Source organism: Phenylobacterium sp. GW823-FHT02A09, from assembly GCF_058797775.1.
Map to the genome: position 1 here is coordinate 1,042,698 of NZ_JBXAJZ010000002.1, position 51,330 is coordinate 1,094,027.

At 69.6% G+C, this 51,330-nt stretch carries 45 protein-coding genes, 1 tRNA gene and 2 pseudogenes; 29 read left to right on the forward strand and 19 right to left on the reverse strand.

All coding sequences use genetic code 11. The annotated features are described in order from the left end of the window. Nucleotides 1-151: 151 nt before the first annotated feature. The 6 genes from AC1Q87_RS12385 to AC1Q87_RS12410 all read left to right on the forward strand — a co-directional run bounded on the left by AC1Q87_RS12385 (nt 152) and on the right by AC1Q87_RS12410 (nt 4,734). Entirely contained in the window at nt 152-487 is a 336-nt protein-coding gene (locus AC1Q87_RS12385; protein ID WP_183775028.1) for a hypothetical protein, read from the forward strand. Nucleotides 488-551: 64 nt separating this feature from the next. After that, complete coding sequence (locus AC1Q87_RS12390) at nt 552-977, forward strand: hypothetical protein (protein ID WP_492609222.1); 426 nt, start codon at nt 552-554, stop codon at nt 975-977. Between the two features lie 132 nt (nt 978-1,109). Then, nucleotides 1,110-2,279, forward strand: coding sequence for a phosphoserine transaminase (locus tag AC1Q87_RS12395; protein WP_492609223.1), 1,170 nt, complete (start codon nt 1,110-1,112; stop codon nt 2,277-2,279). A gap of 84 nt (nt 2,280-2,363) precedes the next feature. After that, nucleotides 2,364-3,938: a phosphoglycerate dehydrogenase gene (gene serA / locus AC1Q87_RS12400; protein WP_492609224.1), complete on the forward strand. Its 1,575-nt coding sequence runs from the start codon at nt 2,364-2,366 to the stop codon at nt 3,936-3,938. A 71-nt stretch (nt 3,939-4,009) separates the two neighbouring features. Continuing rightward, nucleotides 4,010-4,387, forward strand: coding sequence for an MmcQ/YjbR family DNA-binding protein (locus AC1Q87_RS12405; RefSeq protein WP_492609225.1), 378 nt, complete (start codon nt 4,010-4,012; stop codon nt 4,385-4,387). Further along, the gene (locus AC1Q87_RS12410; protein ID WP_492609226.1) at nt 4,384-4,734 is read left to right on the forward strand and encodes a hypothetical protein; all 351 of its coding nucleotides are present in this window, start codon (nt 4,384-4,386) and stop codon (nt 4,732-4,734) included. Before AC1Q87_RS12405 ends, AC1Q87_RS12410 begins: the two co-directional genes overlap by 4 nt. On the opposite strand, the gene AC1Q87_RS12415 is transcribed toward AC1Q87_RS12410, so the two are convergent. After that, nucleotides 4,731-4,994, reverse strand: coding sequence for a MoaD/ThiS family protein (locus tag AC1Q87_RS12415; protein WP_492609227.1), 264 nt, complete (start codon nt 4,992-4,994; stop codon nt 4,731-4,733). The two genes, AC1Q87_RS12410 and AC1Q87_RS12415, sit on opposite strands and share 4 nt — an antisense overlap. Further along, the gene (locus AC1Q87_RS12420; RefSeq protein ID WP_492609228.1) at nt 4,994-6,118 is read right to left on the reverse strand and encodes a WD40/YVTN/BNR-like repeat-containing protein; all 1,125 of its coding nucleotides are present in this window, start codon (nt 6,116-6,118) and stop codon (nt 4,994-4,996) included. Before AC1Q87_RS12420 ends, AC1Q87_RS12415 begins: the two co-directional genes overlap by 1 nt. A 129-nt stretch (nt 6,119-6,247) precedes the next feature. On the opposite strand from AC1Q87_RS12420, the gene AC1Q87_RS12425 reads away from it, so the two are divergent. The 5 genes from AC1Q87_RS12425 to ku all read left to right on the forward strand — a co-directional run bounded on the left by AC1Q87_RS12425 (nt 6,248) and on the right by ku (nt 14,289). Next, nucleotides 6,248-7,030, forward strand: coding sequence for an ImuA family protein (locus tag AC1Q87_RS12425; protein WP_492609229.1), 783 nt, complete (start codon nt 6,248-6,250; stop codon nt 7,028-7,030). Between the two features lie 166 nt (nt 7,031-7,196). Then, entirely contained in the window at nt 7,197-8,630 is a 1,434-nt protein-coding gene (locus AC1Q87_RS12430; protein ID WP_492609286.1) for a DUF6504 family protein, read from the forward strand. Beyond that, entirely contained in the window at nt 8,627-11,836 is a 3,210-nt protein-coding gene (locus AC1Q87_RS12435) for an error-prone DNA polymerase (protein ID WP_492609230.1), read from the forward strand. Before AC1Q87_RS12430 ends, AC1Q87_RS12435 begins: the two co-directional genes overlap by 4 nt. Before the next feature lie 57 nt (nt 11,837-11,893). After that, a complete protein-coding gene (locus AC1Q87_RS12440; protein ID WP_492609231.1) occupies nt 11,894-13,381 on the forward strand; it encodes a carboxylesterase/lipase family protein in 1,488 nt (495 codons plus the stop codon). Nucleotides 13,382-13,431: 50 nt separating this feature from the next. Beyond that, entirely contained in the window at nt 13,432-14,289 is an 858-nt protein-coding gene (gene ku / locus AC1Q87_RS12445) for a non-homologous end joining protein Ku (RefSeq protein WP_492609232.1), read from the forward strand. Between the two features lie 6 nt (nt 14,290-14,295). Here the strand turns inward: ku and AC1Q87_RS12450 are convergent, their stop codons facing one another. The 4 genes and pseudogenes from AC1Q87_RS12450 to otsB form a co-directional block, all read right to left on the reverse strand. Then, nucleotides 14,296-14,706, reverse strand: a complete 411-nt coding sequence (locus tag AC1Q87_RS12450; protein WP_492609233.1) for an RcnB family protein — start codon at nt 14,704-14,706, stop codon at nt 14,296-14,298. Between the two features lie 111 nt (nt 14,707-14,817). Continuing rightward, nucleotides 14,818-17,397 carry a DNA ligase D gene (ligD, locus tag AC1Q87_RS12455; RefSeq protein ID WP_492609234.1) on the reverse strand — a complete coding sequence of 860 codons (2,580 nt, stop codon included), beginning with the start codon at nt 17,395-17,397 and terminating at the stop codon, nt 14,818-14,820. A 106-nt stretch (nt 17,398-17,503) separates the two neighbouring features. Further along, nucleotides 17,504-18,808, reverse strand: a pseudogene (locus AC1Q87_RS12460) (alpha,alpha-trehalose-phosphate synthase (UDP-forming)); the annotation flags it as partial. Next, nucleotides 18,805-19,557 carry a trehalose-phosphatase gene (otsB, locus tag AC1Q87_RS12465; protein ID WP_492609235.1) on the reverse strand — a complete coding sequence of 251 codons (753 nt, stop codon included), beginning with the start codon at nt 19,555-19,557 and terminating at the stop codon, nt 18,805-18,807. The gene otsB and the pseudogene AC1Q87_RS12460, both read right to left, overlap by 4 nt. Before the next feature lie 177 nt (nt 19,558-19,734). On the opposite strand from otsB, the gene zwf reads away from it, so the two are divergent. Further along, entirely contained in the window at nt 19,735-21,204 is a 1,470-nt protein-coding gene (gene zwf, locus AC1Q87_RS12470; RefSeq protein ID WP_492609236.1) for a glucose-6-phosphate dehydrogenase, read from the forward strand. Here zwf and AC1Q87_RS12475 read toward each other — a convergent pair. Both AC1Q87_RS12475 and AC1Q87_RS12480 read right to left on the reverse strand, forming a co-directional pair. Next, a complete protein-coding gene (locus AC1Q87_RS12475; protein WP_492609237.1) occupies nt 21,201-21,389 on the reverse strand; it encodes a DUF5961 family protein in 189 nt (62 codons plus the stop codon). The genes zwf and AC1Q87_RS12475 overlap by 4 nt on opposite strands. Before the next feature lie 54 nt (nt 21,390-21,443). Further along, entirely contained in the window at nt 21,444-23,240 is a 1,797-nt protein-coding gene (locus AC1Q87_RS12480; RefSeq protein WP_492609238.1) for a glycoside hydrolase family 15 protein, read from the reverse strand. Between the two features lie 146 nt (nt 23,241-23,386). On the opposite strand from AC1Q87_RS12480, the gene pyk reads away from it, so the two are divergent. After that, nucleotides 23,387-24,805: a pyruvate kinase gene (gene pyk / locus AC1Q87_RS12485; RefSeq protein ID WP_492609239.1), complete on the forward strand. Its 1,419-nt coding sequence runs from the start codon at nt 23,387-23,389 to the stop codon at nt 24,803-24,805. Here pyk and AC1Q87_RS12490 read toward each other — a convergent pair. Then, nucleotides 24,802-26,952 carry an amylo-alpha-1,6-glucosidase gene (locus AC1Q87_RS12490; protein WP_492609240.1) on the reverse strand — a complete coding sequence of 717 codons (2,151 nt, stop codon included), beginning with the start codon at nt 26,950-26,952 and terminating at the stop codon, nt 24,802-24,804. The genes pyk and AC1Q87_RS12490 overlap by 4 nt on opposite strands. A gap of 10 nt (nt 26,953-26,962) precedes the next feature. Beyond that, complete coding sequence (locus AC1Q87_RS12495) at nt 26,963-28,030, reverse strand: glycosyltransferase family 4 protein (RefSeq protein WP_492609241.1); 1,068 nt, start codon at nt 28,028-28,030, stop codon at nt 26,963-26,965. Nucleotides 28,031-28,196: 166 nt separating this feature from the next. Here AC1Q87_RS12495 and pgl point away from each other — a divergent pair, with 166 nt between their 5' ends. From pgl to eda, 4 genes are read left to right on the forward strand one after another with little or no spacing between them, the layout of a single operon-like run. Then, entirely contained in the window at nt 28,197-28,871 is a 675-nt protein-coding gene (pgl, locus tag AC1Q87_RS12500) for a 6-phosphogluconolactonase (protein WP_492609242.1), read from the forward strand. Between the two features lie 17 nt (nt 28,872-28,888). Then, nucleotides 28,889-30,715, forward strand: a complete 1,827-nt coding sequence (edd, locus tag AC1Q87_RS12505; RefSeq protein WP_492609243.1) for a phosphogluconate dehydratase — start codon at nt 28,889-28,891, stop codon at nt 30,713-30,715. Continuing rightward, nucleotides 30,712-31,689, forward strand: a complete 978-nt coding sequence (glk, locus tag AC1Q87_RS12510) for a glucokinase (RefSeq protein ID WP_492609244.1) — start codon at nt 30,712-30,714, stop codon at nt 31,687-31,689. Before edd ends, glk begins: the two co-directional genes overlap by 4 nt. After that, a complete protein-coding gene (gene eda / locus AC1Q87_RS12515) occupies nt 31,686-32,300 on the forward strand; it encodes a bifunctional 4-hydroxy-2-oxoglutarate aldolase/2-dehydro-3-deoxy-phosphogluconate aldolase (RefSeq protein ID WP_492609245.1) in 615 nt (204 codons plus the stop codon). The genes glk and eda overlap by 4 nt, the downstream gene beginning before the upstream one ends. A gap of 142 nt (nt 32,301-32,442) precedes the next feature. Here the strand turns inward: eda and AC1Q87_RS12520 are convergent, their stop codons facing one another. After that, nucleotides 32,443-33,225, reverse strand: coding sequence for an enoyl-CoA hydratase/isomerase family protein (locus tag AC1Q87_RS12520; protein ID WP_492609246.1), 783 nt, complete (start codon nt 33,223-33,225; stop codon nt 32,443-32,445). Next, nucleotides 33,222-34,388 carry an acyl-CoA dehydrogenase family protein gene (locus tag AC1Q87_RS12525; RefSeq protein WP_492609247.1) on the reverse strand — a complete coding sequence of 389 codons (1,167 nt, stop codon included), beginning with the start codon at nt 34,386-34,388 and terminating at the stop codon, nt 33,222-33,224. The genes AC1Q87_RS12520 and AC1Q87_RS12525 overlap by 4 nt, the downstream gene beginning before the upstream one ends. 74 nt (nt 34,389-34,462) lie before the next feature. On the opposite strand from AC1Q87_RS12525, the gene AC1Q87_RS12530 reads away from it, so the two are divergent. Further along, nucleotides 34,463-35,680: a CaiB/BaiF CoA transferase family protein gene (locus AC1Q87_RS12530; protein ID WP_492609248.1), complete on the forward strand. Its 1,218-nt coding sequence runs from the start codon at nt 34,463-34,465 to the stop codon at nt 35,678-35,680. Next, entirely contained in the window at nt 35,680-36,216 is a 537-nt protein-coding gene (locus AC1Q87_RS12535; RefSeq protein WP_492609249.1) for a P-loop NTPase family protein, read from the forward strand. Before AC1Q87_RS12530 ends, AC1Q87_RS12535 begins: the two co-directional genes overlap by 1 nt. Nucleotides 36,217-36,350: 134 nt before the next feature. Here the strand turns inward: AC1Q87_RS12535 and AC1Q87_RS12540 are convergent, their stop codons facing one another. The 3 genes from AC1Q87_RS12540 to AC1Q87_RS12550 all read right to left on the reverse strand — a co-directional run bounded on the left by AC1Q87_RS12540 (nt 36,351) and on the right by AC1Q87_RS12550 (nt 39,665). Beyond that, nucleotides 36,351-36,767, reverse strand: coding sequence for a Zn-ribbon domain-containing OB-fold protein (locus tag AC1Q87_RS12540; RefSeq protein ID WP_221221080.1), 417 nt, complete (start codon nt 36,765-36,767; stop codon nt 36,351-36,353). A gap of 2 nt (nt 36,768-36,769) precedes the next feature. Further along, complete coding sequence (locus AC1Q87_RS12545) at nt 36,770-37,954, reverse strand: thiolase family protein (protein ID WP_293403826.1); 1,185 nt, start codon at nt 37,952-37,954, stop codon at nt 36,770-36,772. A 235-nt stretch (nt 37,955-38,189) separates the two neighbouring features. Then, complete coding sequence (locus tag AC1Q87_RS12550; RefSeq protein WP_492609250.1) at nt 38,190-39,665, reverse strand: AMP-binding protein; 1,476 nt, start codon at nt 39,663-39,665, stop codon at nt 38,190-38,192. Between the two features lie 191 nt (nt 39,666-39,856). Here AC1Q87_RS12550 and AC1Q87_RS12555 point away from each other — a divergent pair, with 191 nt between their 5' ends. From AC1Q87_RS12555 to AC1Q87_RS12580, 6 genes are all read left to right on the forward strand, one after another. Further along, entirely contained in the window at nt 39,857-41,404 is a 1,548-nt protein-coding gene (locus AC1Q87_RS12555; RefSeq protein ID WP_492609251.1) for a class I adenylate-forming enzyme family protein, read from the forward strand. After that, complete coding sequence (gene rraA / locus AC1Q87_RS12560; RefSeq protein WP_492609252.1) at nt 41,401-41,892, forward strand: ribonuclease E activity regulator RraA; 492 nt, start codon at nt 41,401-41,403, stop codon at nt 41,890-41,892. The genes AC1Q87_RS12555 and rraA overlap by 4 nt, the downstream gene beginning before the upstream one ends. A 4-nt stretch (nt 41,893-41,896) precedes the next feature. Continuing rightward, the gene (locus tag AC1Q87_RS12565; protein ID WP_492609253.1) at nt 41,897-42,337 is read left to right on the forward strand and encodes a PaaI family thioesterase; all 441 of its coding nucleotides are present in this window, start codon (nt 41,897-41,899) and stop codon (nt 42,335-42,337) included. Nucleotides 42,338-42,438: 101 nt separating this feature from the next. Beyond that, nucleotides 42,439-42,528, forward strand: a tRNA-Ser gene (locus AC1Q87_RS12570). Between the two features lie 134 nt (nt 42,529-42,662). Next, complete coding sequence (locus AC1Q87_RS12575) at nt 42,663-43,301, forward strand: glutathione S-transferase family protein (protein WP_492609254.1); 639 nt, start codon at nt 42,663-42,665, stop codon at nt 43,299-43,301. A 125-nt stretch (nt 43,302-43,426) separates the two neighbouring features. Next, nucleotides 43,427-44,053 carry a YidH family protein gene (locus AC1Q87_RS12580; RefSeq protein WP_492609255.1) on the forward strand — a complete coding sequence of 209 codons (627 nt, stop codon included), beginning with the start codon at nt 43,427-43,429 and terminating at the stop codon, nt 44,051-44,053. Here AC1Q87_RS12580 and AC1Q87_RS12585 read toward each other — a convergent pair whose 3' ends face one another. After that, nucleotides 44,054-44,230 (reverse strand): hypothetical protein, encoded by a 177-nt coding sequence (locus AC1Q87_RS12585; protein ID WP_183776115.1) that lies wholly within the window; start codon nt 44,228-44,230, stop codon nt 44,054-44,056. It abuts the gene before it with no gap. 82 nt (nt 44,231-44,312) lie between these two features. Here AC1Q87_RS12585 and pth2 point away from each other — a divergent pair, with 82 nt between their 5' ends. The 4 genes from pth2 to AC1Q87_RS12605 all read left to right on the forward strand — a co-directional run bounded on the left by pth2 (nt 44,313) and on the right by AC1Q87_RS12605 (nt 46,709). Next, nucleotides 44,313-44,654, forward strand: coding sequence for a peptidyl-tRNA hydrolase Pth2 (pth2, locus tag AC1Q87_RS12590; protein ID WP_492609256.1), 342 nt, complete (start codon nt 44,313-44,315; stop codon nt 44,652-44,654). A 4-nt stretch (nt 44,655-44,658) separates the two neighbouring features. Next, nucleotides 44,659-44,928 carry a hypothetical protein gene (locus tag AC1Q87_RS12595; RefSeq protein ID WP_492609257.1) on the forward strand — a complete coding sequence of 90 codons (270 nt, stop codon included), beginning with the start codon at nt 44,659-44,661 and terminating at the stop codon, nt 44,926-44,928. A gap of 87 nt (nt 44,929-45,015) precedes the next feature. After that, a complete protein-coding gene (locus AC1Q87_RS12600) occupies nt 45,016-45,399 on the forward strand; it encodes a nuclear transport factor 2 family protein (RefSeq protein WP_492609258.1) in 384 nt (127 codons plus the stop codon). Next, entirely contained in the window at nt 45,399-46,709 is a 1,311-nt protein-coding gene (locus AC1Q87_RS12605) for a serine hydrolase domain-containing protein (protein WP_492609259.1), read from the forward strand. The genes AC1Q87_RS12600 and AC1Q87_RS12605 overlap by 1 nt, the downstream gene beginning before the upstream one ends. Nucleotides 46,710-46,734: 25 nt before the next feature. Here the strand turns inward: AC1Q87_RS12605 and AC1Q87_RS12610 are convergent, their stop codons facing one another. The 3 genes and pseudogenes from AC1Q87_RS12610 to AC1Q87_RS12620 all read right to left on the reverse strand — a co-directional run. Then, nucleotides 46,735-49,941 carry an efflux RND transporter permease subunit gene (locus AC1Q87_RS12610; protein WP_492609260.1) on the reverse strand — a complete coding sequence of 1,069 codons (3,207 nt, stop codon included), beginning with the start codon at nt 49,939-49,941 and terminating at the stop codon, nt 46,735-46,737. 9 nt (nt 49,942-49,950) lie between these two features. Further along, complete coding sequence (locus AC1Q87_RS12615) at nt 49,951-51,111, reverse strand: efflux RND transporter periplasmic adaptor subunit (protein WP_492609261.1); 1,161 nt, start codon at nt 51,109-51,111, stop codon at nt 49,951-49,953. Nucleotides 51,112-51,113: 2 nt separating this feature from the next. Continuing rightward, a pseudogene (locus AC1Q87_RS12620) lies at nt 51,114-51,330 on the reverse strand (TolC family protein); the annotation flags it as partial.

The following is a 51,330-nucleotide window of genomic DNA, read 5'->3' on the forward strand; positions in this document are numbered from 1 at the left end:
GGCTCGCGTAGGGCGCGAACTGTGGCGTCAAAGCCACAATCACAACCGTCGAGCGATAAAATCGTGGTTAATGGAACATGAATCTCCTAGGTGGAATTTAACCTCCGGTTTACCTTGACGGAGTTGGTTAATTTCCTCGGAGGGGTTCCCCATGGAAAAGGCGTTTGTCGCGCAGCGTGTCGCGACCAAGTTGTTCTCGACGGAAGCGGCGGTTGACCAGGCCATGGTCGAAGCCACGGAACTGCTGGCGGATCTGCTGAAGGCCCGTTCGGAAGTTAACGCCTCGCTCGTCTTCGCTGACGAAGTGCAGGTGAAGATGGTGGAAGCCATCAAGGCCCTGGGAGAAGCCCGGAGCGCCATGGTCGGTGCGCACAATGAGCTGGCGGAAGCCCAGCTGCGCCTCGGCATCCGCACCAAGCTCGGCTACATGGACAAGCCGGCGATGCGTAAGCGCGAAACCGTGACGGCGATGCGCGAAGTCGGCTAAGCCGATTTGGTTGCAATAGATTAACTGGTGCTGCGCCCCTAATGCGAGTTAGGGGCGCTGTGCTATGCCGACATCACCGATCGTTCTTGGCCTGATCGCCCTCACCTTGGGGATCTCGCTGCTGGCCCTCTGGAAGGGCACCTTCGCCGAGCGGTTCGGCGGCGCCATCGTGGGCGCCAACGTGGTGTTGTCGATCCTGAGCGGTCTGCTGCTGCCGGACTCGGCCCAGGCGCTCGCACGGCTCACCCTGGACGGCCTCACCGCCATCGGTCTGCTGATCATCACGGTCAGCTTCGCCAGCTTCTGGCTCGGCGGCGTCATGCTGCTCTATGCGGTGCAGTTCAGCCTGCACGCGTTCTACATCGTCACCTCGCGCCCGGTCGACGTGCTGTACGCCTGGATCAACAATCTGAATTTCCTCGGAATTAGCGCCTGCCTGTTGGCCGGCGCAGTGGTCGGCCTGCTGCAGCGACGGCGCCGGGCCGCCTAGCGACCGCGCCGCCCCCAGCGGCCAGCGTCCGAAAACTTTTGCTTGCGCTGCGCCGCGATCCGGAGTTTCTCCGCCGCGGGCCACACCCCCCCAACGGGGTGCTGCTCATCTGTAAGGATGGGAGACATCGATATGACGACCCTCGCCAAGCCGGCCATGCGTCCGGCTCGCCCCGAGTTTTCTTCCGGCCCCTGCGCCAAGCGCCCCGGCTGGACCCCCGAAAATCTCCAGAACGCCGTACTCGGCCGCTCGCACCGTTCGAAGCTGGGCAAGACGCGCCTGCAGGACGCGATCGAACGCACCCGCCAGGTGCTGGAGGTTCCGGACGACTTCCTGATCGGCATCGTGCCTGGATCGGACACCGGCGCCGTGGAAATGGCGATGTGGTCGATGCTCGGCCCGAAGCCGGTCCAGCTGCTGGCCTTCGAGAGCTTCGGCAAGGACTGGGTCACCGACGTGACCAAGCAGCTGAAGCTGCCGGCCGAGGTCCTGGACGCGCCCTACGGCGAGCTGCCGGACCTGACCAAGGTGCGCAAGGACGCCGACCTGGTCTTCACCTGGAACGGCACCACCTCGGGCGTCCGCGTCCCGAACGCCGACTTCATCGCCGCCGACCGTGAAGGCATCACCATCTGCGACGCCACCAGCGCCGCCTTCGCCCAGGATCTCGACTGGGCCAAGCTCGATGTCGTGACCTTCTCCTGGCAGAAGGCGCTGGGCGGCGAGGGCGCGCACGGGATCCTGATCCTGTCGCCGCGCGCGGTCGCCCGCCTGGAGAGCTACACCCCGGCCTGGCCGATGCCGAAGCTGTTCCGCATGACCAAGGCCGGCAAGCTGGCCAAGGACATCTTCGAAGGCGCGACGATCAACACGCCCTCGATGCTCTGCGTGGAAGACGCCATCGACGCGCTGAAGTGGGGCGCCCAGATCGGCGGCCTGGCCGAGATGCAGCGCCGCGCCGACGCCAACCTGGCGGCCCTGGCCGCCTGGGTCGAGAAGACCGACTGGGTGGATTTCCTGGCCGCCGACCCGGCGACCCGCTCGAACACCTCGGTGTGCCTGAAGGTGGTCGACGCCCGCGTCGCCGCCCTGGCCGACGACGCCCAGGCCGACTTCGCCAAGAAGCTGGCCGCGGTGCTCGAAAAGGAGGGCGCGGCCCTCGACATCGGCGGCTATCGCGACGCCCCCGCCGGCCTGCGCATCTGGTGCGGCGCCACGGTCGAGACCTCGGACATCGAGGCCCTGACCCCGTGGCTCGACTGGGCGTTCGCCACCACCCTCGAGCAGCTGCAAGCCGCCTAAGGCCCTTCTCGCGTCCTCGCGACTTCACGCCCGTAAACCGCGTGGAGCCGAGGACGCCTACCCCTTATCCGCAAGGAAACTCCCATGCCCCGCGTCCTCATCGCCGACAAGCTGAGCCCGGCCGCCATCGACATCTTCAAGCAGCGCGGCGTCGACGCCGACGTGAAGACCGGCCTGTCGAAAGAAGAACTGCTCAAGATCATCAACGACTATGACGGCCTGGCCGTCCGCTCGGCCACCAAGGCCGACAAGGACGTCATCGCCGCCGCCGGCAACCTGAAGGTCATCGGCCGCGCCGGCATCGGCGTCGACAATGTCGACATCCCCGCTGCGACCTCCAAGGGGATCGTGGTTATGAACACCCCGTTCGGCAACTCGATCACCACCGCCGAGCACGCCATCGCCATGATGTTCGCCCTGGCCCGCCAGCTGCCGGCCGCCGACGTCTCGACCCAGGCCGGCAAGTGGGAAAAGAACCGCTTCATGGGCGTGGAGCTCTACGCCAAGACCCTCGGCCTGATCGGCGCCGGCAACATCGGCGGCATCGTCGCCGACCGCGCCAACGGCCTGAAGATGAAGGTCGTCGCCTACGACCCCTTCCTGTCGGCTGAACGCGCCGTCGAGATGGGCGTCGAGAAGGTCGAGCTGGAAGACCTGCTGGCCCGTGCCGACGTCATCACCCTGCACACCCCGCTGACCGACAAGACCCGCAACATCCTGTCGGCCGAGAACCTGGCCAAGACCAAGAAGGGCGTGCTGATCGTCAACTGCGCCCGCGGCGGCCTGGTCGACGAAGCGGCCCTGCGCAAGGGCCTGGACGACGGCCACATCGGCGGCGCGGCCTTCGACGTGTTCGTCGAGGAGCCGGCCAAGGACAACGTGCTGTTCGGCGCTGAGAACTTCATCGCCACCCCGCACCTGGGCGCTTCGACCATGGAAGCCCAGGAGAACGTCGCCCTGCAGGTCGCCGAGCAGATGAGCGATTACCTGCTCACCGGCGCGGTCTCCAACGCCCTCAACAGCCCGTCGGTCACCGCCGACGAGGCCCCGAAGCTGAAGCCGTTCGTGGCCCTGGCCGAGCGCCTGGGCGCCTTCGCCGGCCAGATGGTCGACGTCGAGGTCAAGGCCGTCGACATCGCCTATGAAGGCGAAGTCGCCAACCTCAACACCCGCCCGCTGACCGCCGCGGCGCTGGCCGGCGCCCTGCGTCCGATGCTGGCCGAGGTGAACATGGTCTCGGCTCCGGCCGTGGCCAAGGACCGCGGCATCACCGTCTCGGAGAGCAAGCAGGACGACTCGCCGATTTTCGACAGTCTGGTGCGGATCACCGTCACGACGGCGCTCGGCAAGCGCTCGTTCGCCGGCACCGTGATCGCCGGCGCGCCGCGCGTGGTCGAGGTCAAGGGCATGGACCTGGACGCGCCGTTCGCCCCGACCATGCTCTATGTGAACAACCTCGATAAGCCGGGCTTCATCGGCGCGCTCGGCGCGCTTCTGGCTGAAGAGCAGGTCAACATCGCGACCTTCAACCTCGGCCGCGTCTCGGCCGGGGAGGACGCCATCGCCCTGGTCGGCGTCGACCAGGATCCGGGCGACGCGCTGGTCGAGAAGATCCGCGCCCTGCCGCACGTCAAGGAAGCGCGCACCCTGCGCTTCTGATCTGTCGCGGGCCGCGCCGCCTTGCCGGGCGGTGCGGCCTCGCGCAACCTCGGTCTCCGCAGGGAGGCCCCATGTCCCAGACGCCGCACCAGCGCGCGGAAGCCGAGCTCACCGCCTACGGCCTGACCTTTCCCGAGACCACCGCCGGCCCCGCCTGGGCGTTCACGCGCGGTCTCTATATGCGCCAGAAGATGTTCGCCGTCTTCGGCGACAAGGCCCAGCCGCTCGACGCGCTCACCATCATCGTCAAGCTGCCGATCTCGGCGGAGATGGCTGCCGACCTGCCCTTCGTTCGCGAGGCCAGGGGCTGGTACAAGCAGCACGACTGGGTCACCGCCGACTTCGGTCCTGACGACGACATCCTGGCCGAACTTGAGACGCTCAAGGCCTGGCTCAAGCAGAGCTACACCGCGGTCGCCCCTCAGAAGCTGAGCCGGCAGACCCCATGAGCCGAGAGAAGTACACGCGCCCCGTGCCCGGCGGCCGGGGCCTCTGGTGGACCGACCGGCTGTGGGCGCTGAGCGCCGGCCTGCCGGTGGAGCAGGTGAAGCTCGCCGACATCGCCGAGTTCGACATCGACTGCTGGTTCCAGGAGCGCCACGTTCCCACGGTCCGCAAGGTGGCCGAGCACGCGCAGCGGATCTTCGACGCCGATCTCGCCTATCCGGTGATCCTCTGCGCCGACGGCCGGCTGATGGACGGCGGCCATCGCCTCGCCAAGGCCTGGATGGAGGGCCGCGAGGAGATCGCGGCGGTGCGCTTTCCGGTCACTCCGGAGCCTGACGAGATTCTCTAGCCGCCGGACAGCGCCCCGAAGATCAGCACCTCGTCGGCGTCGCCCACCGCCTGGTCGATGTCCTTGGCGCGGTCGCCGTTCTTGAAGATGCGCATGTGGCGGCGGATGCGGTCCTGCTCGTCGATCACCCGGAACTTCAGACCGGGAAAGCGCCGGTCGAGGTCGTCGAGCACCTGGGCGATGCTGCCGCCTTCCGCCGCCAGCCGGCTGGCGCCTTCGGTGTAGGAGGTGAGCTGCGAGGGGATGAACACCTGAACCATCAGAGCGGCGCCGCCACCACGGAATAGATTTCCGGCAGGTGCCGGGCGATCGGCCGCCAGCCTTCGCCCTCGTCGTCGCTCATCCAGACCTCGCCGTTGGTGGCGCCCAGATAGAGCCCGACCGGATCGTTGGCGTCGGCGCAGAAGGCCTGTCGCTTGACGGTGAACCAGCCCTGCTCGGTGGGGAACCCCTGATCCTGGCGTTGCCAGCTCTGGCCGGCGTCGCGGGTGCGATAGGCGGCGGGCCGCCCGCCTGGACTGGTGCGCGGCCAGACCTCGGTGCCGTCCATCGGAAACACCCAGGCGCTGTCGGCGTCGCGCGGGTGCGGGACGATGGTGAAGCCGATGTCGCCGATCTCCTGGGGCATGGCCTGGCCGATCCGGTCCCAACGCTCGGCCGGGCGGTCGAGGCGATAGATGCCGCAGTGGTTCTGCTGCCAGATGCGGTCGGGCATGGTCGGGGCCAAGGCGATATAGTGCGCGTCCTGGCCGTACTCCGGATAGGGGTCGGGAAAGAAGTTGGCTTCGACGCCCTGGTTCAGCGGCTTCCAGCTCGCGGCCTGGTCGAGGCTTTCGAACACGCCGCCGGTCGAGGTGGCGATGTACATGTGGCGCGCATCGCGCGGATCGATCTGGATCTGGTTGAGCAGCGCCCCGTCGGGCGTGCCGCCGTCGGCCGGGCACCAGTCCCAGTATTTCGGATGGTCGTTGAAGCCGGCGACGCTGTCCCAGGTCGCCCCGCCGTCGGCGCTGCGGAACAGGCCGGGCGGCGAGGCGCCGGCCCACCAGACACCCGGCTCGCCGGCATGACCCGGCTCCAGCCAGAATGCATGGTCGACCGAGCGCGCCGGTCCGTCGCCCTCGACCTTGGGAAAGGCGGGCGGTCGCTGCGCCTCTATCCAGGTCGCGCCATCGTCCGTGGAGCGGAAGATCGTCGGGCCAAGATGGCCGGTCGAGGCGGCCATCAGCAGGGTCTTTCCGTCGCGCGGATCGAGCACCAGGTGGTTGACGATGTGGCCGAGGAAGATCGGACCCTGCACCGACCACGTCCGTCGCGCGGCGTCGCTGCGATAAATCCAGGCGCCCTTGCGGGTGCCGACGAGAAGCTGAACTGCGGCCGACATCTGGACCTCCCGTTCGTCTCTTTGCGGCGAGCATAGCACCCGCTTGCGGCCTGCGGCGCCACCGGGAGGTGCTTGACTCTCTCGTCGCCGAAACTAGAACAAAAGTAGAACTTCGGAGAACGAAAAGCCATGTCCGGTTTTCGCGACAGCCGCCTGGCGGCTCTCAAGGCGAAGATCGCCGCCCTCGAGGCGGGCGGCCGGGCGGACTCCGAATCCCTGCCTTTCGGGGCGGGTGCGATCGATGCCTGCCTACCGGGCGGCGGGCTGCCGCTGGGCCAGTGGCACGAGCTGCTCGGGGCCGGGATGGAGACCGAGCTCGGCGCATGCCCGGCCGCGTTCGCCGCCCTGGCCGCCGCACCGCTGGCCCGCCGCGGACAGGCGGTGTGGATCCTGCGGCGGGACGATCTCTTCGCCCCTGGCCTGGTCGGGCTCGGCTTTCCGGCCGAGCGGCTGATCCAGGTCTGCGCCCGCGACGAGGACGAAGCCCTGGCGGTGGCCGAGGACGCGCTGTCGACCCTCGGCGTGGCCGCCGTCTTCGCCGAGGTGGAGGGGGTGGACCTGACCGCCGGCCGACGGCTGCAGCTGGCCTGTGAAAAGCATGGGGCCACCGGCTTCATGATCCGCCGCCGGCCCTATGGCGGGCAGGCGCGCAGGGAGACTGCGGGCTCGGCCGCCGCCACCCGCTGGAAGATCACGCCTGCGCCCAGCGAACCTGGGCCAGGAGAATTCGGCCTCGGCCCGCCGCGTTGGCGGGTCGAACTGGAGCGCTGCCGGGGCGGGCGGACCGGCGCGTGGCTGATGGAAGCCGAGGCCGCATACACCTGGGAGGCCGAGAATGGCCCGCATCCTCTGCGTCTGGTCGCCGAACTGGGCGATCGCCAACTGGCGCCGGCGGAACGTCTCGCAAGTTGATGGGCGACGCCCAGGTCCTCCTCCTCTGGGGGAGGTGGATCGGCGCGAAGCGACGAGACGGAGGGGGACTTCTCTCAAGTCGGAGGAGTCAAAGTCCCCCTCAGTCAGCCATACGGCTGACAGCTCCCCCAGAGGGGGAGCATCTGAGGCCCCCCGGCCCTTCGCCCTGGTCGAAACCGTCAAGGGCGCCCGGCGGCTGGCGGCGGCGGACAAGGCCGCCAGGGCGCTCGGCCTGTTTCCGGGACAGAAGGCGACCGACGCCATGGCGCTGGTTCCCGATCTGGTCGTCGCCGAGAGCGAGCCGGAGGCCGACGCCGCGGCCCTGACGGCCCTGGCCGACTGGTCTGTGCGCTATTCACCGGCCGTAGCCGAGGATGCGCCGGACGGCCTCTTCCTCGACATCAGCGGCGTTGCCCACCTGTGGGGCGGCGAGGCGCAGCTGCTCGCCGACTATCGCGCCCGGCTGGGGGGCAATGGGATCTTCGTGCGCGGCGCGGTCGCCGACACGCCCGGCGCGGCCTGGGCGCTGGCTCACTACGGCCAGGGGGCGGAGATCATCGCGCCGCCGAACGGCCAGGCCGACCTGCTGGCCTATCTGCCGCCGGCCGCCCTGCGGCTGGAGCCGGCGGCGGCGGCGCAGATGGAGCGGCTGGGCCTGCGGTTGCTGCTGCAGATCCTGGGCCTGCCGCGCGCGCCGCTGGCCCGCCGCTTCGGCCAGCAGACCCTGGTGCGGATCGACCAGGCCATGGGCCGCGCCGAGGAGGCGTTGAGCTTCCGCCGCCCGCCGCATCCCTGGTTCGCGCGGCTGGCCTTCTTCGAGCCGATCAGCGCCCTGGAGGACCTGCAGCGGGTGACCCGCGACGTCGCCGCCAAGCTGTGCGCGCGCCTGGAGCAGGAAGGGCGGGGCGCGCGCCGCTTCCGCCTCGTCTTCCACCGCCTCGACGGGCGAGCCTTGCCGCTGGAGATCGGGATGGCGCTCGCCGCCCGCGACCCGGCCCGGATCGCCAAGCTGCTGGCGCCCAAGCTGGAGACCATCGACCCCGGCTTCGGGATCGACGTGGTCACGCTTGAGGCCGAGGCGGTGGAAGCGGTGTCCGGCCGCCAGGTCCGGCTGGACGCCCGCGCCGAACCGGCGATCGAGGAGGGGCTGGGGCCGTTGGTCGACCGGCTGAGCAACCGCCTGGGCGGTGAGCGGGTCTGGAAGACCGCGCCGGTGCAGAGCCACGTGCCGGAACTGTCGGCGCGCCCGGCCGCGCCGCTGGCCGCGGTGCCGCCGCGGGCCTGGAGCCCGGAAGCGCCGCGGCCGCTGCGGTTGTTCCGCCAGCCCGAACCTCTGGACCTGGTCATGGCCCTGACCCCCGACGACCCGCCGCGGCAGTTCCAGTGGCGCAAGCGCCTGCACCGGGTGGCCCGCGCTGAAGGGCCCGAGCGCATCGGCGAGGAATGGTGGCGCGGCGACATCAATGACGTCAGCGTCAGTCACGTCCGCGACTACTACCGGGTCGAGGACCAGGACGGCGCGCGGTTCTGGGTCTATCGCGAAGGCCTCTACGAAGACGGCGTCCCGGCCCGCTGGTGGCTGCACGGGGTGTTCGGATGACCCGCTACGCCGAACTCCAGGCCGCCACCAATTTCTCGTTCCTGCGCGGGGCCTCGCACCCGTGGGAGCTGGTCTCCGCCGCCGGCATGCTGGGGATGGCGGCGATCGGGATCACCGATCGCAATTCGCTGGCCGGGGTGGTGCGGGCCTGGACGCAGATGCGTTCGATGAAGGATACGCCCTTTGCGGTGAAGGCCCTGACCGGCTGCCGGCTGGACTTCGCAGACGGCACGCCGTCGCTGCTTTGCTATCCCTCCGACCGCGAGGCCTATGGCCGCCTGACCCGGTTGCTGACGCTCGGCCAGCTGCGGGCGGAGAAGGGCGGCTGCGAGCTGCACTGGTCCGATTTCGCAGACCATGCGCAGGGCCAGCTGGTCCTGATCGTGCCGCCGGCCCGCCTCGACGAGACGTTCGAACGCCAGGTGGTGCAGATCGGCGGCGACCTGCGCGGCGACGTCTGGCTGGCGGCGTCACGCGACTACGGCCCGCGCGACCTGCAGCGGATCTCGCGGCTGGCGGCCCTGGCCGAGCGGTCCGGCGCGCCGATGGTCGCCACCAACGACGTCCTCTATCACGCAGCCGAACGCCGACCGTTGCAGGACGTGCTGACCTGCATCCGCGAGACCTGCACCATCTACGAGGCCGGGCTGCGGCTGGCCGCCAACGCCGAGCGGCACCTGAAATCGCCGGCCGAGATGGACCGGCTGTTCGCGCGCTATCCGGGCGCGGTCGAGCGCAGCCTGGAGATCGTCGAGCGGATCGAGTTCGACCTTGGCCAGCTGAAGTACGAATACCCGGACGAACCGGTGCCGCCGGGCAAGACCGCGATCCAGCACCTGCGCGACCTGACCTGGGAAGGCGCGAGCTGGCGGTTCGACAAGGGCATGGGCGACAAGGAGCGCCGGACCCTTGAGCACGAGCTCGACCTCATCGAGAAGCTCGGCTTCGCCAACTATTTCCTGACGGTGCACGACATCGTCCGCTGGGCGCGCGAGCAGGACATCCTCTGTCAGGGCCGCGGCTCGGCGGCCAATTCCTGCGTCTGCTTCTGCCTGGGCGTCACCGCGGTCGACCCGACCAAGGCGGACCAGGACCTGCTGTTCTCGCGCTTCATCTCCGAAAAACGCGGCGAGCCGCCGGACATCGACGTCGACTTCGAGCACGCCCGCCGCGAGGAGGTGATGCAGTACGTCTATCGCCGCTACGGCCGCGACCGCGCCGCCATCGTCGCCACGGTCATCCACTACCGCCCGCGCATGGCGATCCGCCAGGTCGGCAAGGCGCTGGGCCTGACCGAAGACGTCACCGCCGCCTTGGCCGGCACGATCTGGGGAAGCTGGGGCGAGGAGGTGCCCGACAGCTACATCGTCCAGGCGGGCTTGGATCCGGCCAATCCGGAGATCCGTCGCGCTGTGCGGCTGGCGACCGAACTGCTGAAGTTCCCGCGCCACCTGTCGCAGCACGTCGGCGGTTATGTGCTGACCCAGCGGCGGCTGGACGAGACCGTGCCGATCGGCAACGCGGCGATGAAGGACCGCACCTTCATCGAGTGGGACAAGGACGACATCGACGCGCTGGGCCTGATGAAGGTCGACGTGTTGGCGCTCGGCATGCTGACCGCCCTGAAGAAGAGCTTCGACATGATCCCGGCGGAAGACGCGGGGCGGCCGATCACCGACATCGCCCACATCCCGCAGGAGGTCCCCGAGGTCTACGACATGCTCTGCCGCGCCGACTCCATCGGGGTCTTCCAGGTCGAGAGCCGGGCGCAGATGTCGATGCTGCCGCGGCTGAAGCCGAGGAAGTTCTACGACCTGGTCATCGAGGTGGCGATCGTCCGCCCCGGTCCGATTCAGGGCGACATGGTCCATCCGTACCTCAAGCGCCGCGACAAGATCGAACCGGTCGACTATCCGCGGCCGGGGCCGGAGCATCCGCAGGACGAGCTGCAGGCCATCCTCGGCAAGACCCTGGGCGTGCCGCTGTTCCAGGAGCAGGCGATGCGCATCGCCATCGAGGCGGCCAAGTTCTCCGACGACGACGCCGACGGCCTGCGCCGCTCGATGGCCACCTTCCGCCACCTCGGCAGCGTCGGCGAGTACGAGACCAAGTTCCTGGAGGGCATGAAGAGCCGCGGCTACGACCCGGCCTTCGTCGAACGCTGCTTCAAGCAGATCGAGGGCTTCGGCTCCTATGGCTTCCCCGAGAGCCACGCGATCAGCTTCGCCCTGCTGGTCTACGCCTCGGCCTGGGTGAAGTGGCGCTGGCCGGACGCCTTCCTGGCCTCGCTGCTGAACAGCCAGCCGATGGGGTTCTACCAGCCGGCCCAGCTGGTCCGCGACGCGCGCGAGCACGACGTCGAGGTGCGGGGGCCGGATGCGCTGGCCAGCGACTGGGACTGCACCCTGGAGCCGGCGACCCGCGAGGGCCGCCTGCGCGCGGTGCGGTTGGGGCTGCGCCAGATCAAAGGGTTCAGCGAGGATGAGGCCAAGCGGCTGGCGGCCGCGCGGGCCGAGGGCGTGCGCAGCGTCGAGGGCTTCGCGGTCCGCGCCGGGCTGTCGCGGCGGTCGCTGGAGCTGCTGGCCGAGGCCGACGCCTTCGCCGGGCTGGGGCTGTCCCGCCGCCAGGCGCTGTGGGCGGTGAAGGGGCTGGCCGACCAGTCCAGCAGCCTGAAGACCGCGCCGCTGCTGGCCGCCATGGGGGTCAAGGAGCATCAGGTCGAACTGCCGCTGATGAGCCCGTCGCACGAGGTGGAGGAGGACTACCGCACCACCAGCCTGTCGCTCCGCGCCCATCCGATCAGCTTCTTCCGCGAAAGCCTCAACAGCCTGGGCGCGGTCCGGGCGGCGGACCTGAAGACCCTGCGCGACCGCAAGCTGGTCTCGGTCGGGGGGCTGGTGCTGGTGCGCCAGCGGCCGGGCACCGCCAAAGGGGTGACCTTCCTGACCCTCGAGGACGAAACCGGGGTCGCCAACATCGTGGTCTGGCAGGACGCCTTTGCGGCCAACCGGCGGCTGGTGATGACCTCGTCGTTCATGGTCGTGCACGGCCAGATCCAGAGCGAGAGCAACGTCATCCACGTGGTCGCCCGCCGCTTCACCGACCTGTCGCACCGCCTGGCCGAGTTGAAAGCCGAGGACGGGCCGGCGCCGCAGATCCGCAACCGGGTGACCGGCGGCCTGATCCGTAGCCGCGACTTCCACTGAGGCTTGACCGCGGGGCGGCGTGGCCGAATTCTCCCACGCCGCTCAAGGGGGAACGCGATGCTGCGTGCGATCGTCTTCGGAAGCCTGCTTCTGGCCGGGGCCGCCCAGGCCGCCGACGGGCCGAAGGTCAAGGTGGAGAGCGGGGTGCTGGTCGGCGCCCAGACCGACCGCGCCAGGATCTTCCGCAACGTGCCCTACGCCGCCCCGCCGGTCGGCGAGCTGCGCTGGTCGGCCCCGAAAAAGCCGCTGGCCTGGAGCGGCGAGCGCGACGCCACCGCCAACGGCCCCTCCTGTCCGCAGAAGATGAACGCCGACGGCACGCCGAACGAAGGCAGCGCCAATGGGCCGGTCAGCGAGGACTGCCTGCAGCTCAACGTCTTCGCGCCGCTGGAGGCCAAGAAGGCGCCGGTGATGGTCTGGCTGCATGGCGGCGGCCACAAGACCGGGGCGGGCTGGATCTATGACGGCCAGAACTTCGCCCGCGACGGCGTGGTGCTGGTGGCGATCAACTACCGCCTCGGCCCGCTCGGCTACTTCGCCCATCCAGCGCTCGGCAAGGATCAGGGCGGCAACTATGGGCTGATGGACCAGGTCGCGGCCCTGCAATGGGTCAAGCGCAACATCGCCGCCTTCGGGGGCGACCCGGCGAACGTCACCGTCTTCGGGGAAAGCGCCGGCGGCGCCAGCACCCTGGCCCTGCTCGCTGCGCCCGCCGCCAAGGGCCTGTTCCAAAAGGCCGCGGTGCAGTCGGGCGGCGGCTGGAGCGCGCCGGAAACACTGGCGCAGAAGCAGGACGAGGGCGCGGCCCTGGCGGGCAAGCTCGGCGCGCGCGACCTGGCGCAGCTACGCGCTCTGCCGGCTCAGGCCCTGGCTGACGAAGGCGCAGGCGCCGACTACGGCCCGTTCGTCGACGGCCGCGTGCTGAAAGAGACGCCGGCCCAAGCCTTCGCCGCCGGCCGTGAGGCCGACGTCCCGCTGATCATCGGCGCCAATTCCGGCGAGGATTCGCTGCTCGGCCGGCGCTTGCCGGGCGCGTCCGCCATGGCCGCCGAGATCCCCGAGGCGGTGAAATCGGCCTATCCGGACGAAGCGGCGAGGGGCGACGAGACCCTGGTGCGCGCCGCGTTCGGCGACCGCTACATGGTCGGACCGGCTCGCTGGTTGGCGAGCAAGGCGGCAGATGGAAAGCCGGCCTGGCTTTACCATTTCAGCTACGTGGGGTCGCGCTTCCGGCCGATGGGGGTGACCACTGCGGCCCACGCCGCCGAGATCCAGTACGTGTTCGAGTACTGGGGCCGACGTACGCCGCTGAGCATGGTGGCGGCCGACGACCGGGCCATGGCCGACCTGATGCACGGCTGCTGGGTCGCCTTCGCCAAGACCGGCGCGCCCAAGTGCGCGATCGCCTGGCCGGCCTATGACGTCGCCCGTGATGAGCTGGTCGAGTTCGGGGCGACGAGCGGCGTGCGGACCGGATTTCGCAAGCGCCAGCTGGACGCCCAGGAACAGGTCGCGCTGCCAAGCCTGGCCGTGCCGGAGAACTGAATCGCCAAGCTCGGCGTTCTGAGACTCTGGCCGCAGGGGAGTCTTGGAACATGGCCGCACGTCCGACATGGCAGGGCTATCTGCGACTGTCGCTGGTGAGCTGCCCGGTGGCGCTCTACACGGCGACCTCGCGCAGCGCCGACGTCTCCTTCAACATGCTGCACAAGGAGACCCACAACCGCATCCGCATGATCCCCACCGACCCGGAAACTGGGCCGGTCGATCGGGCCGACATCGTCAAGGGCTACGAGATCGAGAAGGGCCGCTACGTCGTCGTCACCGACGAGGAGATCAAGAACGTGCGGTTGGAGACGACCCGGACCATCGACATCGAGCGGTTCGTCGATGCGGCCGAGATCGACCGCCTCTACTGGAACGATCCCTACTTCCTGACCCCCGACGGCGACCTGGCGGCCGAGGCGTTCGGGGTGATCCGCGAGGCGATGGAGGGGGCCGGCAAGCTGGCCCTCGCCCGAGTGGTGATGCACCAGCGCGAACGGCTGATGGCGCTGGAGCCGCGCGACCAGGGGATCGTCGCCTACACCATGCGCAACAACAAGGAAGTGAAGGATCCGGCCGAGTTCTTCGACCGCATTCCCGACGTGAAGGCCGACCCGAAGATGGTCGCCATCGCCGAGAAGATCATCGAGCAGCTCGAAGGCGCCTTCGATCCCAGCGAGTTCAACGACCGCTACGAGGACGCGCTGCGCAAGCTGATCGCCGACAAGGAGGCCCACCACGGCGTCGTCTCGAAGCTCGAGGAGCCGAAGGAGGCCGAGGTCATCGACCTGATGGAGGCCCTGCGCCGCAGCCTCGGGGAGGGCGGGCCGCGACGCAAGACCGAGCCGCGCGGGGGCGCCAAAAAGAGCGCCCCGCGCAAGACGCCCGCCCGAAAGCGGGCGTCCTGACGGCGGTTACTGGAACATCCCGACGATGACCGAGGCGATCACGCCGGTGGCCGCGGCGGTCAGGATCACGTCGTTGTCGACGCGCGTGTAGTAGTAGCCGCGGGGCGGCGGGGGCAGGCGGTAGTAGTTGTAGTTGCTGATCCGGTAGCGGTCGGCGCGATAGGCCGGCGGCAGGCGGTCGCCGCGGTTCCAGTGACGGTACTGATAGCCCGGCGGGCGGTGATAGGCGCTGGCGCGGTACTTGCGTTCGGCCTTGCGGACGTCGCGGTCGTACTTGCGTTCAGCCTTGTCCATGCGCTTGTCGTAGTGGCGCTCGGCGTGGTCGCGGCGATCGTCGCCGCGGTACGGCTGAGCGGAGGCGACGCCCGCGCTGGCCAGGACCGACAGGGCGACGGCGGCGGTCAGAAACTTCCTCATAAGCTCTCTCCTATCGAACTGAGAGCCATCATGAGGGAGCGAGCTTGAGCCTGACCTGAACCGTACTGTTCGGCTGCGGTTCATCTTGGCGGCGAAGCTGTGGCCGATGTTTCAGCCCAGACGCTTGATTGCGGTTTCCAGCGGCCGTTCGCCCTCGGCGTAGTCGGCCCAGGCGTTGGTCTTGGCCAGCAGCGCCGGCGCCGTGCGGATCGTGTAACGCCGAGGATCGAGCCCCGCGCGCACCTGGCTCCAGGTCAGGGGGAAGGACACGGTCGCCCCGTCGCGGGCCCGCGGCGACAACGGCGCCACTGCGGTCGAAAGCCGGTCGTTGCGCAGGTAGTCGAGGAAGATCCGGCCCTGGCGGATCTTCTTGGCCATGTTGGCCACATAGCGATCTGGTTCATCGGCGGCCATCTGCTCGCAGAGCTTCTTGGCGAAGGCCTTGGCGGTCGGCCAGTCCAACTCGCCCTTCGGCGGGGCCAGGGGGGTGACCACGTGCAGGCCCTTGCCGCCGGTGGTCTTGCAAAAGGCGATGAGGCCCAGGTCCTCCAGCCGGTCGCGGACATCGCGGGCGGCGGCCACGACGGTGTCGAAGTCCACGTCGGGACCAGGATCGAGGTCGAAGATCAGCCGGCCCGGCGTTTCCGGCGCGTGCGGCCGACAGTTCCACGGATGGTATTCGGCGGCCCCGATCTGGGCCAGCGCGGCCAGCGCCTCGATGCGGTCGACCTGCAGATAGGCGGCGTGATCGCCGAACACCTCGACCTGCGACAGCAGGGGCGAGGCGCCCTTGCCGGCGTGGCGCTGAAAGAACTGCTCGCCGCCCAGGCCATCCGGAATGCGGATGATCGAGCAGGGCCGTCCCTCGATGTGCGGCATCATCCACGCGCCGACCGCTTCCAGATACTGGGCGAGGTCGAGCTTGGTGACCGGCGCGTCGCTGTCGGCGGAGTTCGGCCACAGGGCCTTGTCGGGGCTGGAGATGGTGACGCCCATCACGCTCGGATCGCCCATGCGCTTCCTCGGCGGTTCAGGTTTGGCGGGAGCGGCGGTGTCGGTTTCAACCTCGCCAGCCGGCTTGTCCTCGCGCAGGCCCTTGAACGCGCCTTGCCGAACCGCGCCACTGCCGGTGTGGCCGGCGAACTCGATCTCGGCGACCAGTTCGGGCCGCGCCCAGTTGATGTCGCCTTCCTTGCGCGGGGCGCCGGGGCCGCTGAAAGGGCTCTTGGCGGCCGCCACTGCTTCGAGCCGCGGCAGAACGCGGCTGACCACGGCGCTGCTGAAGCCGGTGCCGACCCGGCCGGCATAGACCAGCGCGCCGTCCTGGTAGCGACCGACCAGCAGCGAGCGCAGGCGTCCCTTCTCGCCGGTCCAGCCGCCGATCACCACCTCGTCGCCGGGGCGCAGCTTGGCCTTGCTCCAGGTGTCGCTGCGGCCCGAGCGGTAGGGCGCGGTCAGCCGCTTGGAGATGATGCCCTCAAGCTCGAGCCGCTGGGCGGAACGCCAGACCGCTTCACCGGACGCATCGAAGTGCTCGACATAGCGGATGGCGTCGTCGCGTCCGTCCAGCATCGCCTTGAGCCGCGCCTTTCGCTCGCTCAGCGGCAGCTCGCGCAGGTCCTCGCCGGCCTCGAACAGCAGGTCGAAGGCGTAGTAGATCAGCCCATCGCTTCGGCCATCGGACAGCGCCGCCTGCAGCGCCGCAAAGCTCAGTTTGTCGTCGTCGTCCAAGGCGACCGCCTCGCCGTCGAGGATGCAGTCGGGGAGATCGGCGGCCGCGTCGGCGATCGCCTGGAAACGCTCGGTCCAGTCCAGTCCTCTTCGCGTGCGCAGCCGGGCCTCGCCGCCGGAGACGCGCAGCTGCATGCGGTAGCCGTCGAACTTCACCTCATGGGCCCAGCCCGAGCCGTTCGGCGGTTTGTCCTGCGATCGGCAAAGCTGCGGCTCGATGAAGTCGGGCGCCGCGGCGGCCTTGCTCTTGGCCGGACGCGGCGCTGGCTTGGCCGCCGCGGGAGCCGGGCCTGCCGCGCCGCGCGGCTTGCTCTGCCACACGTCATCGGCGCGGCCCTGGCGGGCGGTCATGAAGGGGCTCGGCGCCTTGCCCTTGCCGGCGGTGATCTGCGCCATCTCGCGGCCCGACGCGACCGAGGTGTCGTTGTCCTTGAGCAGCGCGTCGTCGTCGCCTTCGCGGGCGAACGGGTCGCGGTGTTTGATCAGCAGCCAGTTGTTGCGCTCGCCGCCGTCGCGGTCGCGCTTCATCCGCACCAACACGAAGCCGCCGTGCAGGCGCTCGCCCTCCAGGACGATCTTCAGGTCGCCCTTTTCAAGGCCGGCATGGGCGTCGGTCCCAGGTTCGGGCGCCCAGAAGCCGCGGTCCCACAGCATGACCGTGCCGCCGCCGTACTGGCCCTTGGGAATGGCGCCTTCGAAGTCGCCGTAATCGAGCGGGTGGTCCTCGACCTCGACGGCCAGCCTACGTTCGTGGGGGTCGAGGGAGGGGCCCTTCGTCACCGCCCAGGACTTGAAGACCCCGTCCAGTTCCAGCCGGAAGTCGTAGTGCAGCCGGGTCGCCGCGTGCTTCTGGATCACGTAGCGCAGGTGCTTGGCCGGCTTCACTTTCGCCCGGCCGCTCGGTTCCGCCGTCTGGGTGAAGTCCCGCATGGACTGATAGCGGGCGAGCTTGTTCGCCATAGAAGGGTCCCTCGGCCGTCCGCGCGCGGTCGGATTCGCGCGTGGCGGCGAGCGCGTTCACGAACGCGTCCCGCCAGGCGGTGACGTCTTCCCGCTGGACGTTGTCGAAGAGAGCGCGCCAGCGCTCGATTCGCTCCATCAGGTCCATGGACAGCGCCCGGTGCAGCGCGTCGGCGATCTCCTCGGGGCTGTTGGGATTGACGATCAGCGCGCTCTTCAGCTGGTTCGCCGCGCCGGCGAAACGCGAGAGCACCAGCACCCCGGGATCGGCCGGATCCTGGGCGGCGACGAACTCCTTGGCCACGAGGTTCATGCCGTCGCGAAGCGGCGTCACCAGCGCGACCTTGGCGGCGCGGTAGATGCCGGCCAGCTCGTCGCGACGGTAGTTGCGGTTCACATAGCGGACCGGGTTCCAGTCGATGTCGGCGTACTCGCCGTTGATGCGGCCTGACAGCGCGTCCAGCCGGGCGCGGATCTCGCGATAGGCCTCGACGCTTTCGCGGCTCAGCGGCGCGATCTGCAGGAACAGCACCTCGCGGCGCAGTTCCGGATAGGTGGCGAGCAGACGCTCGAAGCCGAGGAACCGCTCCTCCACGCCCTTGGAGTAGTCGAGCCGGTCGACCCCGATGACCATCTTCCGGAACGCCGTGTGGGCGGACATCACGTCGAACGTGCGTCGCGCGATCGTGCTTTCGCTGAGTTCGGCGAAGTCCTGGGCGTCGATGCCGATCGGGAATGCGCCGGCCCGCACCGTGCGGCCGAAGGCGCGCAGCTGGCCCTCGCCGGTGACGACCCCGCGCGCTTCGTTGAGCACGTACTCCTCGAACGCCTGGCGGTACTCGGGGGTCTGGAAACCGACCAGATCGTAGGCGAACAGCGCCTCGACCAGCTGGCGGTGCCGCGGCAGGGTGATCAGCAGCTGATGGGCCGGCCAGGGGATGTGCAGGAAGAAGCCGATCCGGTTCTTGATGCCGAGTTCGCGCAGTTCGCGGGCCAGAGGGATCAGGTGGTAGTCGTGCACCCAGATCAGGTCGCCTTCCTCGATGAGCGGCGCCAGGGTCTCGGCGAAGCGGCGGTTGACCCGTTGATAGCCTTCGTCGAACGAGCGGTCGTAGGCGGTCAGGTCCTGGCGGTAGTGGAACAGCGGCCACAGCGTCTTGTTGGCGTAGCCGTTGTAGTACTCGTTGAGGTCGGCCTCCTCGAGGTCGACGGTGGCGACGGTCACGCCCTCGACGCGCTGCAGGTTGAGTTGGCCGGTGAACTCCGGCGCGGTCTTGCCGCTCCAGCCGAACCAAAGGCCGGAGTACTCGCGCAGCGCCGCAGCCAGGGCCATGGCCAGGCCGCCGACGGTTTCCTCGCCCTTGCCGGCCGGCGGCGTGACGCGGTTGGAGACGACGATCAAGCGGCTCATGCCGCGCCCTCCAGCCAGGACAGCGCCTCCTCGACGCCGTCCATGCGGTAGATGGCGGTGGTGCGGCGCTGCGGGCCGACCAGGACGCCATAGCCGCCCATCTGGCGCACCGCGAAGAAGCCGTGCTCGTCGGTCAGGTCGTCGCCCAGGAAGATCGGCTGCGCGCCCTTGAACGGGGGCTCGGTCATGAAGGCACGGATCGCATCGCCCTTGCTGGCGCCGGGCGTGCGCAACTCGACGACCATGTCGCCGGGTTGCAGGGTCAGGCCGGTGATCGTCGCGATCCGCTCGGCCAGGTCGATCGCCTCCTGACCGCGATCGGGCGCCAGCCGATAGTGCAGGGTCAGGCTGAGCGACTTGTCCTCGATCAACAGCCGCGGGTCGCCGGCGGCGAAGTCCTTCAGGGACGCGCGGGCCGAGGCCAGGCCCGGATGCGGCGGCGCTTCACCGACCACGCCGCGGGCGTCGCGGCGGACCAGACCGTGGATCGCCCCGACGCAGCCGACGCGGGCTTCGAGGATGCGGTCGATGTCGTTCAGCGAACGGCCGCTGACCACCGCCAGCCGCCCCTGCATTCGGGCCGCCAGCCGGCTCAGCAGATCATTGCGACGCCGGTCGGGACCGACGTCCTCGGGGCGCTGGGCGATCGGGGCCAGCGTTCCGTCGAGGTCCAGGAACAGGGCGGCGCCTTCCAGCGCCAGCCGGGTTGGCGGCCGTTCCAGGCCGATGCTCAGTTCGTCGATACTCATACGCACCTTTGCCCCGCAGCCGAACGACAAACGCCCGACCGGGCGGTTCGATCCGGCGCCGCGTCGGCGCAAATCTTCCGCCGGAGGGAACGGGGTCCGTCAGAAGGGCTTGACGTCGCACGTGCGAACGACGCTATGCGCACACGAAATCGTTTACTCGCGAAAAGGTGACAGCAGATGGCCGAGCAGCCCCTGGCCGACGTTATCGTGCTCTTCGGCGGGACGGGCGATCTCGCCCAGAAAATGCTGTTCCCGTCGTTGTATAATCTGGATGCGGACGGTTTCCTCGGCGAGCGCTTCGGAATCATCGCTACGGCGCGCGCGGAAATGACCCGCGAGGCCTTCGTCGCCCAGATCAAAGAGGCCGTCTCGGCCCGGGTCGGCGGCGGCGGACTGGACGCCAAGACCTGGGCGCGGTTCGAAAAGCGTCTGCAGTACGTCGGCGCCGACGCCACCACGCCGGACGGCGCGGCGGAGCTCAAGGCGGCGCTCGGCGACGCCAAGACCCCGATCTACTACCTGGCCCTGTCGCCCAGCATCTATGGCCGCGTCTGCGCGGCCCTGGCCGGGGCGGGCATGGCCGGGCCGGGAACCCGCATCGTGCTGGAAAAGCCGATCGGTCGCGACCTGGAGAGCTCGAAGGTCATCAACGGCGCGGTGGCCGCGGTCTTCCCGGAGGAGAGCATCTTCCGGATCGACCACTATCTCGGCAAGGAGACGGTTCAGAACCTGCTGGCGCTGCGTTTCGCCAACACCCTGTTCGAGCCGCTCTGGAACAACCTGACCATCGACCACGTGCAGATCACCGTGGCAGAGACCGAGGGCGTCGGCGACCGCTGGCCCTATTACGACGAGTACGGCGCGCTGCGCGACATGGTGCAGAACCATATGCTGCAGCTGCTCTGCCTGGTGGCGATGGAGCCGCCGTCGGACATGGAGCCGGACAGCGTCCGTAACGAGAAGGTCAAAGTGCTGCGCTCGCTGCGGCCGGTGACCCGCGCCGACGTGCAGACCGTCAGCGTCCGCGGCCAGTACACGCCGGGCGTCACCTCCGGCGCGGCCGTCGACGGCTACGAGGCCGAGCGCGGCCAGCCGACCGGCACGGAAACCTTCGTGGCGCTGCGCGCCGACATCGACAACTGGCGCTGGGCCGGCGTGCCGTTCTTCCTGCGCACCGGCAAGCGGCTGCCCGAGCGGCGGACCCAGATCGCCATCCAGTTCAAGCCGGTGCCGCACTCGATCTTCGAGGGCGCGGCCAAGGCGGACATGGCCGCCAACCGCCTGGTCATCGACCTGCAGCCGGACGAGGACATCGAACTGCTGCTGATGAACAAGGCCCCGGGGCTGTCGGAGCGCGGCATGCGCCTGCAGTCGCTGCCGCTGTCGCTGTCGCTGGCCAAGGCCTATTCGGGCCCCAACTCGCGCCGCCGGATCGCCTATGAGCGGCTGATCCTCGACGTCATCCAGAACAACAGCACGCTGTTCGTCCGCCGCGACGAGGTCGAGCGGGCCTGGGAGTGGATCGACGGCGTGGCCGACGCCTGGCGGGAGTCTTCGATGGCGCCCAAGCCTTATGCGGCGGGCAGCTGGGGGCCGGCCGGCGCCTTCGCCCTGATCGAGCGTTCGGGCCGGGCCTGGTACGACTAGTCCAGGTCGATCTTGAAGCGGCGGCGCTCGCCGCTCTCGCAATCGGTCAGCTCGACCTCGTCCTCGTGGACGAGGTCGGCGAACTCCAGGGCGGCGTCCTCGAAGCTGGCGCCGACGATCTCATAGGTCGCGCCGCCGGCGGCGCGGGCTTCGTAGCGGTGCAGGGTCTGCGTGGCATGGAACATGGGGCCGCCCTTTCAGCGTCTCCCCACTAGGAATCCATGATTCGCCAAAAGGATTCATCGGACAGACGCCCACGGCCGCGACAACATCGTCGCACAGTTGATCAGCCCGACCAGCGAGTAGGTCTGCGGGTAGTTGCCCCAGAGCTCGGCGCCGTCGAAGGCGATGTCCTCTGACAGCAGGCCGGCGGCGGTGCGGCGGTCCAGCATCTCCTCGAACAGCTGGCGCGCCTCGTCCGAGCGGCCGGAGAGATGCAGCGCCTCGATGAGCCAGAACGTGCAGAAATTGAACGCCGTCTTGGGTTCGCCGAAGTCGTCGGGGATCGCATAGCGCAGCATGTAAGGCCCGCGGCGAAGACCCTTCTCGACCGCGGCGATGGTCGCGGCCATGCGCGGGTCGTCGGGGCTGACGAAGCGCACGTCGACCAGCTGCAGCAGGCTGGCGTCGAGCTCGTCGCCCTCGAAGGTGGCGGCGAAGCGGCCGAGCTTGGGGTTCCAGGCGCGTGTCTCGATGGCCTTGCGGACCTCGGCGGCGCGAGCGTTCCAATGGTCGGCGCGATCAGTCAGGCCGAGCTTGCGGGCGGCGTTGGCCAGCCGGTCGCAGGCGGCCCAGCACATCACCGCCGAATAGGTGTGGATGCTCTCGCGGCCGCGGAACTCCCACAGGCTGGCGTCGGGCTTGTCGTGCATCTCGAACGCGCGGTCGCCGACGCGCTCCAGCGCCTTGAAATCCTCGACGTTGGCCGGGCGCAGCAGGCGCTCGTCGAAGAAGGCCTGGACGGTGGACAGGATAATTTGTCCGTATACGTCGTGTTGCAGGTGCTCGTGCGCCTGGTTGCCGATCCGCACCGGCCCCATGCCGCGATAGCCGGGCAGGTGCTCGGCGAAGTGCTCGGTCAGGGCCGGCTCCATGCCGACCCCGTAGAGCGGCTGCACATGGCCGCCGGCGGTGCGGTCGACGAGGTTGCGCAGGTAGCCGAGATAGTTCTCGAGCATGTCCGCTGCGCCCAGCCGGTTCAGGGCCTGGACCACGTAATAGGCGTCCCGCAGCCAGCAATAGCGGTAGTCCCAGTTGCGGCCGCTCTCGGCGTGCTCGGGGATCGACGTGGTCAGGGCCGCGACGATGGCCCCGGTCTCCTCGTGGGCGCAGAGCTTGAGCGTGATGGCGGCGCGGATCACCGCCTCCTGCCATTCGAGCGGGACGGCCAGGTTGCGCACCCAGCCGCGCCAGTAGGACGTGGTCTCGCCCAGCATCCGCTCGCAGGTCGCGGCGAGGTCGGCGTCGAAGCCTTCGTCAGGGCCGAGGAACATCGACACCGGCTGCTCCAGCCGGAAAAGGCGCTCGGAGGTGATATGCGACACCGGGGCGTCGGTGGTCAGCCGCAAGGTGGTGTCGCCCCCGACGAAGCGGATGTGGTTGGAGCCGGTCGTGTGGTCTGCGGGCCGTTCGCCCCAGTTGACCATGGGCCGCGCGCGGATCCGGATCTTTGGTGTTCCGACGATCGGACGCACCAGGCGGATAATGGCGAGGGGCCGATAAATCCTGCCGAACTGCCGATAGCGGGGGCAGAAGTCGATGATCTGGACCATCGCCCCGTCGGCGTCGGTGACCTCGGTGCAGAGCACCGGGGTGTTGCGCAGATAGCTCTGGGCGACGTGCACCGGGTTCTCGACCTGGATGTCCCAAAACCCATGCGCGTCTGGATTTGCGCCCGGTTCCTCGCCGAGCAGGGTGCAGAACATGGGGTCGCCGTCGACGCGGGGCGCGCAGGCCCACACCAGTCGTCCGGCGCGGTCGATGAGGCCGCTGGCCGCGCAGTTGCCGATCGGGAAGAGGTCGAGAGTCTGGGTCATTCGTCAGGAATTCGCGAAGCGCCTCCAGGTTCTTGCCGATTGTGCAGGTCGGGCGTTCTCGAATCGACCTGGATCGGGGAAAGACTCCCTTCGCCTGCCGGTTGGGCCATAGTGCGGCCCGATCCGATTACGCCGATGGAGGCCAGATGATCCGCGACCGCCGCGCCCGTATCGTCGCGACGCTCGGCCCGGCCAGCCGCGAGGCCGGCAAGGTCGTCCAGCTGGCCCTGGCCGGGGCCGACGTGTTCCGCGTGAACTTCAGCCACGGCGTCCACGAGGACCACGCCAGGACGATCGCCAACGTCCGCGCCGCCGAGGCCGCGGTCGGCCGTCCGCTGGCCGTGCTGGCCGACCTGCAGGGCCCGAAGATCCGGCTGGGCGAATTCGCCGACCGCAGCGTGCGGCTGAAGGTCGGCCAGGATTTCCGGCTCGACGTCTCCGAGGAGCCGGGCGACGCCAGCCGGGTCGGCGTGCCGCTGGCCGAGGTGTTCAGCGTGCTGCGGCCGGGCTCGGACATCTTGCTCGACGACGGCAAGGTGCGGCTGCGGGTGCGCCGCAACGGCCCGGGCTTCGCCGAGACCGAGGTGCTGTCGGGCGAGACCCTCTCGAACCACAAGGGCCTGAACCTGCCCGGCCACGCGATCCCGGTGCCGGCCCTGACCGCCAAGGATCGCGAGGACCTGGCCTTCGCCCTGCAGCAGAACGTCGACTGGGTGGCGCTCAGCTTCGTGCAGCGCGCCTCGGACATGGCCGAGCTGCGCCAGATCGTGCAGGGCCGCGCCGCGGTGCTGGCCAAGATCGAGAAGCCGGCGGCGATCGAGGCGCTCGACGAGATCCTCGACCTCTGCGACGGGGTGATGGTGGCCCGCGGCGACCTGGGGGTGGAGCTCAACCCCGAGGACGTGCCGGTGGTGCAGAAGGCGCTGGTCCGCGCCGCGCGAACCCGCGGCATCCCGGTGATCATCGCCACCCAGATGCTCGAGTCGATGATCCACGCCCCGAGCCCGACCCGGGCCGAAGCCTCCGACGTCGCCGGGGCGGTCTACGAGGGCGCCGACGCGGTGATGCTGTCGGCCGAGACCGCGGCCGGCGAGTATCCGGTCGAGGCGGTGACGATCATGAACCGCATCCTGACCCGGGTGGAGCAGGACCCGCGCTGGCCCGAGCTGATGCGCGCCGAGTACCCGGTCGAGGACGCCGACGCCGACGCCCTGGTCGCCGCGGCCAGCCGCGCGGCCGAGACCGCCTCGACCGCCTGCATCGCCGCGTTCACGACCACCGGCCGCACGGCGCTGCGGCTGGCCCGCGAGCGGCCGCTGCAGCCGACCCTGGCCTTGACGCCCAACCTGCACGCCGCGCGGATGCTGGCCCTGGTCTGGGGCGTCGAGGCGCGCGTGGTGGCGCAGGTCGACGACGCCGAGGAACTGGCCAAGCTGGCCGTCGACCAGGCGCTGAGCGCCGAGCTGGCGCGGCCCAATCAACGGGTTATCATCCTGGCCGGTCTGCCGATGGGCTCGCCCGGCGCGGCCAACATCCTGCGCATCGCCCACGCGCCGCGCCGCTAGCGCACGCGAACCGGGAAGCCGGTGTGGCTGCGGCCCTGGACGTCGACGCGGCGGCCGGTGCGTTCGAACAGCAGGTCGACCTTTTCCTCGCCGACCCGCAGGCCGTCGATCTCCAGGCGGTCGATGCCGATCGGCAGCCGCGGATCGGCGACGCGGATCTCGCGGTTCCAGCCGTCGACCGAGACCCCGAGCACCGACTGCAGCATCATGAACACCGAACCGGCGGCCCAGGCCTGCGGCAGGCAGGCGACCGGATAGGCGACCGGCGGCTCGCCGGCCATGCGCGGGAAGCCGCAGAACAGCTCGGGCAGCCGCATCTCGAAACTGATCGCGGTCTCGAACAGGCCGGAGGTCAGCGAGGCGACGCCGTCGCGTTCGCCGTAGCGCGACAGACCCATGGCGCAGACCGCGGTGTCGTGCGGCCAGACCGAGCCGTTGTGGTAGCTCATCGGGTTGTAGCGTGGCTCGCCGGTCGCCAGGGTGCGCAGGCCCCAGCCGGTGTCGAACGCCGCCGACATCAACCGCTCGGCGACCTTGCGCGCCCGCTCCGGACTGGGCAGGCCCGAGAACAGCAAATGCCCCGGATTGCTGCTCAGCACGCGGCAGAGGTCGCCCTTGCCGTCGATGGCGATGCCGTAGAAGTCGTGCTCGTCCATCCAGAACCGCCGCTCGACCGCTTCGCGGATCTGTTCGGCGCGGGCGGCCCAGCGGGCGGCGTTGTCTTGGTCGCCGCGGTGGTGGGCGAGCTTGGCCATCGCCCGATAGGCGGCGAAGGCGTAGCCCTGGACCTCGACCAGCGCGATGGGGCCGTCGGGAAAGCGGCCGTCGGCGTGGAAGACGCTGTCCTCGCTGTCCTTCCAGCCCTGGTTGGCGAGGCCTGAATCCTTGCCCCGCTTGTAGTCGATCAGGCCGTCGCCGTCGGAGTCGCCGAACCGCTCGATCCAGCGGACCGCGGCGATGAGCGCGGGCCAGAGATCGTCGATCAGCACCAGGTCGCCGGTCCGCTCGGCATAGGCGCCCGCCAGGGCCACGAACAGCGGCGTGGTGTCGACCCCGCCGTAGTAGCGGGCGAACGGCACCTCGCCCAAGGCCGGCATCTCGCCCTTGCGGGTCTCGTGCATGATCTTGCCGGGGGCGCTGTCGCGGAAGGCCGACACCTCCTCGGCCTGGTGCGCGGCCAGGTAGGTCAGCACGCCCCGCGCCAGCGACGGTTCGAACCAGAGAATCTGCCAGGCGGTGATGATCGCGTCGCGGCCGAAGGCGGTCGAGAACCAGGGAATGCCGGCATACGGATAGGGGCCGGTCTCCATGCGGGTGGTCAGCAGCGCCAGGTCGGCGCGCGACTTTTCCAGCCACTCGTTGAACAGCCGCCCGGAGCTCTTGATACGGGCGCCGTGGCGGCGGCGCGCGCGCATGTCCCAGCGGGCGCGGGCGGCGGCGTAGCGGTAGCGGTGGCGGTCGGGGGGCGGGGAGCTGGAGGCCCCGATCTCCATGTAGAGCTCCAGCCGGCCTTCAGGCTGCAGCGAGTACATGTAGTCGGCGCGCGTACCGCTGATGCGGGCCGGCGGGTCGGAGAACGAGACCAGACTGGTGCGTTCCACGCCGTCGAGGCCTTCGTAGCGGAACCGCACGCTGCGGCCGTCGACCACCGGTGGGTGCAGCTTGCCGCGACGCTCGCGGTGCATGCCGCGGACTTCGAACATGTCGCGGAAGTCGGCGCCGAACTCGACCGACAGCGGGATCAACACCACGTCGCGGCTGTAGTTGACGCAGCAGATCCGCTCGTAGAGCCGCTCCTCCCAGAGGAACCGCTTGCGTTCGACGTGCAGCACGCCGGGCGGTCCGACCGGTCCGCCGGGATAGGGCAGGGCCTGGTTGGCGCCGTGCGAGGTGAAGAACACGTTGTCCTGGGCGATGGCCGCCGACAGCAGCGACGGCGGCCGCCCGCCCAGCAGCAGCCGGAAGTGCGAGAGGATGCGGGTGTCGTTGTGGAACAGGCCGTCGCCGGCGCCGACGATGTCGCCGAAGGCGTCGGCCACCACGAAGGTGTCCTTGTCCTTGAGGGCGAAGAGCCGGTGCGGAACCCGCGGTTCGCCCGTCTCACCCGTTTCGACCGGCGCATCGGGGGCCGGCGCGAGATCGTCCATGAGCCCTACCTCAGGCGTTCGCCGCCAGAGCGACGCCGCGTTCGGGGCGAGCGCCGGCCAGGCGGGCGTAGAGGTCGAGATAGCGCCTGGCCATGGCCACGCTCGAGAAACGCTCGTCAAATCTGCGCCGCACGTCGCGGCGGTTCAAGTTCGGGATCCTGCTGATGGCCTCGAGCGCCTCGTCCTCGCTGGAGACGATGAATCCCGTCAGTCCGTCGTCGATCACCTCGGGCACCGATCCGCAGCCATAGGCGATTACCGGCGTGCCGCAGGCCATGGCCTCGATCATCACCAGGCCGAAGGGTTCGGGCCAGTCGATCGGGAACAGCAGCGCCCTGGCGTTGCCGAGGAAGGCCGACTTCTCGTCGTCGCCGATCTCGCCGACGAACTCGATCAGCTTCTGTCCGATCAGCAGCGGTTCGATCTTGTCCTGGAAGTAGCGCAGGTCGGCGTCGTCGACCTTGGCGGCGATCTTCAGCGGCAGGCCGGCGCGCTTGGCCAGGGCGATCGCCCGGTCGGGGCGCTTTTCCGGCGAGATCCGCCCGAGAAAGGCCAGGTACTGCCCCGGTTCGAACCTGGGCCGATAGAGGTCGGCCTGCATGCCGTGGTGCACGGTGCCGGCCCAGTTGGCGAAGGCGATCGGCTTGCGCTGGGCGTCGGAGATCGAAACCAGCGGGAACTGCTGCCAGCGCCAATAGACGCCGGGCAGGTCCTTGAGGTCGAGGCGCCCGTGCAGGGTGGTCAGGGTCTTCTCCGCCATGTCCTCGAAGAACGGGAAGTGGATCATGTCGGTGTGAAAGTGGATCAGGTCGAATTCGTGGGCGCGGCGGCGCACGTCCCAAAGCATCGACATGTGGGCGGCGAGATCCGACTTCAGCTGCGCCGGATCGAGCCGGATCGCCTGGTCGCGGACCTTCACCAGCTCGGCCTTGGTCTGAGCCTCGGCGCTGGCGAACAGGGTGACGTGGTGGCCGAGGTCGGCGAGGGCGTCGGTCAGATGGGCGACGACCCGCTCGGTTCCACCATAGAAGCGGGGCGGTACGGCCTCATATAGCGGTGGAACTTGAGCGATCCTCATCACGCGGGCTCCTAACTGTGGGTGGGCCGCAGGCGTCTGGACGCGCCGTAGGGCCGCAGAGGAAGTTCGCGACCGCCCGGTCTGGTTCCGAATCAGACGTCGCTTTTCCGCCCGGCCGAGGTGAATCGGTGGCGCGTTCGTCGTGGTGCTGCGTTATGGGCGGGACATGATCGAGAGCTACGCAACCCCGGCCGACCTGGCCGCCGCCGCCGCCGCCGCCACGGCCCAGGCTCTGCAGACGGCCCTGGCCGAGCGTGGGGCGGCCAGCTTGGTCGGAACCGGCGGGCGCTCGCCTGCGCCGGTCTACGATCTGCTGGCCCAGACCGAGCTCGCCTGGAGCCGTGTCGCCGTCACGCTGTCGGACGATCGCTTCGTGTCGGTGGACTCGCCGGACTCCAACGAGCGGCTGGTGCGCGAGCGGCTGCTGACCGGACCGGCCGCCGCGGCGCGCTTCGTTCCCATCAGCACGGCCGCTGACAGCGTCGAGGCCGCCGCCGACAAGGTGGAGGCTGACGTCCGCGCCTTGGCGCCCTATGACGTCATGCTGCTGGGCATGGGGGAGGACGGCCACGTCGCTTCGCTCATACCCGGATCGCCTGTGCTGGATCTGGGCATGGATCCGCACGGAACGCGCTTCTGCCTGGGAATACCCGCCGGGGTCGGCTCGCCGCCGATCGCGCGGGTGACCATGACCATGCCGGCTCTTCTGCAAGCTCGGCTGATCCTGGTGCTCATCTCCGGGGCCAAGAAGCGGGACATCGTGGAGAAGGGGAACGGTCTGCCCGTGCACGCGCTGCTCAGGCAGGCTAAAGCGCCGGTGCGCGTTCTCTGGACCCCTTAGACAAGTCGGAGCCAGTCATGCCTGTCGCGTTGCATCCCGTCACCGCCGCCGTCACCGCCCGCATCGTCGAGCGGAGCCGCCAGTCCCGCGCGGACTATCTGAAACGGATGGAGGCGGCGCAGCACGACGGCCCGGGCCGGGCCAAGCTGTCCTGCGCCAACTGGGCCCACGCCTTCGCCGCCGAGCCGGATGGCGTGAAGCAGCGGATGCGCAACCCGACCGCGCCGAACATCGCGATCGTCTCGGCCTACAACGACATGCTTAGCGCCCACCAGCCGCTGGAGCGCTATCCGGCGATCATCAAGGCCGGGGCGAAAGAGGTCGGCGGCACCGCTCAGTACGCCGGCGGCGTGCCGGCCATGTGCGACGGCGTCACCCAGGGCCGTCCGGGCATGGAGCTGTCGCTGTTTTCACGCGACGTCATCGCCATGTCGACGGGCGTGGCGCTGACCCACGACGCCTTCGACGGCGCGCTGATGCTCGGGGTCTGCGACAAGATCGTGCCGGGTCTGGTGATCGGGGCGCTGGCCTTCGGCCACCTGCCGACCATCTTCGTGCCGGCCGGGCCGATGACCTCGGGCCTGTCGAACGCCGAGAAGGCCCGCGTGCGCGGCCTGTTCGCCGAGGGCAAGGCGACCCGCGACGAGCTGCTCGACAGCGAGATGAAGTCCTATCACGGGCCGGGCACCTGCACCTTCTACGGCACCGCCAACTCCAATCAGATGATGATGGAGATGATGGGCCTGCACCTGCCGGGCTCGGCCTTCATCCATCCGAACACGCCGCTGCGCGACGCCCTCGTCGCCGCGGCGCCCAAGCGGGCCATCGAGATCGGTCACGCAACCAACGCCTACACGCCGATGGCGCAGGTCGTCGATGAGAAGGCGATCGTCAACGCGGTCGCCGGCCTGCTGGCGACCGGCGGCTCGACTAACCACACCCTGCACATCGTCGCCATGGCGCGGGCGGCGGGCGTCATCATCGACTGGTCCGACTTCGACGAGCTCAGTAAGGTCACGCCGCTGCTGGCGCGGGTCTATCCGAACGGCAGCGAGGACGTGAACGCCTTCCACGCGGCCGGCGGCATGGCCTTCGTGGTGCGCGAGCTGCTCGACGCCGGCCTGGCGCACGAGGACGTGGTCACCGTCGCCGGCCAGGGCCTGCGCCACTATCAGAACGAGCCGTTCCTGGAGGACGGCAAGCTGGTCTGGCGCGAGGGCGCCAAGGAAAGCCTGAACCGCGACATCCTGCGGCCGGTCTCCGACCCGTTCCAGCCCGAGGGCGGCATGCGGCTGCTGACCGGGCCGCTCGGCCGGGCGGTGATCAAGACCTCGGCGGTCAAGGACGAGAACCTCGTCGTCGAGGCCCCGGCCATCGTCTTCGAGGACCAGGAGGACCTGCTGGAGGCGCACAAGCGCGGCGAGCTGAACCGCGACTTCATCGCCGTGGTCCGCTTCCAGGGCCCGAGCGCCAACGGCATGCCCGAGCTGCACAGCCTGACGCCGGTGCTGGGCGTATTGCAGGACAAGGGCTTCAAGGTCGCGCTGGTCACCGACGGGCGGATGAGCGGCGCGTCGGGCAAGGTGCCGGCGGCGATCCACGTCAGCCCCGAGGCGGCCCACGGCGGCCCGCTGTCGCAGGTCCGCGAGGGCGACGTGATCCGACTGGACGCGCACGCCGGAACGTTGGAGATCAAGCTCGACCCTGCGCAGTTCGCGGCGCGGGAGAAGTTGAGCGTCGCCCAGCCCGGATTCGGCTATGGCCGTGAACTGTTCGGCTGGATGCGCCGGGCGGCCGCGCCGGCCGAGCAGGGCGGCGGCGCGCTATTCGGAGACGTTGCGTGAAGACCATCTATTCCGGCCTGGTCGGGGACATCGGCGGCACCAATGCGCGTCTGGCCGTGGTCGATTCCACGGGCCGGATCCGCAATCCCAAGACCTATCCGGCCGCCGAGTACGGATCGCTGACCGAGGTGATCGGCGAGTACCTCGAGACCACGGTCGGCCGCCAGAAGGTGCACACCGCGGCCATCGCCGTGGCCGGCCCGGTGGTCGACGGCGAGATCGAGTTCACCAACCTCGACTGGCGGATCTCGGAGGGCGAGCTGATCGGCACGTTCGAGTTCCACTCGGCCAAGCTGATCAACGACTTCGCGGCGCAGGCGCTGGCCGCGCCGGTGCTCGATCCGGACGATCTGAAGACCATCGGTCCGGCGATGCGCGGGGCCGAGGGCGCGCCGATCCTGGTTCTGGGCGCCGGCACCGGCTTCGGCGTCTCGATGGTGGTCCGCACCGACCGCGGCGACATCGCGGTGCCCTGCGAGGGCGGCCATGCCGGCTTTGCGCCCTATGACGGGGTCGAGGCGGCGATCTGGGCTTCGCTGCGCCGGACCTACGGCCGGGTCTCGATCGAACGGATCCTATCCGGGCCCGGCCTCTACGCGCTTTATCGCGGCCTGGCCGACGTGCGCGGCGTGCCGGCCGAGCTCAAGGACGAGAAGGAAGTGCTGGCCGCCGGTCACAAGGGCGGCGACCTGCTGGCCGAAGAGACCCTGGACCGGTTCTGCGAGATCCTCGGCTCGGTGGCCGGCGACATCGCCCTGACCTGCGGCGCGCGCGGCGGGGTCTATGTCTCGGGCGGCATCGCGCCGCGGCTGGCCGACCGGCTGGCGGGCGGCGGCTTCCGCCGCCGGTTCGAGGACAAGGGCCGGCTGTCCGACTACACCCGCGACATCCCCACCTACCTGATCGTTCACCCCTATGCGGCGCTGGTCGGCGCCGCCCGCGTGCTCGAGCAACTGGAAGGAAGCCCGCTGTGACCCTCGCCGAGACCCTCAAGCTCGCCCCGGTGGTGCCCGTCCTGATCATCGAGGACGCGGCCCAGGCCGTACCGCTGGCCAAGGCGCTCGTCGCGGGCGGGCTCTACGCGCTGGAGGTGACGCTGCGCACGCCGGCGGCGCTCGAATGCATCCGCCGCATCGCCGGCGAGGTCGAGGGCGCGGTGGTCGGCGCAGGCACCATCACCACGGCCCAGGCGCGGCAGTCGGCGGCCGACGCCGGCGCGAAGTTCGGGGTCAGCCCCGGCCTGATCGACGGCGAGGGCGTCGACGGGGCGCTGCCGCTGCTGCCGGGGATCGCCACCGCCAGCGAACTGATGCGCGGCATGCGCGCCGGCTTCACCCACTTCAAGCTGTTCCCGGCCAATGTGGTCGGCGGCGTCGGGGCGCTGAAGGCGTTTTCCAGCCCGTTCCCGCAGGCGAGCTTCTGCCCGACCGGCGGCGTGGACGCCAAGAACGCGGCCGACTACCTGGCCCTGCCCAACGTGATCTGCGTCGGCGGCAGCTGGGTCGCCCCGGCCGACGCGGTCCGCGCCGGCGACTGGGGCAAGATCACCGAACTGGCGAAGGCGGCGTCGGCGCTGGGGAAGTAACTAGATCCTCCCCTCATGGGGGAGGTGGATCGGCGCGGAGCGCCGAGACGGAGGGGGACTGCTCTCAAGCAAGAGCATCAAAGTCCCCCTCAGTCAGCCTGTCGGCTGACAGCTCCCCCAGAGGGGGAGCATCTGCGTTCGATCACCGCCCCTTGAACACGCCCGGCCGGCGCTCCTGCACGGCGCGGACGCCCTCGGCGAAGTCCTCGGTGGCGCGCAGCAGGGTCTGTTCGGCGTGCTCGTGGGCGGTCTGGGCGCGGACCGCGGCGGCCAGTTCGCCGCGCAGGGTCTTGCGGGTGGCGATCACCGCCAGCGGCGCGTTCTCGGCGATCTCGGCGGCCAGGGCCTGGGCGGCCGGCAGCAGTTCGTGCAGCGGGACCAGCTCGTCGGCGAGACCCCAGGCCACGGCTTCGTCGCCCTTGATGCGGCGGCCGGTCAGGAACATCAGGTTGGCGCGCTGCACGCCGATCAGGCGCGGCAGGGTGTGGGTCAGGCCAAAGCCCGGATGGAAGCCGAGCTTGACGAAGTTGGCCGAGAACCGCGCCTCGGGCGCGACCACCCGGAAGTCGGCGACCAGCGCCAGGCCAAGGCCGGCGCCGACGGCGGCGCCCTGGACGGCGGCGATGATCGGGGTCTCGACCGCGAACAGCCGCACGGCCTGCTCGTAGAGGCTGTCGATGCCGCTCATGCCGGTGCCGCCGATGCCGGTCGGCGAGACCAGGTCGGCCCCGGCGCAGAACGCCCGGCCGGCGGCGGCCAGCACCACGGCGCGGATGTTGTTGTCGCGGTCCATCGCCTCAAGCGCGTCGGCGAGGTCGCGCATCAGGTCGACCGAGACGTGGTTGTTCTCCGGCCGGTCGATGACGATGGTCGCCACATGGCCGTCGGTGGTGAGGGTCAGGTGGTCGCCATAGGCCGTCTTCATCGTCTCGATCCCATCAGGTTGCGGGCCACCACCCATTTGTGGACTTCGGTGGGGCCGTCATAGATTCGCATGGTGCGCAGGCGGTTGGCCATTAGCTGCAGCGGCAGCTCCTTGGTCATGCCCATGGCGCCGAAGGTCTGCATCGCGCGGTCGACGACCTCCCAGGCCATCTCGGTCGCGTAGCCCTTGATCATCGAGATTTCCACCCGCACGTCGCGGCCCTGGTCGAGTTTCCAGGCGCAGTCGTAGGTCATCAGCCGGGCGGCGTGGATGCGGGTGGCGGCGTCGGCCACCCACCACTGGATCGCCTGGCGCTCGCTGAGCGGCAGCCCGAACGTCTTCCGCTGCGGGGCGTACTCGCAGATCATGTCCAGCGCCCGCTGGGCCATGCCGATCGACCACGAGGCCATCTCGATGCGCCGGGTGCCCAGGCGCAGCTGCATGGGGGCGAAGCCGTTCCCCTCCTCGCCGAGCAGCTTCCAGCCCTCGACCCGGCAGTCCTCCAGCGCCACCTCGTAGGTCGCCTGGCCGCCGATCATCGGGATCTTGCGCAGCACATTGAAGCCGGGCGTCCCCTTGTCGACCAGGAAGGCCGACATGCCGCCCCGCGCGCCCTTCTCCTTGTCGGTCACCGCCATCAGGATGGTGAAGTCGGCCTCTTCGGCCCGCGTGATCCAAATTTTTCGGCCGTTGATCACCCAGTCGTCGCCGTCGCGGTCGGCGCGGGTCAGCATGCCGGCCGGGTCGGCCCCGGCGCCGGGTTCGGAGATGCCGATGGCGCTGATCGTCTGGCCGGCGACGTAGGGGGCGAGATAGGCCTGCCGCTGGCGCTCGTTCACTGTCGCCGCCAGCATCCGCAGGTTCGGGCTGTCCGGCGGCAGGGTGTAGGGCGTGATGGTCTTGCCGAGTTCTTCGTTGACCCCGACCATGGCCACGGCCGGCAGGTCGACGCCGCCGACATCCTCGGGCGCGTCCAGGCCCCAGAGGCCGAGCGATTTGGAGACCTCGTCGAGCCGGGCGTTCTCGGCCGCGCCGATGCCCAGGCCCTTGCCGTCCGCCTCTCGGGCCAGCACCCCGGCTTCCAGCGGCATCAGCTCGTCCTGGACGAAGCGGGCCACCAGGTCCTTGAGCATCCTGTGTTCGTCGGAAAGCGCGAAGTCCACTAGCCCTCCCCCGCGTCAATGCGCGATGTTCGGCCCCGATCATAGCGAGGCGGTGTGCAGAGGGGAGGCCTGACGTGGCGGAAGTAAAGCAGCTGGCGAACGAAGCCACGGGGCCGCTGAAGGGGATCCGGATCCTCGACCTGACCAGCGTGGTGTTCGGCGCCTATGCGACCCAGATGCTCGGCGACCAGGGCGCCGAGGTGATCAAGCTGGAAGACCCCGGCTCGGGCCGCGGGACCGGCGGCGACATCATGCGCTGGCCCGGCCACACGCCGAAGGATTGGCCGCGCGACCTGGGGCCGATCTTCCTGACCATCAATCGCAACAAGCGCTCGGTCTCGTTCAACCTCGCCGATCCGAAGTCGCGCCGCAGCCTGGAAGCGCTGATCAAGAGCTGCGACGTGTTCGCGACCTCGATCCGCTACGAGGGGCTCAAGCGGCTGGGGCTGTCCTACGAGGAGGTCAAGGCGCTGCGGCCGGACGTGGTCTATGTCCACGCCGCCGGCTACGGCTCGGACGGTCCCTATGCCGGCGAGCCGGCCTATGACGACCTGATCCAGTCGGCCTCGGGCCTGGCCGACGTGCTGCCGCGCACGGATGGCAATCCGACGCCGCGGATCCTGCCGAGCCTGATCGCCGACAAGGTCTCGGGTCTGTTCATGTGCCAGGCGATCACCGCCGGCCTGCTCAGCCGCGAGCGCACCGGCGAGGGCCAGTTCATCGAGGTGCCGATGCTGGAGTGCGTGACCAGCTTCAATCTGGTCGAGCACCTCTACGACCATGCCTTCGATCCGCCCACCGGCCAGTGGGGCTATCAGCGGGTGGTCAATCCGCACCGCAAGCCGTTCCCGACCAAGGACGGCTACATCGGCCTGCTGCCGTATACCGACAAGCAGTGGGACATCTTCTTCGACGTGGCCGGCTGGGGCGACACCTTCGGCAAGGACCCGCGGTTCCAGGGCCTGGAGCGTGGCAAGAACATCCACGAGCTCTACGCCCTGGTCGAGACGGTGACCGTGACCAAGACCACCGACGAGTGGCTGGATCTCTTGAAGCCGCTGTCGATCCCGGTGACGCGCACCAACCGGCTGGACGACCTGCCCGAGGATCCGCACCTGAAGGCGGTCGGCTTCTTCGAGAAGTACGACCATCCGCAGGCCGGAGCTTATGTGGCGATGAAGCCGCCGGTGAAGTTCAACGGCACGCCGTCGAACATCCGCAGGCACCCGCCGCGGCTGGGCGAACACACGGACGAGGTGCTGGCCGAGGTGTCGGAGTCACAGGACGCCTGATGCGCGTCGCGGTGGTCGGGAGTTCGGGGTCAGGCAAGTCGACCCTGGCCAGGCGCCTGGCCGGGACGCTCGGCCTGCCGCACATCGAGCTGGACGCGATCAACTGGCAGGCCGGCTGGAAGGACCTCAACAGCCACGATCCCGACGAGTTCGTGCGCCGGGTCGCCGCGGCGGTCGGCCAGGACGCCTGGGTCAGCGACGGCAACTACGGCAAGGTCCGCGACCTCGTCTGGAGCCGGGCGACGCACCTGGTCTGGCTCGACTACGAGCGCAGCGTGATCATGCCGCGGGTGATCAAGCGCTCGGTGCTGCGGGCGATCGACCGCACCGAACTGTGGCCCGGCACCGGCAACCGCGAGGACTGGCGGATGTGGTTTTCGAAGGAGCATCCGATCCGCTGGGCCTGGGACACCTGGGCGCGGCGGCGGGCCGAGTACGGCGGGCGCATCGAGGACCCGCGCTTTGCGCACCTGCAGGTGCATCGCCTGCGCCATCCGCGCGAGGCGGAAGGGTTGGCGGGCAGGTTGGGTGGCTAATCTCCCTCCCCCTCGTGGGGAGGGACGAACCGCGAAGCGGTCAGGGCGGGGCATCGCCGTGCTGGCCGCTCCCCACCCGTCTCACCGCTTCGCGGCGATCCACCCTCCCCACGAGGGGGAGGGAAAGCTCGGCTCTAGACCGGCGAGAACACCGGGACCGGCGGGCCGTTCTCGGTGGGCTGGAACTTCACCTTGACCTTCTGGCCGATGGAGAGCCCGTCGGGCGCCACGTCGACGAAGTTGGTCAGCACGGCGGGACCTTCGTTCAGGGTCACGTAGCCGATGGCGTAGGGGCCGGACGGCGAGCGGTGCATGACGCTGTAGCTATAGATCACGCCTTCGCCTGGGCTCTCCTTCCACTCGGTCTGGTCCGAGAAGCAGAACGGGCAGAGCGCGCGCGGGTACCAATGGTCCTCACCGCAAGCGTTGCAGTGCTTGATCAGGAACTTGCCCTCGGCGGCGGCGTCCCAGAAGGGCTTGCTTTCGATGGTCACGGCCGGGGCCGGGATCTGGCGGGTCATGAGCGCGGGGCGGTCTTGGACGTCGGTCATGTTTAGGCCTCCCGTTCCATGATGAGGGTCGCCGCGCCGTGGCGCGTGCCGAGCGATCCGCCCGTGCCGTGGGCCAGGGCAATGTCGCAGTTGGGGACCTGGACCTTGGGGTGGGCTTCGCCGCGGAGCTGACGCACCGCCTCGATGACCTTGGTGATGCCGCCTCGGTTGGTCGGGTGGTTGTTGCAGAGCCCGCCGCCGTCGGTGTTGAACGGCAGCTTGCCGACGCCCGAGATCAGGTTGCCGTCGGCGACGAACTTGCCGCCCTGGCCCTTCTCGCAGAAGCCGAGGTCCTCGAGCTGCATCAGCACCGTGATGGTGAAGCTGTCGTAGATCGAGGCGTACTTGATGTCGGACGGCTTCACGCCGGCTTCGCCGAAGGCGATCGGGCCGGACCAGACCGCGCCCGAATGGGTCAGGTCGAGACCGCGGCCGCCCATCGGGCCCTTCGGCGACTCGCCCGCGCCCATGATCTTCACCTTGGGACGGTTCAGGGTCTTGGCCACTTCAGGCGAGACGACGATCAGCGCGCCGCCGCCGTCGGTGACGACGCAGCAGTCCAGCAGGTGCAGCGGGTCGGAGATCATCCGCGAGTTCACGACCTGCTCGACCGTCACGACGTCCTTCAGGAAGGCGTGGGGGTTGTACTGGGCGTGGTGGCTGGCGGCGACCTTGATCCAGGCCAGCTGCTCGCTGGTGGTGCCGTACTCGTACATGTGGCGCATGGCGCACATGCCATAGGTGTTGTGGGTCGAGCCGCCGTAGATGTTCTCGTAGCCGGCCTCGGGCGGGCCGTCGGTCAGCTGGCCGGGCTTGCCCGCGCCGCCGCCGAAGAACTTGTTCTGGCGCGGACGGCCGGCCAGGGTGATCAGGGCGACCGAGCACTTGCCCTCGGCGATCGCCTGGGCCGCGTGGCCGACGTGCAGCAGGTAGGACGAGCCGCCGGTCTCGGTGGAGTCCATGTGGCGGACGTTGCGCAGGCCCATGTAGTCGATCATCGACATGGCGCCGAAGCCGGGGGCGTCGCCGGCGCAGAAATAGCCGTCGATGTCGTCCTTGGTGAGACCGGCGTCCTCCAGCGCGCCCTTGGCGCATTCGGCGTGGAGTTGCGGCGTGGACTTGTCGGGCGCGTCGCGGAGCGGATGCTCGTACGCCCCCATGATGTAGGCCTTGCCTTTTATGCTCATGCGTTTCCCCGGAAATTATCTTTGAAGAATGGATTTGGCTTATCGCGGTGCAGCATGGACGGCAACCGCCGGATGGCTTGGAGTGTCATCCCGGTTTGCGAAGCAAGACCGGGACCCATTCGCGCCGCAGCGCAGGATGGGGCACGGCCTCATTTTCTGCTTGCACGATCCGGTGTTCATGGGTCCCGGACAGCCGCTGCGCGGCTTCCGGGATGACACCACTTGCAGGTCGGCGCTAGGCCGGCTGCTTCATCGCCGCCAGGCGCTCGTCGCGCAGGGCGGTGCGGCGGACCTTGCCGGCGTCGTCGCGCAGCGGTTCGTCGACGAACTCGTAGGTCCGCGGCTGCTTGTAGGTGACCAGCTTGGCCGCCAGGTGCGCACGCAGCGAGGCTTCGTCGCGCGAGCCCTTGGTCTGGACGATGGCGTGGATCCTGTTGCCGAGGTCGTCGTCGGGGAAGCCGATGACCGCGCAGGACTGCACCTCGGGGTGCTCTTCCAGCGCCGCCTCGATCTCGGCCGGATAGACGTTGGAGCCGCCGACCAGGATCATGTCGGTGCGGCGGTCGGCGAGGTAGAGATAGCCGTCCTCGTCGAACCAGCCGATGTCGCCCAGGCTCTCCCAGCCGCCTTCCAGCACCTTGGCCGTGGCGCCGATGTACTTGTAGGACGGCGGCGCGCCTTCGGGCCGGCGCATGTAGATTTCGCCGACCTCGCGCGGCGGCAGGAACGATCCGTCCTCGCCGACCGCGACCATCTCGCCGACCGTCACCTTGCCGACCGAGCCGCGGTGTTCGAGCCATTCGGCGCCGGAGATGGTGGTCACCGCTTGCGCCTCGGTGCCGGCGTAGAGCTCCATCACCGTCTCGGGCCCGACCCAGTGGATGAAGGCCTCCTTCAGCCAGGCCGGGCAGGGCGCGGCCAGGTGCCAGAGGGTCTCCAGCGAGGAGAGGTCGTACTTGGCGCGGACCTCCTCGGGCAGGTGCCAGATGCGGTTCATCATGGTCGGCACCAGGTAGATCCAGGTGGCCTTGTTACGCTGGATCTCGGCCAGGGTGGCCTCGGCCTCGAAGCGCGGCATCAGCACCATGTGGCAGCCGACGCTGAAGGCCGACATCATCATGCCGAAGCCGGCGTTGTGATAGAGCGGCGCGGGCAGCAGGGCGACGGAGCCGGGCTTCAGCCGCCAGCCGCCGACTTCCGGGGTCTCCTTGGCGGTGACGCCGGGCTGGCCCGACAGGATCAGCTTCGGGCGGCCGGTGGAGCCGCCGCTGGTCGGGGCCTTGGAGACTGGCGCGGTCTGGTCGGGCAGGTCGCTGTCGTCGTCGGACAGCGCCAGCAGGTCGGGGATCGACAGCAGCGGCCGGTCGATCTGGTGCTCGAACTGGGCGATGACCACGGGCGTGGCGGCCAGCTCCATGATCGCCTCGAGCTCGCCCTTGGGCAGGCGGAACGAGATCGGCTGCGGCGTCGCGCCCAGCTTCCAGATCGCCCAGCAGGCCACGGCGAAGTCGGTGGAGTTGGGCAGGCCCAGGGTGACGAGGTCGCCGAACTTCACGCCCTTGGCGGCCAGGCCGCGGGCGGCGCGGTTGGAAAGCTTGTGGAACTGCTCGTAGGTCAGCGTGACATCGCCGCAGGTGACGGCGGGCGCGTGCGGCTTGAGCTCGGCCAGCTGCTTCAGCTTGGCGCCGAGCGAAATCATCTCATCGGACATGCTTTGGTTTCCGTCCCCTGGAAATGGATCGGGCTCTGACGGCCCTTTGATCGAAGAATGGCGCGCCGCCGGAATGCGATGGCGGACGCCCGCAGTTTCCTTTGGGGAAGGCTTGTGACGCAAGCGCCGATTGCGGATGTCGCCGTTTCGGGCTTTAGGGGTTCGTACAAGTGTTTGAGAGGGAGACGTCCATGTCCGTGGAAGAACTGCTCGCCCAGGAATTCGGCGCCCTGGCCGACGTGATCCGCGCCCAGGCGGCGGAGTTGGGCGGCAAGGCCGCGCTGGTGGACGCGAAACGGACGATCTCCTACGCCGAGCTGGACGCGCTGATGGACCGCATCGCCGTGGCGCTGCAGCGCGACGGGGTCGGCAAGGCCGACGTGGCGGCGATCTGCGCGACGACCAGCGCCGAGTACGGGGCGAGCTTCTTCGGGATCCTGCGGGCCGGGGCGATCGTGGCGCCGCTGGCGCCGTCCTCGACGCCCGAGAGCCTGGTGATGATGCTCAATGACTCAGGCGCGAAGGTGTTCTTCCTCGACGCCGCGGTTTCGAAGCAACTCGAGGGCGTCGCCGACCAGATCAGCGCCAAGCGCGTGGCGCTGGACGGTTCGGACGTCGGCGTGGCGTTCGAGGCCTGGCTGGCCCCGGCGGGCGCCAAGCCCGAACCCGTCGAGGTCGATCCCGACCAAGGCTTCAACATCATCTACTCGTCGGGCACGACCGGCGCGCCGAAGGGCATCGTCCAGCCGCACCGCATGCGCTGGGGCCAGATCCGCCGCGGGGTCTATCCGGCGCAGTCGGTGACGATGATCTCGACGCCGCTCTACTCGAACACGACGCTGGTCTCGTACCTGCCGACGATCTCCAATGGCGGCACGGCGGTGCTGATGCCGAAGTTCGACGCCGAGCAGTTCCTGAAGCTGTCGCAGCAGCACCGCGCCACCCACGCCATGCTGGTGCCGGTGCAGTATCGCCGGCTGATGGAGCGGCCGGACTTCGACAGCTACGACCTGTCGTCCTACGTGATGAAGTTCTCGACCTCCGCGCCGTTCTCGCCGGAGATCAAGGCCGACGTGCTCAAGCGCTGGCCCGGCGGGCTGATCGAGTACTACGGCATGACCGAGGGCGGCGGCTCCTGCGGCCTGCTGGCCCACGAGCATCCGGACAAGCTGCACACGGTCGGCCGGCCGCTGCCGGGCCACGACATCCGGCTGATCGGCGAGGACGGGGTGGAGGTGCCGCAAGGCGAGATCGGCGAAGTGGTCGGCCGCTCGGGCGCGATGATGGTCGGCTACCACAACCAGCCGGGCAAGACGTCCGAGGCCGAGTGGTACAGCCCTGAGGGCCTGCGCTACATCCGCACCGGCGACGTCGGCCGGTTCGACGAGGACGGCTTCCTGACGCTCATGGACCGCAAGAAGGACATGATCATCTCGGGCGGCTTCAACATCTATCCCAGCGACCTCGAGGCCGAGATCGTGCTGCACGAGGCGGTGCTGGAAGCCGCCGTGGTCGGGGTGCTGTCGGACAAGTGGGGCGAGACGCCGGTGGCGTTCGTGGCCCTGAAGCCCGGCAAGAGCGTCGGCGCCGACGAGCTCAAGGACTGGGTCAACGCCAAGCTCGGCAAGACCCAGCGGCTCGCCGACCTGGTGTTCCTCGACAACCTGCCGCGCAGCCACATCGGCAAGGTGCTCAAGCGCGAACTGCGCGACGACTACAAGGGAAAGGCCCTCGCGTGAGCCAGATTTCGGTCGCCGACCTCTGCGACGAACATGAGGGGACCATCGAGGTCTGCGAGACGCAGTTTCGCGACCTCGGCGGCAAGACCGCCTTTTCCGGGCCGATCCGCACCGTCCGCTGCCACGAGGACAACTCGCTGGTGAAGGCGACCCTGGCCGAGCCGGGCGAGGGCTGCGTGCTGGTGGTCGACGGCGGCGGCTCGCTGCACCGGGCGCTGGTCGGCGACATGCTGGCCGCCGACGGCGTGAAGAACGGCTGGGCCGGGGTGGTGGTGTTCGGGGCGGTCCGCGACGCCGTAGTGCTGGGCACGCTCGACATCGGCGTCAAGGCGCTGGGGACCAACCCGATGCGCAGCGTCAAGCGCGGCGAGGGCGTGGTCGACACGCCGGTGGCGTTCGGCGGCGTGGTCTTCCTGCCCGGCGACATGCTGTACGCCGACGAGGACGGCGTCGCGGTGCTGCCGGCCGTCGACGAGGATGAGGAGTAAGCCGATGGCCGACGCCTTCACCGACCTTGGCGGCAATACGCCGGCCGACCTCAACGCCATGCAGCAGGGTTTCCTGCCGGGCGAACTGGGTCTGGAGGTGCTGGAGGCCCGGCAGGGCTATCTGCGCAGCCAGGTGAAGGTCGAACAGAAGCACATGGCGCCGAACGGCTTCATGCATGCGGCCAGCGTCATCGCGCTGCTGGATTCGGCGGCCGGCTACGGCTGCCGGATTTCGCTGCCGGAGGGCGCGGTCGGCTTCACGACCATTGAATTGAAAAGCAATTTTCTCGGCACGGCCCAGGCCGGCGAGGCGGTGACCTGCGAGGCCAAGCTGGTCCACGGCGGGCGTATGACCCAGGTCTGGGACGCCACGGCGACCCATGCCGGAAGCGGCAAGGCGATCGCGCTTTTCCGCTGCACGCAGATGATTCTCTACCCGCGTTGAAAGATCGCAAAACGCCCGCTTGATCTCCCGGGGCCGGATGAGTAGGTTCCGCGCCTCGCGCTCAGCGGGTTCTCCTTATTCGAGGCCCGAACGACGTCTCCGGAGAGGTGGCTGAGTGGTCGAAAGCACCGCACTCGAAATGCGGCGTACCTTTACGGGTACCGTGGGTTCGAATCCCACCCTCTCCGCCATATCCCTGAAAATCCGAGACGTCCGGCCTTAGCGGCGCGAGGGCTCACGCCACAAATCGACGACCGAAAATCGCTGCTGACAAGCCGCTGTCAGCAGCCGCGCGTTCTGTTGGGGGAAACCAATGGAGCCGACCATGTCCGACCTCGTTTTCTACACCAACCCCATGTCGCGCGGCCGCATCATCCGCTGGATGCTCGAGGAGGTCGGCCAGCCCTACGAGACCAAGGTCCTGGACTGGGAGACCGGCGCGGCGAAGGGCGCCGACTACCTGGCGATCAATCCCATGGGCAAGGTGCCGGCGATCGTCCACGACGGCGTGGTGGTCACCGAATGCGCCGCGATCTGCGCCTATCTCGCCGATGCGTTTCCCCAGGCGGGCCTGGCGCCGCCCCCCGGCAGCCGGCTGCGCGGCCCCTACTATCGCTGGCTGTTCTTCGGCGCCGGCCCGATCGAGCAGGCCGTGGCCGCCAAGATGATGAACCTGGAGCCGAGCGTCGAGCAGCGCACCTCGCTGGGCTATGGCTGCATGGAGGACGTGCTGGCGGCGATCGAGGGCGCGGTCGAGAACCGTCCGTACCTGGTGGGCGACAGCTTCACCGCCGCCGATCTCTATCTCGCCTCGCACCTGTCGTGGGGCATGAACTTCGGGACGCTCGAAAAGCGCCCGGCGTTCGAGGTCTACGCCGAACGTCACCTGCAGCGTCCGGCCGCCCTGCGCGCCGACGAGATCGACAACGCGCTGATCGCGGCCGCCGCGCAGCCGGCGACCTGAACCCGGGCGGATGGCCCGGTTTCCGGGCCATCCGCCCATGCTCCTCCTGGGGATAACCCCGATAGACCGCTCAGGAAGCGACCCGCACTCTCGCGCCCGACAGTCACAAGTCAGGGCGAAGACACATGGCCAAGCTGCCATCCCCCGCACCGAGCCGGCCCGGCCGGATGAAGAATCCGCCGTTGCCGCCGCTACCGGACATCAGCGGCCTCGACGCCGACACCGCGTCGGTCACCTATTCGACCCACCGCACCGAGCTCTCGACCCATCGGACGGATCTGTCGGAGCATCGGACGGACCTGTCGGAATACCGCACCGACCTGTCGACCGAGCGGACCGAGATGTCGATGCGGCGCACGGGCATGTCGTTCCAGCGCACGCGGATGAGCGACGACCGCACGCTGATGTCGGTGATCCGCACGTCGCTGTCGCTGATCGGCTTCGGCTTTACGATCTACCAGGCGTTCCAGAAGCTGCGCGACGCCGGCGCCATCGCCAGCGCCGCGGCGCCGCGCAACTTCGGCATCGCTCTGGTGAGCCTGGGCATACTGATGCTGATTATCGGCATGGCGCGGCACGTGCAGTTCATGCGCGAGCTGAAGACGACCCGCGACGATATGGCCAAGCAGGGCCTGATCTTCGCCGAGAGCACGTTCCCGGTGTCGTCGACGTTCTGGATCGCCGTGGCGCTGCTGGTGCTCGGCCTCGGCGCGATCATCAGCATGGTCTTCAAGATCGCGCTGTTCGGCTAGCTAGCGCGACATCCAGGGCTTGGACTTGGACGAGGAATGGGCGGCCGCGGCCTGCTCGCGCTGGAAGCGTCCGCCGCGCGGCGGCTTTGGCCGGGCCTCGATGGCGGCGTTCTTCAGGCGCAGCGCCCGCTGGATCGGGGTCTCGTTCGGCGGCGGCTCGTCGGGCTTATCAGTCATGACCCGATCCTAGCGGCTGGAACGCGCGGAGCAAAACCACGAACGCTTGCCTTCGCCGCCGTTCGCCGGGCACACACCGGCCATGAAGCAAGTCATCGTCGTCAACGAGGCGCTCGGCCTGCCGCCCGGCAAGATGGCCGCCCAGGTCGCCCATGCCGCTGTCGGCGGTCTGCTGAACGCCCCGCGTGAACAGCAGACCGGCTGGTTGCAGGCCGGCATGCCCAAGGTGGTGCTGCGCTGCGGCTCGGAAGAAGAACTGTTCGAGCTGGCGCGCCAGGCCGAGGCCGCGGGGCTGCCGGTGATGCTGATCCGCGACGCCGGGCGCACGGTCGTCGCCTCCGGCACGCCGACCTGCGTCGGCATCGGCCCCGACGAGATCGCCAAGATCGACGCCGTCACCGGCGCGCTCAAGCTGATGAGGTAGCACGATGGTCTATTCGACCAAGCAGGGCAGCGGGGTGCTGGGCACCCAGGAACAGGCGCTGGAGGCGGTGACCTTCGAGGCCACCATCGAGCACGCGCAGAACTCGATCCTGTCGTTCATCGCCAAGATCCGCACCCGCAGCGGCCGCAGCCTGGCTGAGCTGAAGGGCCAGAACCTGGTGCTGCAGATCGACGACGGCCCCGCCCTGGGGGTGGTGATCGTCCACGTCGAGGACGGCGGCGACGAGGCGGTGCTCAACCTCTCATCTCGATGACCTGAGGGCCGCGGTCGCGCCTCTCCCTGACTGCGGCTTGATGACTTGCAAAAACGAACTTATGGTCCGGGCCAGGGAGAGACACACATGCAGACCGAAGATGTCCTGGCCTTCGCCGATCGGTTCATCGGCGCGATCGAGCGCGGCGACGTGGAGGCGGTGCGGGCCTGCTACGCGCCCGACGCCAAGATCTGGCACAACAACGACCGGGTGGAGCAAACCGTCGAGCAGAACCTGAAGGTGCTGGGCTGGTTCATGCGCAAGATGAGCGACCGCAAGTACCGCGTCGTGCGGCGCGAGGCGCTCTCGGACGGGTTCCTGCAGCAGCACGTGCTGGAGGGGAAGCTGCCGGACGGCCGGGATTTCTCGATGTCGGCCTGCTGCGTGATCCGCATGCAGGACGGGGTGATCAGCCGGCTCGACGAGTACATCGACTCGGCCGAGGCCGCGGTGCTCAGCGAGGTCCGCTGATGGCGTTCGTGAGGGGGGCGCTGGCCGGCATGGCGGCGCTGGTGCTGGGTGGGGCGGCGCAGGCCGCGCCGCCGTTTCCGGATGCGCAGGCCACCGATCCGGTCGCCCTGGGGTGGATGGTCGGCTCGCCGCCGCCGGCCGAGCGGACCATCCGCTTCGAGGACGGCAGCTTCCTGAAATTCCCGCAGCTGCGCTGGACGTTCTCGCACTGGCGCGAGCTGTTTCCGACGGCGGTGGTCGGGCGCGGGCCCGGGCCGGTCAGCGCGCTGCCGCGGGCCGAACGCGACGACCTGGACGCGGTCAGCTTCACGCCGCTGGGCGGCGGCGCGCCGATGACCTGGGGCCAGTCGCTGGCGGCCAACTACACCGACGGCATCCTGGTGATGCACCGGGGCAAGGTGGTCTACGAGCGGTACTTCGGGGCGCTGAAGCCGGAGGGGACGCACATCGCCCACTCGGTGACGAAGTCGTTCGTCGGCACGATCGCGGCCATGCTGGTCGCCGAGGGCAAGCTCGATCCCGACGCCCTGGTGACCCGCTACATTCCGGAGTTGGAGGACAGCGCGTTCGGCGACGCCACGGTGCGTCAGGTGCTGGATATGACCACCGGGCTCGAATACTCCGAGGTCTATACCGATCCGAAGTCGCCGGCCTGGGACTTCGTGCGGGCGGTGGGTCTGCTGCCGCGGCCGGCGGGCTACAGCGGGCCGACCACGAGCTACGACTACCTGAAGACCCTGAAGAAGGCCGGCGAGCACGGCCAGGCCTTCGCCTACAAGTCGGTCAACACCGAGGTGGTCGGTTGGCTGGTGCAGCGCGCCGGCGGCAAGCCGCTGGCCCAGCAGCTCAGCGAGCGGTTCTGGACGCCGCTCGGCATGGAGCAGGACGCCTATCTGCAGGTCGATTCCGTCGGCGCGGGCTATGCGGCCGGCGGCCTGAACCTGGCCCTGCGCGATCTGGCGCGGTTCTGCGAGATGATGCGCCAGAACGGCCGCTTCAACGGCCGTCAGGTCGTGCCGGCGGCGGTGGTCGCCGACATCGCCGGCGGCGCCCGGCGCGAGGACTTCGCCAAGGCCGGCTACGCGACCCTTCCGGGCTGGAGCTATCACGACCAGTGGTGGGTCTCGCACAACGACCACGGCGCCTACATGGCCCGCGGGGTCAACGGCCAGGCTTGCTATGTCGACCCGAAGGCCGAGATGGCGATCGTGCGCTTGGCTTCGCACCCGCAGTCGAGCAACGTCTATCTCGATCCGCTGTCGTTGCCGGCCTATCACGCGATAGCCCAGCATCTGATGCGGACGCCCTGAACCGGACGTCCGCATCAGGCGGAGGCTAGATCAGCGCCGGTTCGACGTCGGTCGACGGTTTGGCGGCCGCGGCGCCGATCACCCGGCTGGCGAAGGCCGGCAGCACCACCAGGGTCAGCACGGTGGCGGTGATCAGGCCGCCGATGACCACGGTGGCCAGCGGCTTCTGCACTTCGGCGCCGGCCCCGCTGGCCAGCGCCATCGGCATGAAGCCGAGCACGGCGACCAGGGCGGTGGTCAGCACCGCCCGCAGCCGGGCCATGGATCCCTCGACCGCGGCCAGCTGCGGCGCGACCCCGGCCTCGATGCGCTCGCGGATCGCCTGGATCAGCACCAGCCCGTTCAGGGTCGCCACCCCCGAGACGGCGATGAAGCCGACCGCGGCTGAGACCGAGAACGGCATGCCCCGCAGCAGCAGGGCCAGCGCTCCGCCGACCAGGGCCAGCGGCACGCAGGCGAACACCAGCCCGGCCTGGGCCGCCGAGCCGAGCGCGAAGTAGAGCAGCACCGCGATGGTCGCGAAGACGATCGGCACCACGATGGCCAGCCGCGCCTCGGCCCGCTGCAGGTTCTCGAACTGGCCGCCCCAGTCGATCCAGGCGCCGGGCGGCAGCTTGACCTCGCCCGCTACGGCGGCGCGGGCGTCGGCGACGAAGCCGCCCAGGTCGCGGCCGCGGACATTGGCCTGGACGACGATGCGCCGCTTGCCGTTCTCGCGGCTGATCTGGTTCGGCCCCTCGCCCTCCTGGAACTGGATGACCGAGCCGAGCGGCACCATCACCGCTCCGTCGTTCACCGCCAGCGGGGTCTGGGCGACGACGGCCAGGTCGTTGCGGGCCTCCTCCGGCAGGCGGACCACCACGTCGAAGCGGCGGTCGCCCTCGTAGACCCGGCCGGCGGTGCGGCCGGCCAGGGCGATCTGGACGGCGTCGGCGGCGTCGGCGGCGTGGACACCGTGCAGGGCGGCGGCCGAGCGGTCGACCTGGGCGGTCATCATCGGCAGGCCGGAGACCTGCTCAACCTTGACGTCGGCCGCGCCCCTGACCCCGCGCAGGGCCGTGGCGATCTTCTCGGCCGTGGCCTCCATCTCGTTGAAGTCGTCGCCGTAGACCTTGACCGCCACGTCCGAGCGGACGCCGGAGATCAGCTCGTTGAAGCGCATCTGGATCGGCTGGGTGAATTCGTAGGCGTTGCCGATTTGGCCCTCCGCGACCTTCTCGATCTTGGCCAGGACGTCGGCCTTGCTGAGGCTGCGATCGGGCCAGTCCTTGCGGTTCTTGAGGATCACGAAGGTGTCGGAGATGCTCGGCGGCATCGGGTCGGTGGCGACCTCCGCGGTGCCGGTCTTGGAGAAGACGTTCTCGATCTCGGGGATCTTGATCAGCGCCTTTTCCAGCCGGGCCTGCATCTCAAGCGACTGTTCGAGCGAGGCGCTGGGCACGCGCAGGGCCTGGAGCAGCACGTCCTTCTCGTCGAGCGTCGGGATGAACTCGCGGCCCAGCAGGCTGAACACCACGACTCCCACCAGCACCATGCCCCCGGCGCCCAGGGCGACCCGCCGCGGGTGGGCGACGGCGCTGCGCACCAGCGGTTCGAGGCGGCTGCGGACGACCGCCTCGGCCTTCGACTGGTGCTCTTGCTCGGGCGGCTTGATGAACAGGGCGGCCAGCGCCGGGACCAGGGTGAAGGTCAGGATGAAGGCCCCGGCCAGGGCCAGCATCACCGTCGCGGCCATCGGGTGGAACATCTTGCCTTCGATGCCCTCCAGCGCCAGCAGCGGGGCGTAGACCAGCAGGATGATCGCCTGGCCGTAGGCCGCGGGGCGGACCATCTGGCGCGCGGCGGCGACCGCCTCTTCCATTCGCTCGGACCGGGTCAGGTCGCGGCCGGCAGCCTGGCGGCGCAGGGTCAGGCGGCGCAGGGTGTTCTCGACCACGACGACCGCCCCGTCGACCAGCAGGCCGAAGTCCAGGGCGCCCAGGCTCATCAGGTTTCCGGAGACCCCGAACCGGTTCATGCCGATCACGCCGAACAGGAAGGCCAGCGGGATGACCAGGGCAGTGATGATCGCCGCGCGGACGTTCCCGAGCAGCAGGAACAGCACGACGATGACCAGCAGGGCGCCCTCGGCCAGGCTGGTGCGGACGGTCGAGATGGTACGATCGACGAGCGCGGTGCGGTCGAGAACCGGCGTCGCCTCGACCCCTGGCGGCAGCGAGGCCTTGATCTGTTCCAGGCGCTTGCCGACCGCGTGGGCGACGGTGCGGCTGTTCTCGCCGGCCAGCATCAGGGCGGTGCCGATCACCACCTCCTCGCCGTGCTGCTGGGCCGCGCCCAGGCGGGCGGCCTGGCCGATCTCGACGGTGGCCACGTCGGAGACGCGCACCACCAGGCCGTTGTGGTTCTTGATCGGGGCGGCGGCCAGGTCCTCGGCCGAGCGCACGCGGGCGTCGGCGCGGACCACGAAGGCCTCGCCGCCGCGCGAGACGTAGCCGGCGCCGGCGACGGTGTTGGCGTGCTCGACCGCCTCGACCACCTCGCCCAGGCCGACGCCGTAGGCGGTCATGCGGGCCGGATCGGGCCGCACAGCGTACTTCTTGACGTAGCCGCCGATGACGTCGATCCCGGCGACGCCGGGGACGGTCTTCAGCTGCGGGGTGATGATCCAGTCCTGGACCGTGCGCAGATAGGTCGCCTTGGCCATCTCGGTGGTCAGGCGCTCGCCCTCGGGGGTGAGATAGGAGCCGTCCGGCTGCGGGCCGGGCTGGCCGGGCTTCACGCCCTTGGCCGGCGCCATCTTCACCGTCCACATCATCACTTCGCCGAGGCCCGTCGTGATCGGGGCCAGCGCCGGCTCGGCGCCGGGCGGCAGCTCGTCGCGCGCGCCCTGCAGGCGTTCGGTGACCTGGTTGCGGGCGAAGTAGACGTCGGTCTGGTCGGTGAAGACGGCGGTGATCTGCGAGAAGCCGTTGCGGCTGATCGAGCGGGTCTCGACCAGGCCCGGAATGCCGGTCAGCGCGGTTTCCAGCGGGTAGGTCACCCGCTGCTCGATCTCCTCGGGCGACAGGGCGGGGGCGACGGTGGTCACCTGCACCTGGCGGTTGGTGATGTCGGGCACCGCGTCGATCGGCAGCCGGAAGAGTTCGACCGCGCCGTAGGCGGCGATGGCCAGCGCGATCAGAATGACCGCGAAGCGGTGGCGCACGGAGAGCGCCACGATCTTGTTCAGCATGGCGGCCCCCTAGTGTCCGTGCTCGGCTTCGCCCTTGGCGAGCTCGGCCTTGAGGACGAAGGCGCCGCGGCCGGCGACGCGCTCGTCGCCCTTCAGCCCGGCGACGATCTGGGTCTGTCCGCCGCCGGAGCGGCCGGGTGTGACCGAGCGCGCGCGGAAGCCCTTGGCCTCTGCGACGAACACCACCGAACGGCCCTCGACCGTCTGCACGGCCTCGGACGGCACGCTGGGCAGGCCCTTGCCGTCGGCAGGGACCTGAGCGCTGACTGCCGCGCCGGGCGTCAGCGCGCCAGAGGTCGGGCGCGCCCGGACGATGGCCGCGCCGGTGGCGAGCTGCGACAGCGGGGCGACGCCGACGATCTGGGCGGCGGTCTCGCGGCCATCCGGCCCGATCAACTTCAGCGGCGCGCCGACCGTGAGCTTGGCGGCCGAGTCGGCGGGGACGTTGAACACCACCTCGAGGCGCGCAGGGTTGGAGACCTCGGCGACCGGCGCGCCCTGGGCGACGAAGCCGCCGGGGGCGACCTGGACGCTGGTGACCAGCCCGGCGATCGGGCTGCGCAGGGTGGCCAGGCCTCCGGCCCCCGGCGAGCCCGAGGCGGCGGCGCGGGCCTGGGCGGCGGCGGCCTGGGCGCTGGCGCGGACCGAGGCGGCGCGGGCGGCTTCCCAGTCCTGCTGGGCGGTGACGCCGGCCTTCAACAGCCGCTCCTCGCGGGCGAGGGCGGCGCGGGCGGCCTGCGCTTCGGCCGATGCGGCGGCGGCCTCGGCGCGAACGCTGGCGCCGTCGGCGCTGCGGATCACCACCACCCCGCCGCCGGCGGCGACCTGGGCGCCGGGCGACAGCAGCACGCGCTCGACCACGCCGGAGACGGGGGCGGCAACCACGGCGCGGGCGTCGGGCGCGGCCTCGACGCGGCCGGTCAGGCGGATGTCGGAGCCGCCGCCGCGGCCGACGGTGACGACCGCGACGCCGGCGGCGGCGGCCTGGTCGGCGGGCAGGGCGATGAAGTCTTGCTCGCCGCCCTCTTCGTCAGCGTGGCCCTCTTCGCCGTGAGCTTCCTCGCCATGAGCATCGGCGGGGACGGCGCGGAGCGTGGCCAGGCCGTAGCCGGCGGCAAGGGCGAGCGCGATCGCCGCGCCGGTGAGCAGGTTCCGTTTGCTGAACAGCATGGTCAGGCTCCGAAGGGGGCTTTGCCGGCCAGGCGCGCGGCCTCGGCCAGGGCGCGGACGCGGGCCAGGCGGGCCTCCAGCGTCTGCAGGCGCGCGGCGGCCAGGACGCGGCGCGCGGCGGTGAGTTCGAGCAGCGGCAGGCGGCCGGCCTCGTAGCCGATCCGCGCCAGCCGGTAGGCCTCGGCGGCGGCGGCCTCGCCTGCCGCCGCGGCGCTGGCC

Coding starts and splice junctions, on each gene's coding strand:
- AC1Q87_RS12385 (WP_183775028.1), top strand. CDS start 152: ATGGAAAAGGCGTTTGTCGCGCAGCGTGTCGCGACCAAGTTGTTCTCG.
- AC1Q87_RS12390 (WP_492609222.1), top strand. CDS start 552: ATGCCGACATCACCGATCGTTCTTGGCCTGATCGCCCTCACCTTGGGG.
- AC1Q87_RS12395 (WP_492609223.1), top strand. CDS start 1,110: ATGACGACCCTCGCCAAGCCGGCCATGCGTCCGGCTCGCCCCGAGTTT.
- serA (WP_492609224.1), top strand. CDS start 2,364: ATGCCCCGCGTCCTCATCGCCGACAAGCTGAGCCCGGCCGCCATCGAC.
- AC1Q87_RS12405 (WP_492609225.1), top strand. CDS start 4,010: ATGTCCCAGACGCCGCACCAGCGCGCGGAAGCCGAGCTCACCGCCTAC.
- AC1Q87_RS12410 (WP_492609226.1), top strand. CDS start 4,384: ATGAGCCGAGAGAAGTACACGCGCCCCGTGCCCGGCGGCCGGGGCCTC.
- AC1Q87_RS12415 (WP_492609227.1), bottom strand. CDS start 4,994: ATGGTTCAGGTGTTCATCCCCTCGCAGCTCACCTCCTACACCGAAGGC.
- AC1Q87_RS12420 (WP_492609228.1), bottom strand. CDS start 6,118: ATGTCGGCCGCAGTTCAGCTTCTCGTCGGCACCCGCAAGGGCGCCTGG.
- AC1Q87_RS12425 (WP_492609229.1), top strand. CDS start 6,248: ATGTCCGGTTTTCGCGACAGCCGCCTGGCGGCTCTCAAGGCGAAGATC.
- AC1Q87_RS12435 (WP_492609230.1), top strand. CDS start 8,627: ATGACCCGCTACGCCGAACTCCAGGCCGCCACCAATTTCTCGTTCCTG.
- AC1Q87_RS12440 (WP_492609231.1), top strand. CDS start 11,894: ATGCTGCGTGCGATCGTCTTCGGAAGCCTGCTTCTGGCCGGGGCCGCC.
- ku (WP_492609232.1), top strand. CDS start 13,432: ATGGCCGCACGTCCGACATGGCAGGGCTATCTGCGACTGTCGCTGGTG.
- AC1Q87_RS12450 (WP_492609233.1), bottom strand. CDS start 14,706: ATGAGGAAGTTTCTGACCGCCGCCGTCGCCCTGTCGGTCCTGGCCAGC.
- ligD (WP_492609234.1), bottom strand. CDS start 17,397: ATGGCGAACAAGCTCGCCCGCTATCAGTCCATGCGGGACTTCACCCAG.
- otsB (WP_492609235.1), bottom strand. CDS start 19,557: ATGAGTATCGACGAACTGAGCATCGGCCTGGAACGGCCGCCAACCCGG.
- zwf (WP_492609236.1), top strand. CDS start 19,735: ATGGCCGAGCAGCCCCTGGCCGACGTTATCGTGCTCTTCGGCGGGACG.
- AC1Q87_RS12475 (WP_492609237.1), bottom strand. CDS start 21,389: ATGTTCCATGCCACGCAGACCCTGCACCGCTACGAAGCCCGCGCCGCC.
- AC1Q87_RS12480 (WP_492609238.1), bottom strand. CDS start 23,240: ATGACCCAGACTCTCGACCTCTTCCCGATCGGCAACTGCGCGGCCAGC.
- pyk (WP_492609239.1), top strand. CDS start 23,387: ATGATCCGCGACCGCCGCGCCCGTATCGTCGCGACGCTCGGCCCGGCC.
- AC1Q87_RS12490 (WP_492609240.1), bottom strand. CDS start 26,952: ATGGACGATCTCGCGCCGGCCCCCGATGCGCCGGTCGAAACGGGTGAG.
- AC1Q87_RS12495 (WP_492609241.1), bottom strand. CDS start 28,030: ATGAGGATCGCTCAAGTTCCACCGCTATATGAGGCCGTACCGCCCCGC.
- pgl (WP_492609242.1), top strand. CDS start 28,197: ATGATCGAGAGCTACGCAACCCCGGCCGACCTGGCCGCCGCCGCCGCC.
- edd (WP_492609243.1), top strand. CDS start 28,889: ATGCCTGTCGCGTTGCATCCCGTCACCGCCGCCGTCACCGCCCGCATC.
- AC1Q87_RS12520 (WP_492609246.1), bottom strand. CDS start 33,225: ATGAAGACGGCCTATGGCGACCACCTGACCCTCACCACCGACGGCCAT.
- AC1Q87_RS12535 (WP_492609249.1), top strand. CDS start 35,680: ATGCGCGTCGCGGTGGTCGGGAGTTCGGGGTCAGGCAAGTCGACCCTG.
- AC1Q87_RS12540 (WP_221221080.1), bottom strand. CDS start 36,767: ATGACCGACGTCCAAGACCGCCCCGCGCTCATGACCCGCCAGATCCCG.
- AC1Q87_RS12545 (WP_293403826.1), bottom strand. CDS start 37,954: ATGAGCATAAAAGGCAAGGCCTACATCATGGGGGCGTACGAGCATCCG.
- AC1Q87_RS12550 (WP_492609250.1), bottom strand. CDS start 39,665: ATGTCCGATGAGATGATTTCGCTCGGCGCCAAGCTGAAGCAGCTGGCC.
- AC1Q87_RS12555 (WP_492609251.1), top strand. CDS start 39,857: ATGTCCGTGGAAGAACTGCTCGCCCAGGAATTCGGCGCCCTGGCCGAC.
- AC1Q87_RS12565 (WP_492609253.1), top strand. CDS start 41,897: ATGGCCGACGCCTTCACCGACCTTGGCGGCAATACGCCGGCCGACCTC.
- AC1Q87_RS12575 (WP_492609254.1), top strand. CDS start 42,663: ATGTCCGACCTCGTTTTCTACACCAACCCCATGTCGCGCGGCCGCATC.
- AC1Q87_RS12580 (WP_492609255.1), top strand. CDS start 43,427: ATGGCCAAGCTGCCATCCCCCGCACCGAGCCGGCCCGGCCGGATGAAG.
- AC1Q87_RS12585 (WP_183776115.1), bottom strand. CDS start 44,230: ATGACTGATAAGCCCGACGAGCCGCCGCCGAACGAGACCCCGATCCAG.
- pth2 (WP_492609256.1), top strand. CDS start 44,313: ATGAAGCAAGTCATCGTCGTCAACGAGGCGCTCGGCCTGCCGCCCGGC.
- AC1Q87_RS12595 (WP_492609257.1), top strand. CDS start 44,659: ATGGTCTATTCGACCAAGCAGGGCAGCGGGGTGCTGGGCACCCAGGAA.
- AC1Q87_RS12600 (WP_492609258.1), top strand. CDS start 45,016: ATGCAGACCGAAGATGTCCTGGCCTTCGCCGATCGGTTCATCGGCGCG.
- AC1Q87_RS12605 (WP_492609259.1), top strand. CDS start 45,399: ATGGCGTTCGTGAGGGGGGCGCTGGCCGGCATGGCGGCGCTGGTGCTG.
- AC1Q87_RS12610 (WP_492609260.1), bottom strand. CDS start 49,941: ATGCTGAACAAGATCGTGGCGCTCTCCGTGCGCCACCGCTTCGCGGTC.
- AC1Q87_RS12615 (WP_492609261.1), bottom strand. CDS start 51,111: ATGCTGTTCAGCAAACGGAACCTGCTCACCGGCGCGGCGATCGCGCTC.